48 protein-coding genes (1 of these 48 cut by a window edge) are annotated in these 56,932 nt (G+C 61.1%); 28 read left to right on the forward strand and 20 right to left on the reverse strand.

Annotation, left to right across the window (positions count from 1 at the left end; all coding sequences use genetic code 11):
* Positions 1-218, forward strand: partial view of a glutathione binding-like protein gene (locus AC1D0O_RS09430; RefSeq protein WP_477653254.1) — the 3' end only. 499 nt of this gene lie to the left of the window's left edge; only the last 218 of its 717 coding nucleotides appear in the window; its start codon lies beyond the left edge, outside the window; its stop codon occupies positions 216-218.
* A 621-nt stretch (positions 219-839) separates the two neighbouring features.
* Here the strand turns inward: AC1D0O_RS09430 and AC1D0O_RS09435 are convergent.
* Positions 840-1,847, reverse strand: a complete 1,008-nt coding sequence (locus AC1D0O_RS09435; RefSeq protein ID WP_477653255.1) for a lysylphosphatidylglycerol synthase domain-containing protein — start codon at positions 1,845-1,847, stop codon at positions 840-842.
* Positions 1,848-2,577: 730 nt separating this feature from the next.
* Positions 2,578-3,921 carry a sensor histidine kinase gene (locus AC1D0O_RS09440; protein ID WP_477653256.1) on the reverse strand — a complete coding sequence of 448 codons (1,344 nt, stop codon included), beginning with the start codon at positions 3,919-3,921 and terminating at the stop codon, positions 2,578-2,580.
* Between the two features lie 654 nt (positions 3,922-4,575).
* Between AC1D0O_RS09440 and AC1D0O_RS09445 the strand changes: the two genes are divergently transcribed.
* From AC1D0O_RS09445 to AC1D0O_RS09470, 6 genes are all read left to right on the forward strand, one after another.
* Positions 4,576-5,583, forward strand: a complete 1,008-nt coding sequence (locus tag AC1D0O_RS09445) for an Lcl C-terminal domain-containing protein (protein ID WP_477653257.1) — start codon at positions 4,576-4,578, stop codon at positions 5,581-5,583.
* Between the two features lie 66 nt (positions 5,584-5,649).
* Positions 5,650-6,051, forward strand: a complete 402-nt coding sequence (locus AC1D0O_RS09450) for a GNAT family N-acetyltransferase (protein ID WP_477653258.1) — start codon at positions 5,650-5,652, stop codon at positions 6,049-6,051.
* A gap of 86 nt (positions 6,052-6,137) precedes the next feature.
* Positions 6,138-6,626: a hypothetical protein gene (locus AC1D0O_RS09455; RefSeq protein WP_477653259.1), complete on the forward strand. Its 489-nt coding sequence runs from the start codon at positions 6,138-6,140 to the stop codon at positions 6,624-6,626.
* Positions 6,627-6,667: 41 nt separating this feature from the next.
* The gene (locus tag AC1D0O_RS09460) at positions 6,668-6,922 is read left to right on the forward strand and encodes a hypothetical protein (RefSeq protein WP_477653260.1); all 255 of its coding nucleotides are present in this window, start codon (positions 6,668-6,670) and stop codon (positions 6,920-6,922) included.
* Entirely contained in the window at positions 6,919-7,218 is a 300-nt protein-coding gene (locus AC1D0O_RS09465; protein ID WP_477653261.1) for a hypothetical protein, read from the forward strand. Before AC1D0O_RS09460 ends, AC1D0O_RS09465 begins: the two co-directional genes overlap by 4 nt.
* A gap of 125 nt (positions 7,219-7,343) precedes the next feature.
* Entirely contained in the window at positions 7,344-7,907 is a 564-nt protein-coding gene (locus AC1D0O_RS09470; RefSeq protein ID WP_477653262.1) for a hypothetical protein, read from the forward strand.
* A 34-nt stretch (positions 7,908-7,941) separates the two neighbouring features.
* On the opposite strand, the gene AC1D0O_RS09475 is transcribed toward AC1D0O_RS09470, so the two are convergent.
* Positions 7,942-8,853, reverse strand: coding sequence for a LysR family transcriptional regulator (locus AC1D0O_RS09475; RefSeq protein ID WP_477653263.1), 912 nt, complete (start codon positions 8,851-8,853; stop codon positions 7,942-7,944).
* A gap of 105 nt (positions 8,854-8,958) precedes the next feature.
* Here AC1D0O_RS09475 and AC1D0O_RS09480 point away from each other — a divergent pair, with 105 nt between their 5' ends.
* Both AC1D0O_RS09480 and AC1D0O_RS09485 read left to right on the forward strand, forming a co-directional pair.
* The gene (locus tag AC1D0O_RS09480) at positions 8,959-10,122 is read left to right on the forward strand and encodes a mandelate racemase/muconate lactonizing enzyme family protein (RefSeq protein ID WP_477653264.1); all 1,164 of its coding nucleotides are present in this window, start codon (positions 8,959-8,961) and stop codon (positions 10,120-10,122) included.
* Between the two features lie 58 nt (positions 10,123-10,180).
* On the forward strand, positions 10,181-11,155 hold the full coding sequence (locus AC1D0O_RS09485) for a tripartite tricarboxylate transporter substrate-binding protein (protein WP_477653317.1): 975 nt from the start codon (positions 10,181-10,183) through the stop codon (positions 11,153-11,155).
* A 188-nt stretch (positions 11,156-11,343) separates the two neighbouring features.
* Here AC1D0O_RS09485 and AC1D0O_RS09490 read toward each other — a convergent pair whose 3' ends face one another.
* The gene (locus AC1D0O_RS09490; protein WP_477653265.1) at positions 11,344-11,943 is read right to left on the reverse strand and encodes an NADPH-dependent F420 reductase; all 600 of its coding nucleotides are present in this window, start codon (positions 11,941-11,943) and stop codon (positions 11,344-11,346) included.
* A gap of 22 nt (positions 11,944-11,965) precedes the next feature.
* Positions 11,966-12,700, reverse strand: coding sequence for an SDR family NAD(P)-dependent oxidoreductase (locus tag AC1D0O_RS09495; protein WP_477653266.1), 735 nt, complete (start codon positions 12,698-12,700; stop codon positions 11,966-11,968).
* A 121-nt stretch (positions 12,701-12,821) separates the two neighbouring features.
* Between AC1D0O_RS09495 and AC1D0O_RS09500 the strand changes: the two genes are divergently transcribed.
* The gene (locus tag AC1D0O_RS09500; protein ID WP_477653267.1) at positions 12,822-13,205 is read left to right on the forward strand and encodes a winged helix-turn-helix transcriptional regulator; all 384 of its coding nucleotides are present in this window, start codon (positions 12,822-12,824) and stop codon (positions 13,203-13,205) included.
* Between the two features lie 183 nt (positions 13,206-13,388).
* On the opposite strand, the gene AC1D0O_RS09505 is transcribed toward AC1D0O_RS09500, so the two are convergent.
* The 5 genes from AC1D0O_RS09505 to AC1D0O_RS09525 form a co-directional block, all read right to left on the reverse strand.
* The gene (locus tag AC1D0O_RS09505) at positions 13,389-13,871 is read right to left on the reverse strand and encodes a GreA/GreB family elongation factor (RefSeq protein WP_477653268.1); all 483 of its coding nucleotides are present in this window, start codon (positions 13,869-13,871) and stop codon (positions 13,389-13,391) included.
* A 243-nt stretch (positions 13,872-14,114) separates the two neighbouring features.
* Entirely contained in the window at positions 14,115-14,609 is a 495-nt protein-coding gene (locus AC1D0O_RS09510) for an SRPBCC family protein (protein ID WP_477653269.1), read from the reverse strand.
* Between the two features lie 29 nt (positions 14,610-14,638).
* On the reverse strand, positions 14,639-15,307 hold the full coding sequence (locus AC1D0O_RS09515; RefSeq protein ID WP_477653270.1) for an NAD(P)-dependent oxidoreductase: 669 nt from the start codon (positions 15,305-15,307) through the stop codon (positions 14,639-14,641).
* Entirely contained in the window at positions 15,304-15,798 is a 495-nt protein-coding gene (locus AC1D0O_RS09520) for an AtaL-like protein (protein ID WP_477653271.1), read from the reverse strand. Before AC1D0O_RS09520 ends, AC1D0O_RS09515 begins: the two co-directional genes overlap by 4 nt.
* 39 nt (positions 15,799-15,837) lie before the next feature.
* Positions 15,838-16,707, reverse strand: a complete 870-nt coding sequence (locus AC1D0O_RS09525) for an NmrA/HSCARG family protein (RefSeq protein WP_477653272.1) — start codon at positions 16,705-16,707, stop codon at positions 15,838-15,840.
* Between the two features lie 101 nt (positions 16,708-16,808).
* On the opposite strand from AC1D0O_RS09525, the gene AC1D0O_RS09530 reads away from it, so the two are divergent.
* From AC1D0O_RS09530 to AC1D0O_RS09545, 4 genes are all read left to right on the forward strand, one after another.
* Positions 16,809-17,705, forward strand: a complete 897-nt coding sequence (locus AC1D0O_RS09530; protein WP_477653273.1) for a LysR family transcriptional regulator — start codon at positions 16,809-16,811, stop codon at positions 17,703-17,705.
* On the forward strand, positions 17,705-18,157 hold the full coding sequence (locus AC1D0O_RS09535; protein ID WP_477653274.1) for a hypothetical protein: 453 nt from the start codon (positions 17,705-17,707) through the stop codon (positions 18,155-18,157). Before AC1D0O_RS09530 ends, AC1D0O_RS09535 begins: the two co-directional genes overlap by 1 nt.
* A gap of 87 nt (positions 18,158-18,244) precedes the next feature.
* Entirely contained in the window at positions 18,245-18,490 is a 246-nt protein-coding gene (locus tag AC1D0O_RS09540) for a hypothetical protein (RefSeq protein WP_477653275.1), read from the forward strand.
* Between the two features lie 486 nt (positions 18,491-18,976).
* The gene (locus AC1D0O_RS09545) at positions 18,977-19,336 is read left to right on the forward strand and encodes a hypothetical protein (RefSeq protein ID WP_477653276.1); all 360 of its coding nucleotides are present in this window, start codon (positions 18,977-18,979) and stop codon (positions 19,334-19,336) included.
* 83 nt (positions 19,337-19,419) lie between these two features.
* On the opposite strand, the gene AC1D0O_RS09550 is transcribed toward AC1D0O_RS09545, so the two are convergent.
* The 3 genes from AC1D0O_RS09550 to AC1D0O_RS09560 form a co-directional block, all read right to left on the reverse strand.
* Entirely contained in the window at positions 19,420-20,022 is a 603-nt protein-coding gene (locus AC1D0O_RS09550; protein ID WP_477653277.1) for a cytochrome c oxidase assembly factor Coa1 family protein, read from the reverse strand.
* A gap of 471 nt (positions 20,023-20,493) precedes the next feature.
* Positions 20,494-21,039 carry a hypothetical protein gene (locus AC1D0O_RS09555; RefSeq protein ID WP_477653278.1) on the reverse strand — a complete coding sequence of 182 codons (546 nt, stop codon included), beginning with the start codon at positions 21,037-21,039 and terminating at the stop codon, positions 20,494-20,496.
* A gap of 193 nt (positions 21,040-21,232) precedes the next feature.
* A complete protein-coding gene (locus tag AC1D0O_RS09560; RefSeq protein WP_477653279.1) occupies positions 21,233-21,907 on the reverse strand; it encodes a glutathione S-transferase family protein in 675 nt (224 codons plus the stop codon).
* Positions 21,908-22,134: 227 nt separating this feature from the next.
* Here AC1D0O_RS09560 and AC1D0O_RS09565 point away from each other — a divergent pair, with 227 nt between their 5' ends.
* Together AC1D0O_RS09565 and map are read left to right on the forward strand one after the other, a co-directional pair.
* Complete coding sequence (locus tag AC1D0O_RS09565; RefSeq protein ID WP_477653280.1) at positions 22,135-22,389, forward strand: ParD-like family protein; 255 nt, start codon at positions 22,135-22,137, stop codon at positions 22,387-22,389.
* Positions 22,389-23,180 carry a type I methionyl aminopeptidase gene (gene map, locus AC1D0O_RS09570; protein ID WP_477653281.1) on the forward strand — a complete coding sequence of 264 codons (792 nt, stop codon included), beginning with the start codon at positions 22,389-22,391 and terminating at the stop codon, positions 23,178-23,180. The genes AC1D0O_RS09565 and map overlap by 1 nt, the downstream gene beginning before the upstream one ends.
* Before the next feature lie 16 nt (positions 23,181-23,196).
* Here the strand turns inward: map and AC1D0O_RS09575 are convergent, their stop codons facing one another.
* The 4 genes from AC1D0O_RS09575 to AC1D0O_RS09590 all read right to left on the reverse strand — a co-directional run bounded on the left by AC1D0O_RS09575 (position 23,197) and on the right by AC1D0O_RS09590 (position 25,897).
* Complete coding sequence (locus tag AC1D0O_RS09575; RefSeq protein ID WP_477653282.1) at positions 23,197-24,126, reverse strand: alpha/beta fold hydrolase; 930 nt, start codon at positions 24,124-24,126, stop codon at positions 23,197-23,199.
* 150 nt (positions 24,127-24,276) lie between these two features.
* The gene (locus tag AC1D0O_RS09580; protein ID WP_477653283.1) at positions 24,277-24,690 is read right to left on the reverse strand and encodes a VOC family protein; all 414 of its coding nucleotides are present in this window, start codon (positions 24,688-24,690) and stop codon (positions 24,277-24,279) included.
* Positions 24,691-24,766: 76 nt separating this feature from the next.
* Complete coding sequence (locus AC1D0O_RS09585) at positions 24,767-25,417, reverse strand: dihydrofolate reductase family protein (protein ID WP_477653284.1); 651 nt, start codon at positions 25,415-25,417, stop codon at positions 24,767-24,769.
* A 63-nt stretch (positions 25,418-25,480) separates the two neighbouring features.
* The gene (locus AC1D0O_RS09590; protein WP_477653285.1) at positions 25,481-25,897 is read right to left on the reverse strand and encodes a nuclear transport factor 2 family protein; all 417 of its coding nucleotides are present in this window, start codon (positions 25,895-25,897) and stop codon (positions 25,481-25,483) included.
* Between the two features lie 155 nt (positions 25,898-26,052).
* Between AC1D0O_RS09590 and AC1D0O_RS09595 the strand changes: the two genes are divergently transcribed.
* On the forward strand, positions 26,053-26,928 hold the full coding sequence (locus AC1D0O_RS09595; RefSeq protein WP_477653286.1) for a LysR substrate-binding domain-containing protein: 876 nt from the start codon (positions 26,053-26,055) through the stop codon (positions 26,926-26,928).
* Between the two features lie 220 nt (positions 26,929-27,148).
* Positions 27,149-28,834 carry a hypothetical protein gene (locus AC1D0O_RS09600; RefSeq protein WP_477653287.1) on the forward strand — a complete coding sequence of 562 codons (1,686 nt, stop codon included), beginning with the start codon at positions 27,149-27,151 and terminating at the stop codon, positions 28,832-28,834.
* Here AC1D0O_RS09600 and AC1D0O_RS09605 read toward each other — a convergent pair.
* The 3 genes from AC1D0O_RS09605 to AC1D0O_RS09615 form a co-directional block, all read right to left on the reverse strand.
* Positions 28,827-31,247 (reverse strand): DUF4238 domain-containing protein, encoded by a 2,421-nt coding sequence (locus tag AC1D0O_RS09605; RefSeq protein ID WP_477653288.1) that lies wholly within the window; start codon positions 31,245-31,247, stop codon positions 28,827-28,829. The two genes, AC1D0O_RS09600 and AC1D0O_RS09605, sit on opposite strands and share 8 nt — an antisense overlap.
* A 286-nt stretch (positions 31,248-31,533) precedes the next feature.
* Entirely contained in the window at positions 31,534-32,781 is a 1,248-nt protein-coding gene (locus AC1D0O_RS09610) for a hypothetical protein (RefSeq protein ID WP_477653289.1), read from the reverse strand.
* An 84-nt stretch (positions 32,782-32,865) separates the two neighbouring features.
* Entirely contained in the window at positions 32,866-33,666 is an 801-nt protein-coding gene (locus tag AC1D0O_RS09615; RefSeq protein WP_477653290.1) for a hypothetical protein, read from the reverse strand.
* Positions 33,667-34,079: 413 nt separating this feature from the next.
* On the opposite strand from AC1D0O_RS09615, the gene AC1D0O_RS09620 reads away from it, so the two are divergent.
* The 10 genes from AC1D0O_RS09620 to alaC all read left to right on the forward strand — a co-directional run bounded on the left by AC1D0O_RS09620 (position 34,080) and on the right by alaC (position 56,492).
* Positions 34,080-45,437, forward strand: coding sequence for a hypothetical protein (locus AC1D0O_RS09620; protein WP_477653291.1), 11,358 nt, complete (start codon positions 34,080-34,082; stop codon positions 45,435-45,437).
* Between the two features lie 191 nt (positions 45,438-45,628).
* Positions 45,629-46,783: a transglycosylase SLT domain-containing protein gene (locus AC1D0O_RS09625; RefSeq protein WP_477653292.1), complete on the forward strand. Its 1,155-nt coding sequence runs from the start codon at positions 45,629-45,631 to the stop codon at positions 46,781-46,783.
* Positions 46,784-47,058: 275 nt separating this feature from the next.
* Positions 47,059-48,321, forward strand: a complete 1,263-nt coding sequence (gene urtA / locus AC1D0O_RS09630) for an urea ABC transporter substrate-binding protein (RefSeq protein WP_477653293.1) — start codon at positions 47,059-47,061, stop codon at positions 48,319-48,321.
* 258 nt (positions 48,322-48,579) lie between these two features.
* Positions 48,580-50,157 carry an urea ABC transporter permease subunit UrtB gene (gene urtB / locus AC1D0O_RS09635; protein WP_477653294.1) on the forward strand — a complete coding sequence of 526 codons (1,578 nt, stop codon included), beginning with the start codon at positions 48,580-48,582 and terminating at the stop codon, positions 50,155-50,157.
* A 14-nt stretch (positions 50,158-50,171) separates the two neighbouring features.
* The gene (urtC, locus tag AC1D0O_RS09640) at positions 50,172-51,299 is read left to right on the forward strand and encodes an urea ABC transporter permease subunit UrtC (protein WP_477653295.1); all 1,128 of its coding nucleotides are present in this window, start codon (positions 50,172-50,174) and stop codon (positions 51,297-51,299) included.
* Complete coding sequence (urtD, locus tag AC1D0O_RS09645) at positions 51,296-52,180, forward strand: urea ABC transporter ATP-binding protein UrtD (RefSeq protein ID WP_477653296.1); 885 nt, start codon at positions 51,296-51,298, stop codon at positions 52,178-52,180. The genes urtC and urtD overlap by 4 nt, the downstream gene beginning before the upstream one ends.
* A gap of 644 nt (positions 52,181-52,824) precedes the next feature.
* Positions 52,825-53,517, forward strand: coding sequence for an urea ABC transporter ATP-binding subunit UrtE (urtE, locus tag AC1D0O_RS09650; RefSeq protein WP_477653297.1), 693 nt, complete (start codon positions 52,825-52,827; stop codon positions 53,515-53,517).
* Between the two features lie 188 nt (positions 53,518-53,705).
* The gene (locus AC1D0O_RS09655) at positions 53,706-54,551 is read left to right on the forward strand and encodes a DUF817 domain-containing protein (RefSeq protein WP_477653298.1); all 846 of its coding nucleotides are present in this window, start codon (positions 53,706-53,708) and stop codon (positions 54,549-54,551) included.
* Positions 54,538-55,011 (forward strand): ribosomal maturation YjgA family protein, encoded by a 474-nt coding sequence (locus tag AC1D0O_RS09660; protein ID WP_477653299.1) that lies wholly within the window; start codon positions 54,538-54,540, stop codon positions 55,009-55,011. Before AC1D0O_RS09655 ends, AC1D0O_RS09660 begins: the two co-directional genes overlap by 14 nt.
* Positions 55,012-55,289: 278 nt before the next feature.
* Positions 55,290-56,492, forward strand: coding sequence for an alanine transaminase (alaC, locus tag AC1D0O_RS09665; RefSeq protein WP_477653300.1), 1,203 nt, complete (start codon positions 55,290-55,292; stop codon positions 56,490-56,492).
* The last annotated feature ends 440 nt before the right edge of the window (positions 56,493-56,932 follow it).

Below are 56,932 nucleotides of genomic sequence, written 5' to 3' on the forward strand. Positions count from 1 at the left end.
TGCTTGAGCAGCGGCTGCGGGGGCGGTCTTGGGTGATGGGTGATGAATACACCATTGCCGACATTGCGATCTTCCCGTGGGTTCGGAATCTGGTCGGCTTTTATGAAGCCGGTGAGCTTGTCGGGTTTGCTGACTTCCCGAATGTCAAGAGAGTGTTAGAGGTTTTTGTGGCGCGGCCGGCGGTGGTGAAGGGGTTGGGAATTCCTAAGCGGGGTTGAGTTTTTTGAAGCCGGTTCTTGCTCCGGCGGTGCGCGCTCTGCTGAGGGTTGCTGGCCGGGGGTAGCCCGGCAGCTACTCACTTTTCTTTTGCTTCGCCAAAAGAAAAGTAAGCAAAAGAAAAGGCGACCCTGGTTGCTGCGTCCCTTCGCTTCGCTGCGGGCAACCTGCGGTGCTCGGTCCAGACGGGGTCTCGCTAAACTCGCTTCGCTCAAACAACGCGATCCCTGATCCGTCTGGACCTCCGCTCCTCGGCGCATCCACAAGGGGTGGGGAGGAATACCAATACCGAATACCTGAAGAAACAAGGACTCGCCACGGCGAGTCCTTGTTTGTATTTGTCTTCTTTCCCCGCTCCCGATTGCCCCGTCCTGGCTGGGCCGAGGAGCGCAGAGACAAGCGGATCAGGGCCGGCGTTGTCTGAGCCGAAGGCGAGTTTAGCCGGACCCCGCTTGGCTCGAGCACCGCAGGTTGCCCGTAGCGCAGCGTAGGGACCCAGACTGCGGGTCGCCTTTTCTTTGGTGACTTTCTTTTGGCGAAGCAAAAGAAAGTTACTTGCTGCCGGCAACCCCGGCCAGCAAGACCAAGAGAAGGGCGCTCCGCCGGAGCAAGAACCGGCTTCATCAAGCGGCGGGGGCAGAGCCGCTCTCTGCCGTATGTCCAGCCGCATACCTCTCCAACAACAAATACAACACCATCCCCCCAGCCAGCGGCAAGAAGTAGTACAGCGCCCTGTACGCCAGCACCGCCCCCATAAGCGTCCCTTGCCGAACACTCCCAGACAACAAAGCCAGATACACCGCCTCCAACACTCCCAGGCCGCCGGGAATCGGCATGATCACCCCCACGATGGAAGCCGCCATCAACACCCCCAGCACCTTGCCGTATTCCACCTGGCCGCCCAGCAGCCAGAACATGGCCGCGCCCATTAAGGCCCAGTTGGTGGCCGACAGCAGCAGCTGCACCCCTGCCAGCCCGGGGGAGGGCAAGGTCAGCCGCCGCCCCCGCACACGCCACTCGCGCCCGCGCGCGAAGGCGCAGGCCGCCACGTAGGCGATGGCCAGCAACACCATGGCCACGCCCAGCGTTCGCAGCGCCGTTGCGCCTATGTGCGCCTGGCTGGGCAGGGCGATGATGCCGCTCGCGAACAGGCTGCCCGCCACCAGCCCGTAGCCCAGCCAGTTGGTCGCCAGGCTCAGGCCCACGATCTGTGCGATGGTCGCTTCATCGAGCCCGGCCCGTGTGTACAGCCGCGCCCGCAGCGCCACCCCGCCCACCAGCGAGCCCAGGTTCAGGTTGAAGGCATAACTCGTCACGGCGATCGCCCAGGTCTGCAGGCGCGGCAGTGTGTGGTGTGTGTGGCGCCGGCCTATCAGGTCGAAGCAGCCGTACAGCGCATGGCTGGCGGTAGCCAGGCCCAGCACACCCAGCAGCAGCCACGGCGAATAACGCCACAACGCCTGCCAGGCGCCGGCCCAGTCCACCTTGTGCGCATGCGACACCAGCAGGCCCAGCACCACAAGGCCCAGCGCGGGGAATACCCAGCGACGTGCGCGCGGCCACAGCGGTGTGGCGGTGGATTCGGATATGGAGGGGTCGGCGGGAGCGGGCGCCGCGGTGCTGCTGGGCATGGTGAGGGAATCTTCTCCCGGGCTGTGTGCCTTGCGCCAGAGCTTGGCGGCGCTGGTTTTTGTAGGCGCAGGCCGACGGGGAGGGTGCCGGGTCTTGCTCCGGCTAGTGCGCTTCCTCTGTGCTCTTTGCTGAGAGCGGTTGGCCGGGGGTAGCCCGGCGGCTACTCACTTTTCTTTTGCTTCGCCAAAAGAAAAGTAAGCAAAAGAAAAGGCGACCCTGGTTGCTGCGTCCCTCCGCTTCGCTGCGGGCAACCTGCGGTGCTCGGTCCAGACGGGGTCTCGCTAAACTCGCTTCGCTCAAACAACGCGATCCCTGATCCGTCTGGACCTCCGCTCCTCGGCGCATCCACAAGGGGTGGGGAAGGAATACCAATACCGAATACAGAAGAAACAAGGACTCGCCATGGCGAGTCCTTGTGGTCTTGGTTTGTTCTTTGTATTTCTGTCTTCTGTTCCCGCTTCCGCTCCCGATTGCCCCGTCCTGGCTGGGCCGAGGAGCGCAGACGTAGGCGGATCAGGGATCGCGCTTGTCTGAGCGAAGCGAGTTTGCGCGAGACCCCGCCGTAGTCGAGCACCGCAGGTTGCCCGAAGCGAAGCGTAGGGACCCAGACTGCGGGTCGCCTTTTTTTGCTTACTTTTTTTGGCGAAGCAAAAAAAGTGAGTCGCATGCCGGGCGACTCCCGGCCAGCAACCCTATGCAGAGGGCGCCGCCGCCGGGAGTAAGACCAGGCTACGTCGAGCCGCTCCCCGGCAAGTCGCCTTCATACCTCGCCAACTCAACCCAAAAAACACTCCCCCCACCCTGGCGCGCAGCCATCCCAACAGGATGCCCCAGCGCCTGGCTCAGCCGGTAGATGGCCGCCAGCTCCAGGCCGAAGCCCTCGGCCGTGCCTTGCTGCGGTATGCCCTGTACAAAGGTTTGCTGCCGTTCATGCGCGATGCCGGTGCCCGTGTCCCACAGTTCTATGCGCCAGCGGCCCCGGCGTTGCCGCGCCGCCAGCAGCACGCCGCCGCCGTGGGTGTTGCGCAAGGCATTCGACAGCAGGCTGCCCACCAGCCGCGCCAGCAGCACCGGGTCCGACAGCGCGCGCCCCGCGGCGGTGCGCGTGCGCAGGCGCAGGCCTTTTTCGCGCGCCAGCGGCATGTGCTCTTCGGCCAGCGTGTGGATCAAGGCGGCCAGGTCCACCGGCTGCAGTTGCACGTTCAGCGAAGCCGGGTCCAGCCCCGCCAGGCTGAACAGCGACTCGAACAGCTCGTCGATCTTGTGCGTCGAATCGCCGATCTTGCGCGCGATCTGCACCGCGAACTCCGGCTCCCTCGTCAGCCAGTCGGCATACAGGCCCAGCGCATGCACCGGCAGGCGCAGCTCATGCGCGGCGCTCGCGATAAAGCGCGTCCTCACCGTCTCCGCGTCCGCCACCGAGCGTTTGCGGTCCTCCAGCGCCTTGATCAGCTGCTGGCGGTCGAACTGCAGCTCCAGGCTGATGCGCAGGGCCTGGTACATGCGGCGGCCCGTCACATGCGCCACCCACAGGAAGACCAGCACCACCATCATCTCGGCGCCGGTGTCCAGCACCGACGGCACGCCGCCTTGCAGGTCCATGCGCCAGACCAGGGCCGCCAGCACCGAGGCGCCCAGGCCGTTGCAGTAGGCCGAGAAAGTCCGCAAGCACGGCGGCGACGAAGACACCGCGGTCGCCGCGATAGCCGACAGGATCAACATGCAGACGAACTGCTCTTCGACAGGCGCCCGGTGGTAGACCACAAACATCAGCGATCCCCAGACCACCGCGCTCAGGGGCCAGGCCCAGCCATGGAGCGACATGAACTCCCGCAGCGCCACGCCGTCGGCCTCCGCCAGCCGTTGGCGGTAGGCATGCAGGATGATGTAACGCAGCATCGTTATCGAGCCCGCAGCCAGGGTCCACACCCAGAGACCCCAGGGCTCCACATGCGGGTACAGCGTCGTCACGACCACCATGATCACCAGCACGGCCGCGTGCAGCGTCGGCTGCGCATGGCGCATGAAGGTGTGGGCCAGCTGCACGTTGACCCAGGCCTCGCGCGGACTCATCGAAGGGTGCTTCCGGAAGCGGCTGGCGGGGTGGGCGTCATGGAGAGAAAATTTTTCCGTGGGCGGGTAGAGACGGTAGGGGCGGTAGAGGCGTGGACAACCACACTATCAACGATTTTCCCTTGTGTGCCGGATGGGCAGAAGAGGCCGGGGGTGGGGGTTCTACTTATTCAGCTTACGAACATCCGCCCCGGCCTTCGCGGGGGAAAGTCTTCCTGGAGACATTTTTTGCGAGGTTTCAGGCGTGCGGCGCGCGGCCCTTGCCGGCGCGCCGTGTTCCATGGGTTTAACGGCAGCCGGCGTGCGAAAGTGTTGCCTGTCCGTTGGCGCCACCCCGATCTTGCCAGTGTAGGCGCGCTTGAACGAGCTGCCTTTGGTAGTCATTGGCCGGGGGCTACAGCGGTGGAATGCATACCTTTTTATTCCTGGCTCTCCGGCAAATGAGGGCGCTTGTGGTCCTCTGATGCCTTGGTACGAGCGGCTCGGAACTTTTGAGGTATGAGCCGCTGGATGTCCTGGATAAGATGTGGCTTGTCGGCCAGAAGCGGACGCCTGCGCTTCAGAAATCCTTGTGGCCGGCTGCTGATGCTCGCGGGGGTCATCGGCCTGGCTGGAATCATTTAACTATTAAAAAATTCGCTCGGGAGGCTAACCATGACCCTATCGCCGTATTTGTTCGCAATGGCTCTCGCCTTGCCGCTGGTAGGCATCGCCCAGAGTCGCTTCGAAGTTTCCGCCGACGGACACCAGGTGCTGGATCGGCAAACGAACCTGGTCTGGAAAAGGTGCGCCGAGGGCCAGGGCTGGAACGGATCGGCGTGCGCGGGCCCCGCCAGCAAGTTCACATTTGATGCGGCAACGGCCGTGACGGCCGATCCCTCAGCGTGGCGCCTTCCCGGCGTCAAGGAACTCTTCAGCATCGCGGGGGCGGGCGATGCAGGGCAAGTGCCCGAGGTGAATCTCCTGTCCGAAAAACCGGGCCTGGCCTTCTGGACATCGACACCGCAGGCCGCCGCGCCCCAGATGACCGCCTGGATTGTCGATCTGGGCTCGGCGACGACCTTGCCATCCCTGAGAGGCGCAAGCAATCCCGTACGGATGGTTCGCTCTGACGCTTCGCCGGCCACCAGCGAAAAGTCGCCGAACGACAGAGGCGTGAGTTTCAAAACGGTCACCGGCCCGGACGGGCAAGCCTATGCCCGCACCGAATGCGTTCTCGACGCCGTCACAGGGCTGACCTGGGAAGGCAAGCCTGCGGACGGCAGCTTCAGGGACAAGGCCAACAGGTACACCAACTTCGACAATCCGGACAAGGCGCAGGTGATGGTCTCCAATGCGCCGTCGCATCCCTCGCCGGATCAGATAACCGCGGCAAGCAACGCCCTTGCTTACGTCAAGGCGGTGAATGCGGCAAAGCTATGCGGGCATTCCGACTGGCGCCTGCCGTCGATGGCCGAACTGCATGATCTCGTGAGTTTCGGCAGGGCAACGCCGCCGATGCTTGACCCGGCGTGGTTCCCCAATACACCCACACAGTTCTTCTACTGGACGTCCGAGGCATATCCCACGTTCCCCACGTCGGCCAGGATACTGAATCTTGCCCTGGGCGGGGCCCGGGCGACATCGCGCATGACACCGGGCTATGTTCGGCTCGTCCGCTGATGTCGTGCGAGGTGGGCTGGGTGCCGTGCGTCTTGTATGTCGACAATCGGCCAGAGGGAAAAATTCATGAAAACCAGACTCTTCCAGCCGGCTGATACCGCAGACGTATATCGACTTTTAACGGCCAATGGTTGGCAGCATCGAATTCCTTCAATGGACTACCTGCAGGCGCTGATCGCCGCGTCCCAGAGCGTCATCGTCGCCGTGGACGGAACACAAGTCGTCGGATTCGCGCGGGCCATCACTGACGGCTTGTCCAATGGGTATCTTTCCATGGTCGTGGTGCAAGAGTCTTGCCGCGGTCAAGGCATCGGGACACAGCTGGTTGAGCGAATCGTCGGTGACGAACCCAACATGACGTGGGTGCTTCGCGCGGGGCGCGGAGGAGCGCGTGAGTTTTTCTCCAGGCTTGGCTTCACGGCGTCTGCGGAAGCGATGGAGCGCGTGCGTCGGGAGGCGGTCAAATGACCGCTTTGGGCTGCCGGGGCTTGGGCTAGGATGGCGGCGGAACCCAGGGCGGAAATGAAGATAGAAAAAAATATCGGAGGAGGACCATGAGAAAAATAATCGCACTCGCCGGCATGGCCCTGTCCGCGCTGGCAATGCACGGCAATCTGTCCGCTCAACAGGGACCCCGGTTCACCGGTGAGTATTACCGTGACCTGGGCGTCATTTTTGGTGTCATCGAAGCCGTCCGTGATATCGCTGACATATGTTCGGAAGAGTTTCCGGAGACCAGTGACGACAATGAAAAGCACTACCAGCTCTGGCGCACCAGTCATCTGGATTTTTTAGAGGAAGTCGAGCGCCACCGGACCCGGATTCTGGAGCACCCTGTTCTGGGGGCTCAATACAAACGCGATGTGCACAACCGGAACCTCACGTTCAAGACAAACCAGAGACGCGCCCTGTCGGCTGATGGAATGGCGACGTTCCGAGCCCGTTGCAATGCGTACGGTGATATGACCAGCTTGCCGCAATGGGACCTGGAGACATCATTTGCGGGACACATAGCGACCATGCGTCGCGGTCCGCCACAATGATTTTCTCGGCGGCAGAAGCGGACACTCGCAACAGCTTACTCATGAAGACCGACTACAGCAGACTCGACTTTTTGATCCTTGGTACTGTTGCAAGGGGGCCGCAGTCACTTGATCGGATCCTGACAATTGCCGCTGTCCGAGGCGTCGCGATCCAGCTTGCGCGACGGAGGGCTGGTAGATCGCCCAGTGAAAGCGCTGACGAAACCGTCAAGGAAAGATTGCAGGCCCTGCGCCGGGCGGGAAAAATTGAGTTTGACCGTTCAACCGGTCGATGGGCCACGGCTCAAGATACATGAGCGATCTTGCAATCATTAAAGAAGGCACCTGGCTGTATGACGGCCAGATTCCAACGGGTGTACGGATCGTGTCGTGCTCCATGCGATGGGGTACGGGCGATTGGGAGGATCCACCCGAGATCCGTGAGAATCTCAAAGTTGACGGATTCGGCGTGCAATGGGCATCACCCACTTCGCCCGTTGAATACTCCGATCAGGCATCAGCATCCTTTGCAACGCTCGAGGCGGCGATTGAGCATGTGGAAAGCGTCGCCTGGACAAAGGGTAGCCTCAAATGGTCTGCCGAGGCAGCGTGAGCACCTCGGACCGAATCCGGCTGAAAATAGGATGATGGGCGGCATTGGCAGGAACGGCTGAGCCACAGGAGTTCCCCAGATGACTTGCGACAAAAAATGAATCGCCGTTAACCCAGAGAAGTCTCATGCTCGAAACTGCACGCCCGGAAAGGACTCCAGAACCACCCGTCGCACTTGTCTTCGCAATCTTTGCGGCTTCCTGTCTGGCAGGCGGAGCACTCGTCCTTTTTGACGCGGAAATCACCTTTGCGATCCTGAGCCAGTTGCTGAATCCCGGGCGCAATACTTTCTACGGGATTGCAGAGCCTGCCGGCTGGATTTACCGCTTCCGGTTTGAACTCTTTTCCGCAGGCAGCCTGTTCATCGCCATTCCTTTGACGGCAGCCTGGTTTGCATCGACCGGCTACAAGCAGTACCTGCGAGCGGTCGCACTCCTTTTTGTGTTTTCTGTTCTCGTCAGCAGTGCGGCGGTTTTTTTTTACAGGCAATACATGCAGGTTGAACTCACCGACATTCAAATGTGGGGGAAGCTCCAGCCTCCGCGTTCCAGGGGCTCATTGACGCCAGTGGGAACGGTGCCCGTCGCCATGCTCACACTGTCGGGTCCTCTGCTGGCATCCGCGTTTGTCTTCGTGCGCCGGCGTCGCATCGGTCAAGCTGCTTTGGGCCCGCAGCCACCGGCAATTTGACCGGCTCCGGCCAGGATCGAACATCAGAGGAGCGTTAGTCAGTAACGTCACTCGCCCTGGTCACCGCATCCCAAAGCGCCTCCGCGGCCCGCCCCATTGAATTGCGGGACCGGAAGAGCCTGATCTCCAGTGGAACGCGCAACGCAGGCACACCCGCTTCGGCCACACGGTCGCTTGCCAGGTCGTCATGAATCAGGGTTTGCGGCAGCCATGCGACGCCGCGGCCTTCGAGGACCATGGTTCTCAACACCGAGGCCAGGTGCGCGGTGAACACCGTTTGTGTCGAGACATTCTCCATGGCCTCAAACCGTGTCTCGCGCAGGATGCGGCCAAGCCCGGATTCGGCGCTGTAGCCCAGAAGAGAGACCGGCGTCTTGCCCGCTTGCAGTGTGTGCAGGGGCTGGCCTGAAGCATCAAGCGCTGTCACCGGCACGAGGCTGTCGGCGCCAATCTGGATTGAGAGAAAATCGCCGGCGTCAAGACGCCCCGGCGCGTCAGGGTGGGCATGGCAGACCACAAACTGCACCTTGCTTTGCTCCATCAGCGCCTCGCAGCGCGACAGCACGTCGGACTCCAGGTGCATGGTTCCGGCCATGGTGTGCGCTTCAAAACGCCGCAGCCAGCCCGGCATAAAGGTAAACGACAGGGCGTGGGTGGCGGCAAACCGCAGGGAATGTGAACCTGCTTCGGCAATGATCCTGGCCTCGCCCGGTATGCGGGCCACCTGGGCCTGCAGATCATGGGCAATGCCCTGGAACCACTGGCCGGCTTCGGTCAGCCGGACTGGCTGTGAGCTTCTGTCAAAAAGCTCGGTGCCTATCCATTCTTCCAGGGCGCGCACCCGTCGCCCGAAAGCCGGCTGCGTCATGTGGCGCTCTTCGGCCGCACGGGAGAAATTGCCCGTTGTCGCCAGCGCGGAAAAGTCTTCGAGCCAGGAGAAATTCATGCCCGGTGCTTTGAAAGCATTGAAGAGAAGAAAAACAGCATTGGTCAAATGCGGCAGCCTTGGCGATCATAACGATCATCATCACAACCTGTCATAGCGGCAACCATGAAAATCGTTGAAATCCGGGAGAAGACCCTTCCCATCAGTTCACCCATCCGCAACGCCTACATCGACTTCAGCAAGATGACCTTGAGCCTGGTGGCCGTGATCACCGACGTGATCCGGGACGGCAAGCCGGTCGTGGGCTACGGCTTCAACTCCAACGGCCGTTATGGGCAGGGCGGGCTGATCCGCGAGCGCTTCCTGGACCGTATTCTTGACGCCGCGCCTGAAAGCCTGATCGACGCCCAAGGCACCAACATTGACCCCGCCAAGGTCTGGGCGGCGGCCATGGGCAACGAAAAACCCGGTGGCCATGGCGAACGCTCGGTTGCCGTGGGCACCATTGACATGGCTGTCTGGGATGCGGTCGCCAAGATCGAGGGTAAACCCCTGTTCCGCATGCTGGCCGAACGCCATGGGCGCGAGGCAAACCCACGCGTCTTTGTCTACGCCGCCGGTGGTTATTACTACCCGGGCAAAGGCAACGAGGCGCTCTGCGCCGAGATGCGCAGCTACCTGGATCGCGGCTACAACGTGGTCAAGATGAAGATCGGCGGCGCTTCCATCGATGAAGACCGGGCGCGCATCGAGGCGGTCTTGAAAGAGATCGGTTCAGAGGCCCAGCTCGCGGTCGATGCGAACGGCCGCTTCGACCTGGAAACCGGCATTGCCTACGCAAAGATGCTGCGCGAGTTTCCGCTGTTCTGGTATGAAGAGATCGGTGACCCGCTCGACTACGCCTTGCAGGCGGCGATTTCAGAGTTCTATCCCGGCCCCATGGCCACCGGCGAGAACCTGTTCTCGCACCAGGACGCCCGCAACCTCCTGCGTTATGGCGGCATGCGCCCCGACCGCGACTGGCTGCAATTCGACTGCGCGCTGTCCTATGGCCTGGTTGAATACCTGCGTACGCTGGAGGTGCTCAAGCAGTTCGGATGGTCGCCTTCACGCTGCATTCCCCACGGCGGCCACCAGATGTCCCTCAACATCGCAGCCGGCCTCGGCCTGGGCGGAAATGAAAGTTATCCCGACCTGTTCCAGCCCTACGGTGGTTTCCCCGATGGCGTCAAGGTGATCAACGGCCATGTAAGCTTGCCTGAACTGCCTGGGATCGGATTTGAAGGCAAGGCCGACCTTTACGCCCAGATGCAAGCCCTTTCCGCCTGAGCCTGACTGATTCTGTTGGCAACGACAAAGGAGACAAAGCATGAAAAACAATAGGCCGATGTTCAAACGGGTTCTTGGGGTTCTGGTTTCAGTGTTGCTCAGCCTGTCGGCAGCCTGGGCGCAGTACCCCGACAAGCCGGTGACGCTGGTGGTGCCCTTCGCCGCCGGCGGGCCTAGCGACAAGATCGCCCGCGACCTGGCCGAAGCACTGCGCAAGCCGCTGGGCCAGACCGTCATCGTCGACAACACGGCTGGCGCCGGCGGGACCATCGGTGCGGCGCGCGTTGCGCGTGCCAAGGCCGACGGCTATACGCTGCTGGTGCATCACATCGGCCTTGCAACCGCGCCGGCCCTTTATAAAAAATTGCCCTATGACACCCTCAAGGACTTCGAATACCTGGGCCTGATCAACGAGGCGCCGTCCGTGCTGATCGGCCGCACGACACTCGCCGCCAACAACCTTGCCGAACTGCGCAAGTGGATCGCGGAGTCCGACGGCCGTGTGAACCTGGCCAACGCCGGTGTCGGGTCGGCTTCGCACCTTTGCGGCTTGATGCTGCAAAGTGCGCTCAAGTCCAAAATGGTGGCAGTCCCCTACAAGGGAACGGGCCCGGCCATGACAGACCTGATCGGTGGGCAGGTAGACCTGATGTGCGAACAGGCGACCAACGCCGTGCCGCAAATCGAGGGTAAAAAAGTGAAGGTATACGGCGTCAGCAGCAAGGAGCGGCTGAACCTGCCCACACTCGCGCAAACGCCGACACTGGCCGAGGCCGGCCTTGCGGACTTCAACGTCACGGTCTGGCATGGCGTGTATGCGCCGCGCGGCACGCCGCCGGAGGTCTTGGCCAGGCTGAATGCCGCGCTGCGCGAGGCCCTCAAAGACCCCGACCTGATCAAGCGCCAGGAAGCGCTGGGCTTGCGCCTTGTGACCGACGCCAGGCTCAGCGCATCCGGCCACAAGGCCTATGTTCAGGCCGAAATGGCGCGCTGGGGAAAGGTGATCAAGGATTCGGGCGAGACGGCTGAGTAAGCAGTCGGTGTTCTTCTTGCTCCTTCCCCCGCTGGGGGAAGGCAGGGATGGGGGCCCCCCGGCCTCCATATTTAAGAGCCGGCCAAACAATCAATCGCTGCCGGCCCCCATCCCAACCTTCCCCCAAAAGGGGAAGGAGCGAGAGCGGCAGTCATGAAAAATCGGAAATATGCGATCCCGATGCTTCTTCAGTCGAACTTGACCAGGTCCTTGAAGATCAGCCGACCCCAGCTATTTCCGCGCGCATGCACAAGCAGCCTGCCTTCCGAAAGCCCGCCAAGCTGGATCGGCGAGAAACCGAGCTTTTCCGCGAGCGCACCAATCTCCGCCGCTGCGCCGTCATCGTCGCTCGCCACGAACACGACTCGCCTGCCACCATTTACGGCCGGATCCTGTTCAAGGACACCAGCGACCAGATGGTTGAAGCCCTTCACCAGTCTTGCCCCAGTGAAGGCCTGCGCGACGACCCTGGAAGAGGGCTGTCCTCCCAGTTCCTCGGGGGGCACGCCGTAGGCATTGGTCACGTCGATGATCGTCTTTCCCTTCCAGCTCGGCAGCGCCTTTGCGACATCCCGGTGCGACTCGAAACGAACAGCCAGAAAGAGGACGTCCGCCTTGAGCGCTTGCGCCAGCGTGGTAGGGATGACCTTGGGTCCGATCGCGGCCGCGGCGGAGGCAAAGCTTTCCGGATCACGCGTGGTTGCAACGGATACTTCGATGCCGCTTCGGGCAAATGCCTTGGCGAGGGCCTGGCCGAGTTTGCCGAAGCCAATAATTGCGTAGCTCATAAATTCTCCTTCGGTGTTTGTGTCAGATTTGTGCCAGGCCGCCGTCGACGGCGACTTCGCTGGCGGTCATGAAGCTGCTGTCGGGCGACGCGAGAAAGGCTGCCGCCGCGCCGATCTCCGCCGGATCGGCCATGCGCTGGAGCGGATTCATGGCGGCGAAGACCTTCATGCCTTCCGCGCCCAGCGCCGCCTTCGCGAGTTCGGTCGCCGTCGGCCCGGGGGACAGCACGTTGACCCGGATGCCGGTGCCCTTCAGGTCCTCCGCCCAGGTCCGCGCGAGGTTGCGGACTGCCGCCTTGCTTGCGCTGTAGACGCTGAATGCCGGGGCGCCCGTGGTGCCGGCGCTCGACCCGGTCAGGATGATGGAACCGCCCGGGCCCATCAGCGGCAGCGCCTTCTGGACCGTGAAGATCGTGCCCTTCACATTGGTGTCAAAGGTTTCGTCGATGTGCTCCACGGTGAGCTTGCCGAGCGGAAGCGGGCCTCCCGCCCCGGCATTGGCGAAGACGATGTCGAGGCTTCCGCGCTCGGCCTTGACCGCCGCGTAGAGCCGGTCAAGGTCGGCCAGCTCGGAGACCGAGCCCTTCACCGCGCGGGCATGGGGCCCGAGCTCGGCCAGAGCGGCGTCCAGCGCTTCCTGCCGCCGGCCGAAGATAAAGACGAAGGCGCCTTCCTCGATAAAGCGCTTTGCTGCGGCGAGGCCGATGCCGGTCGCGCCGCCGGTGATCACGGCGGTCTTTCCATTCAGTCTGTTCATGTATGTGTCCTTCGTTTGACTTCGTTTGAAGTTGTAAACAAGCGGGGATTCGCTTGCTGAAGGACACATGCAGTTCTGCTAACCTGCGGACAAGTATGCACTTTCAGGTAAGTACCAAAAAATGACGACGCCTTCTGAAACCTGCGATCCCGGCTGTGGGCTCAACACCACGCTCCGCATCATCTCGGGCAAGTGGAAACCGCTGGTCCTGTTTTTCCTGCGCGACGGCGCCAAGCGCTACGGCGAGCTCAAGCGCCTGATCCCGGGCGTCAGCCACAAGGTGCTGATCCAGCAATTGAAGGACCTGGAAGCCGACCAGGTGCTGGCGCGGACCGACTACCAGGAGGTGCCCCCGCGCGTCGACTACATGCTGACCCCGCTAGGCCGCAGCCTGGCTGACGCGATCATCCCGCTATGCACCTGGGGAAGCGAGAACATGGCCGAAGTGACAAGCATCTTCGCAGCCCGCAGCAAATCCACACCAGCCCCGCCGACGCGCCCGTAAACACCGCCAGTTGCGCCTCAAAAGCCCGCCGGTAAGCGGCCGCGCCACGCCGCGCGCGATATAGGCCGACAGCGTCGGATATTGCTCCAGCAGGCCCGAGCTCTCCAGCCTGCCGCCTGAAATGAAGGTTTGCGTGGAAGGATGTGCAAAGACCGCTTTGGGCCCAGAGGAGTCGTTTACGGCTCAATGAACCCGCAGCACCTCAAACTGCTGTCGGATTGCAGCGACCTGTATCGACACGTCATCACCCTCGCATTTGCCCAGCATGGCCCTACCCAAAGGGGCTTCCATGCTGATGACCTGAACCAGCTGAGTGCCGCTGCCCAACTGCATGCTGCCCCCATCCGGGCCGAGAAAGAGCTGTTGCTGCTTGTCGTCGGAATCGACCAGGCAGACCAGCGCGCCGAGCTGTATCCCTTTGCTGGCGTCGTAGGGACGCGGGCGGAATTGGCGCCACTTGGCCATCGCCTGGCGGATGGCTTCGGCGCGCCGAACTTGGCCGGTGGCCAGGTAGGCGGCTTCGAGTCCCAATGTGTCGTATTTGTTTTCGGCGATATTTTCTGCGTGGGTCGCCGTTTCGTGTGCCACCCGCACTGCATCTTCGGCTTGCAGCAGGTCTTCGGCGAGCCGTTTCAGCACCTGCTGTTGCAGCGAGAATTTATTCATGACGGAAGGTAGGCATCTCAAACAAGCGGGGGAAGGCCTTAATTATGAAGGCTCCTCCAGCCGTCGACCCGACTGCACTTTCGGCAGTGCGCCGTCAGCGTTCATTCTTGCCGCCTACCGTGCTGCGCCGAAGCACTATAAATGCGCCCTGCGGGTTCTGATGTCTGCTTTTGGCCGAAAACGGTCATCTTACCGGCGGCTGCCCCGGCTATTCCTGCGCGTATGCACAAACAGTCCGCCTTGCTAGCTCTCCACCTGCGCCTTGGATAAACGCAGCGCTTTAGCCATATAGCCACGCCACAAGCTCCGTGTAAAAAGGCTGACCAGAGGTTTCAGGATGGCCGATCGGCTGATGAACTCGTAGCGCCAGCGAACCGACGTGGCGGTGCGGCCCGGCACGCTTTCGAACCACCACTCACCGCGTGCTTCGCTGGCAAGAAGCCGCAGCACCCCCGTGAGCTCCGTGATGCGGTAGGCGAAGCGGCTCGGGTATTCGTAGCTTGTCAGTGTCTCCCGGGCGGAACTCCCGTCGGAAAACACCACGTTTCGGGTCCGGCCCGCGGCATCCCACGGGCCGGTCTGGTTCGGCGTCTTCGTAACCGATGGGAGCGGGCCGTAACCGGTAAAGATCGATGTGAGGTCAATGGGGACGATATGCAGGAAGGTCTTTTCCCTCGATGCTTCGACCATCGTGATGACGGTTGCTGATGCTGATGTTGTTGCTGCGGCGGATTTCATGATTGCTTCCTTGTTTGGAGTTGTGCGGTTCACCAGCTGATGAGCGGTGACCGGCCCAGCCAGGTGTTGCTGTGCACCTGATCCAGGATGAAGCTCGCGACGTCGGCCCTGGCGATCGTCCCGCCATGAAAGCCGGAGAGATCCGTGAGGGTCCGGATTTCGTGCCTGGCGGGTTTGTCATTCAGCACCGAAGGACGCACCAGCACCCAGTCCAGGCCGCTGTCCCTGATGATCGCTTCTTGCCGGTTCTTGTCGACATACACCTTGCGCAAAAGCGCCGGGTGAATCAAGCGATCAAAAACAAAGCCTCCATGGCCGGCACTGTCGCCTGCCCCCATGCCGGTGATGCACACGAGGCGCGAGACCCCGGCGGCTTTCATGGCGTTCACAAGCGCCTTCGTCGCCGACGACAGCAAAGTCACCTCTTTGAACGGGCTGACCGGCGTGCCCAGGGCGCTCACGACGGCATCGCGGCCTTCCAGCGCTTTGCGCAACACGGCTTCGTCGCGGACGTCACCGATGACGACCTCGGCGCCCTCCAGGCCGCTTGCCTTTGCGGGCGAACGCACGAGCACCCGAATCGCAAATCCCCGTGCGAGGGCTTGCTTCACGATCAGCCGGCCCGTGCCGCCTGTGGCGCCGATCACCAGGATTTTCTGGCGCGAAAGATCGGAATGCGCAGTGTTGACGGAGTTCATTGCACACCTCCTGGCAGTGACAGCTTGCCTTGGGCGAGCAGTTCGCGCGTGCGTTTCAGCGTTGACAGCAGCGCGCTCTTGTAGCCCTTGTCGCCGTCCATCCAGGCCTGCTCGGCCTGCTCCTCGGGGCCGCCGGGCGCCTTGCCGCGAAGGCCCAGGTAGCCGTAAAAGCGAAGCTGGAGGTTTCCCGATTCGTCTTCAAAAAGCTCGTTGACGACCGCGCCTTCGCGCGGGCCGGTGGCCTGGAAGAAGGTCACCTTGCGTTCCGGCTCGAAGGTGATGATTTCACGCAGGTCCGTGCCGGCGATGGTGGCTTCGCGCACGATGTGGGTCTTGCTCTCTTCCACGACTTCGCAGTAGGTGCAAAGGCCGGGCGGCAGGAAAAGCCGCGCATCGCGCGCCTTGAGGACCAGGCCGGCCCACACCTGGGCGCGCGTGAGCGGCACCTCGCCTTGTGGGTTGACTTCAACGGTGGCGGTCGAATAGATCATGATGGTTTCCTTTGGGTCAGGGTTGATTTACGCCGGCGCTCAGGCCGGTGCCGAAATTTCGGCGGCGAAGTCGCGGTACGAGCGCAGTGGGCGGCCCAGCAGCTTGGTCAGGCGCTCAACGTCGCCGGCTTCGGGAACCATGCCCTCCGTCAGGAAGCGCTCGCTCATCAGGCGCATGTCATACGCCATCCATGCGGGCATGAAGTTGCGCAGGTTCTTCTCGAAGGCTGCCGTGTCGTCGCCGCCGTAGGTGATAGGGCGATTCAAAACGCCAGACCAGGTCGCGGCGACGGTGTCTCCGGTCAGCGTGTCCGGGCCGACCAGGTTGATGCGCTCCAGGGGCAGTGGCCCGGATGCGCGTTCGCGGCGCAGCAGCTCGATGGCGGCGATCTCGCCGATGTCACGCGCATCGATCATGGCCAGGCCCTTGCTGCCGATGGGCATGGGGTACACGCCGTAGCCCGTCACCACGTCCTTGATGGTGCGTTCGTTGTCCATAAAGTAGGCCGGCCGCAGGATGGTGGCGCCGAAGCCCATCTGCTCCAGCATCCGCTCGACGCCGAACTTGCCGGCGAAGTGGGGAACGTTCACGTACTTGTCGCTGTGGATCACCGACAGGTAAACGATGCGGTCTATGCCCGCTTCGCGTGCCAGGTTGAGCGAAATCAGGGCCTGGGTGAATTCATCGGGAACAACAGCATTGAGCAGGAACAGGGTGGACACGCCTTTGAAGGCGAGGCGCAGGGAATCCACATCGAGCAGGTCGCCCTGCACGACGTCCACACCCGCTGGAAAGCTGGCCTTTGAGGGGTCGCGCACAAGTGCCCGCACGTCTGCGCCCCGGTTGACGAGTTGCTGGACAACTTGGCGGCCGATGTTGCCGGTAGCGCCGGTGATAAGGATGGTCATGAAAATTACTCCGTTTGGTTTGAAAGAGCCTTGATCTTCATCGTTTCGCCAAATGTCCGATAGCCGTTATATTTGGACTATCTGTCTCACTGGTGGAACACATGGACTTGCTTGCACTCGCTGACTTCACGCTTGTCGCCCGGCATGGCGGCTTCGGGCGGGCCTCCCGCGAATCAGGCCGCCCCAAGGCCACGCTGTCCCGCCGGGTGGCCGACCTGGAAAGCGGCCTCAACCTGCGGCTCTTTGAGCGGGGTGCGCGCGCGCTGAAGCTCACCGAAGAGGGGCGGGCGCTGTTCGAGAAGACTTCCGTGCTGCTCACCGAGCTCGACGAGGCGACGGCGGCGATTTCCGCCGGTGGGGACGAACCGAGAGGAAGGCTGAGGGTGAGCGCACCGCTGCTCTTCTCGCAAGCGGCGATGGGAAAGCTTGCGGCCCAGTTCGCCATGAAACACCGCGAGATCCGCCTGGAGGTCACGACGGAAGACCGCTCCGTGGACATGGTGGAAGAGGGCTACGACCTGGTGATCCGGGTGAATCCGGATCCGGACGAAAGCCTGGTGGGCCGGATCTTCCTGAGAGACCGCGTCGTGATGGTGGCGCACCCCGGGCTTCCCCGGCCCGCGGGCGGCGCACCCATCCCGGTCGTACTGCGGGGAGGCGCAATCGCCGAAAAATCGGATGCGTGGGAACTGACCGAGAAGGGAAAAAAGAAGCGCCTGACGGTCCAGCCCGTCCTGAGCCTGTCATCGCTGTTCATGGTCCGCGATGCGGTCCGTGCGAATGTCGGTGCGGCGCGCCTGCCTTTGTCGCTGGTCATCCCCGACCTGGCGGCCGGAACGCTGGTGCAATGGGGAGACGTCACCGGGCCCGAGGTTGCGCTATGGGCGCTCTATCCATCCCGCCGCCTGCTGAGCGGCCGGGTTTCCGCTTTCCTGAACTTTCTCAAAGAGGCCTTCCCCGAAGGAAGCCCCGAGGAATTGGCGGCGTACACCCGGTGATGCCATTTAAAACGCCGCCGGTCATCGCCAACGTTAGCTACCACATGCAGGCTTCAAGGAATTCCGCTGCAATCAAGCCTTCCGCCTTTCCCGCGAGAGAGGGGGAGTACACGCTGGCAGGCTGGTTCGACTACGACATGGACGAGTTGGCGAAGCACTTTTGCGTCAAGCCATCCGTCTACGCAGCCCGCGGTGAGCACAGCAGCGCGTTTCCTTGGCGCCACCGCACCATTTTCTTGAAGCTTCCGAACAATAGCTATGCAACGCTAACCCAGCACGAATATCGCCAAGAGCAAATTGAGGTAGGTTTGCGGGTTCACAATGGTCATATCTTCGACGAGGCGGACCTCATCAATCTGAAATTGGTCTTGCCAATTGCTGTCAGCGTTCGCAAAATCGACAACGGGTTTGTTTGGGTGCCAGCGCCACAGGGCAATACAGGTGGTAGCTAACAATTCATTCAACCCGACCGCCGGGGTCGGGCTTGTTATCGACAACCAACCTGGGCCGGCGGCGGGTTAATTCAGGCGTTAAAACTCATGATTTCCGATCCGACTTCTGCGCAGGCGATCTCAAAAGCGGCCGAGAATTTCTTGGGCGAGTTGTCTCGCGCGTTCGAGTTGGCTCGCTCGTCGTCCACGCCGGACGAATTCGAACAGCTGAAGCAGGCGGTTGGTGTCGTCGTTGGAATGCTTGAAGTGGACCTCCTGTGGCCTCTGTACAAGCAGCACCCGAACTTAGAGCCCGCGAACCTTAGCGGTGGGAGACTCGCTCATGAGTTTTAACAAGTCGGCCCTGTTGCGACCGCCTTCGGCGTCGCTGGCCTCCAACGTTAAACCGCGATGATTACGAGCACTGCACGCAAGCCAAGTACCGGGAGGTGGATCGCGGCGCTCGTAGCGCTCATCGCCTTTGCGCTCGTGCCCTCGAAGGCGTGTGCCTGCCTTGAGACATACCAAATTTCACAGTTGCGCATCGTGCTTTCGGTCCTATTGCTTTTGATACTCGCGGTTGTTGCACTTTCCCCGCCTGGACGGAGCGCAGTCTGGGGTGCGGGAGCTGGCCTCGTAGCGTGTGTGTCAAGCGCTGTAGCCTTGGCCATTGGGTCCTATAGCCTGCCGATTGCAGCCGCAGTTCTTGTGGTGCCGCTTCTGGCTGTGGTCTTGTTCGCCGCGTGGCATCGGCTTCGGGGTAGGAGGAGTGCGAGTGCGGTTTAACATGTCATTCGAACGGACCGCCTACGGCGTTCGCCCACTTTCACGTTAACCATCATGAAGCGCTGCCCCGAGGTCGATCAGCTCAATGCATTCTTTGGAGGTACACACGTTCAGGTGTACCCAGATGCGCCGGAAGAGTACAACACCCACCGTTTTGAGCGCGTTGCAGGCAATGAGCGAATAGTCTGTGAAGTACTTCCGGCGGAATACGAACTTCACTTCATGTGGTGGGTGTCTGGCCGCCTCGCCCTTGACCTTAAACTTCAAGGCGTGCAGTCCTTGGACATTTCGCGTTCCGCTGGAGATAAGACACTTATTGGGAACGTTGATACTGATGGTCTGCGTCAACTATTCAAACTTCAGGTGAGTCCAACTGTATGCCTTCAATGGTCGTCCTCTTCCTACTTCGGCTAGTGATGGTTAACAGGTTGCTCGTCTCGGACATGAAAGGCGTGACCCGGCTCGCCGGGGCACGTCCTCTCGATTGAAGGGTTAGGTCACTGGTTGATCTCGGTACGGCGGCCAGTTCCTTCTTGCTCTAGGACCAGACGATCGATCTTCCATTGCCCCATGTCTTTCGTGGCTTCTACAAACACTGTTCCCTTCCCGTTTGGACCGCTAACGCTGTAGGAGAGACTTGCGTTTCCTCGCGGACCCGAAACCTGCATGCTCCCCATGGGAAAACCGGTCTCCACTGGGCGGCCGATCTGTTGAACGCCTTCCGGGCTTGCTTGCAGCCTAGACAGAGACAGCTGAAATGCATCACTGCTCTTCATCGATGCTGCGATTGCAAAGAAGAGAGCGATGAACAAAGCGATGAAGGCGACAAAGGCTATGGCGCCCCACCTAGCCCACTTTCTTTGTGTTGCCTTGAAGTGTTCGATGCTCTCCCAACGCTTGTTTCGCCACGCCCAGGAATTGCCTTTGGCGCCAAGTACAAAGAGCATAACGAAGCCTACCAACGGAACGAACACCAGCAACGCGATGAATGTGTTGTTTCCTATACCCCAGATCCAATTCAGCAGGAATGCTCCCCAGTTCCAGCGATCGATCTCTGCGGGAACGTTCGCTAACGCTCCCTGGCCGGATGTGTTTTCCATTGGTGCTTCCTCGCGCATCGAGTGATCTAACGAGGCTGTAGCAAAAGCCGTTTTCCGACGGCCCGGTGCCATGCGATGGCGCCGGTGTTGCATTGAGTTCTGGATTTGACGGGCATGCACCCAGTTTGCCCGAGCCAGCGGTCTTCATGCAAGCCTGATGTCAGGTTTTCAGCTGCCCGTGCGACCACTGCGAGACGGTCTTGTCTATATTTCCGCTGCGCATAGCCGTGATGCGCCAGCTTCCCGATGTTGTGCACCAGGCAATACAAAGCATGGGCTTATCTCACTTGGCCGTATAAATGAACAGGTATACCAACCCTGACAAAGTCGCCGCACCAGCTTTGCAGTCCACGCGGTTGCTGAACCAGGTGCGTGTCTGCTTTGCGCTGAGGCGGTCGTAAGTCTGCTTGGCCGAAAGCTGCCATCTTATTTATGTCTGCTTCGAGCCCAAAGCAGACATTCCAGCTAACTTTAACGGTGGTCTATCAGGCGCGTTGGAGTACATGCCTTAATGACCTTCCCCATGAACCGGACGTGCCAGTCCGGGTCCGCAACTTTGTATGCGTGAACCTGAAAGCCACCAGCCACGCGCTCTACATCAAGGGGTAGCAAGTCTTTGTTCGGTCGGGCAAGTAACTCAACCTCATCGCCGGGCGAAAGGATGACCTCCTCCGGAATCAGTTCCAGATAAAGCGTCATGTCTAACGCGGTGTCGTTCTTGAAGGTCCATACGACTGGATAGTTGTTTGGTGTCAAAGGATGAGAGTGCGTCAGTAGCTCTTGGTGTTCTTCGCTGCACCGAAATGCTTGTGAAACACATTCACGAACTTGACGGAAGAGCTGACGATCAGCAACCTCCGGAGCGAGCCCTTCCGCTAAAAACACAGCGTTCGTGAACTCTAAAGCGGTTTCTGGCGGATTGGCAGAGAGCTTTTCGCTCTCGGACGGCGGCAAGCAGAAGCCAAGGTCAGCACAGAGCTTCTCCAAGAGCGGTCTAACGTCTGTGTTATCGATCATTACGAAGTCTTTGTGACTCTGAACTGGGCTGGGGCGGGATTCTGCCGCCTGACGTCGGCGTTCATTGTTTTCATGATGTCCGCTTCTGGCCGAAAACAGTCATCTTAGCCGCGGCTGCGGCCCACAGCAGACATGAGCGCCGCAAAACATCAGTTCGCGGCGGCAGAACTCACGCCAGTCCTGAGCGACCCTGTCAGCCGCCCACCGCCTTCCCCGTAAAGACCGCCAGCTGCGCCGCAAAGGCCCGTTGATAAGCCGGCCGCGCCACGCCGCGCGCGATATAGGCCGACAGCGTCGGGTATTGATCCAGCAGGCCCGAGCTCTCCAGCCTGCGCAGCACCGTCACCATCAGCAGGTCGCCGGCGCTGAAGGCGCCATCCAGCCAGTCGGCATCGCCCAGCCGGCTGGCAAGCTCGCCCAGCCGCGCATGGACGCGATCCTCCAGCATGGGCTGGCGCTCCGCATACCAGGGCTTGTCCTGCTCGAAAAGCATGGCCATGGTGCGCTCGATGATGGGCGGCTCCACCGTGTTCAGCGCGGCAAACATCCAGGCGATGGCGCGGGCGCGGGCGTTCGCGTCGCCGGGCAGCAGGCCCGCATGGCGCTCCGCGATATGTAGCACGATGGCGCCCGACTCGAACAGCGTTAGCTCACCTTCTTCATAAGTCGGGATCTGCCCGAAGGGATGGAGCGCTTTGTGCGCGGGCTGCTTCATCGCGGCGAAGGAGACAAGGCGAACGTCGTAAGCCTGGCCCACCTCTTCAAGCGCCCAGCGCACGCGTGAGTCGCGCGCCAGGCCCCTGCCGCGGTCGGGCGAGCGTTCAAAGGCTGTGATGGTGGGGAGGGGCAGGGTGTTTGTCTGGGGCATGGTGTTTTCTCCTTGGCTGGATGTCTGCTTGGGTGCCGGACGGGCAGGTTTTCGCTCATCTTCTCTCTGACGACGTTCGGGGCAGGCCCAGATCGACATCTTCCAATAAATTTTTTCGCAGTTTCCCAAAGATTGCCTCATCAAGCCCGCCGATCCCAACAAGCTTGACCATATGAAGTGTATATAATTCATATACGTTTCATGTAGAGAGAATGTAGAGGCCAACCATGGGTATTGTCAAAATTTCAGACCTGATGCACGAGAACCTGCGCGTGGCGGGCAACGCCCTGAGCCGGTCCATCAATTCGCAGGCCGAGCACTGGATGCGGGTCGGCATGCTGACCGAGATGCACCCGGACCTGGACTACCGGGAGATCTGCCAGCTGCTGGTCCAGGCTGAACTCGCCGGCGGCCTGGACATCGTCACGGCCGCCACGGCCCAGGCCGGCAAAGCGCGGACGGCCTCTGCCGGTAAACGCTGATGGCCCGCGGCGTCATCATCAAGTCCCCCGGGCAGATCGCGATGGCGCGGCGGGCCGGCCAGCTGGCCGCAGAGGTTCTCAGCATGATTGAGCCGCATGTTGTGCCCGGCGTCAGCACCGAGGCGCTGGACGCTATCTGCCACCAGCACATCGTGAACGTCCAGGGCGCCATCCCCGCCAATGTGGGCTACCTCGGTTATCCCAAGACCATACTGACCTCCGTCAACCAGGTGGTCTGCCACGGCATCCCTTCGCCCGACAAAATTTTGAAACAAGGCGACATCGTCAACATCGACGTCGCCGTCATCCAGGACGGCTGGTTCGGCGACACCAGCCGCATGTTTTTTGTCGGCGCCCCCAGCGTGCTGGCCCGGCGCCTGGTTGAGACCACCTACGAAGCCATGCTGGCCGGGATCAAGCAGGTCAGGCCGGGCGCCACCCTGGGTGACGTCGGCCATGCCATCCAGTCGGTCGCCCACCGCGAGAACTTCAGCGTGGTGCGCGAATACTGCGGCCACGGCATAGGCCAGGTCTACCACGAGGACTTGCAGGTGCTGCACTACGGCCGGCCGGGGGAGGGGACCAGGCTCGAGGCCGGCATGGTGTTCACCATCGAACCCATGCTCAACGCCGGCAAACGCGAAACCCGACAGCTGGCCGACGGCTGGACCGTGGTGACAAAAGACAGCTCCCTGTCCGCCCAGTGGGAACACATGGTGGCTGTCACGCCCGAGGGCTATGAGGTGCTGACGGCCTGGCCGGGCGGCACCGGGGCTTACGCGCCGGTGTGACCCGGCTGTCCGCTGCTTACTTCTTCCCCTCCACCTGCTGCGCCCAGCTGGCCGTGTTGCTCTTCCCATCCAGGAAAGGCAGCACCGTCGGCACCAGGGCCGGCGCCAGAAAGAGGTCGTAGTGCGTGAACCCCGGCAATATCGCCAGGCGGTTCTTCGCCATGTGCTCCCGGCCCCAGCCCGCATCCCTCAGCCCGCCGCCCAGCAGCTGGTAGAACTTCATGATGTGCTCCGGCCGGTACATGTCGCTGTCGCCGAAGACCAGCATCACTGGCATCGCCAGCTTCTTCACGTCCTCCGCGTAGTCATAAGGCTTGCGCATGAAGGCGCCCATCTGGTCCAGCAGCGTCGGGAAATCCTGCGGGCGCGGCGCCACCGCGGCGTAGGACTTGTACATCGGGCTGTCCTTCATCATGTCGGCCATCGCCGCGCCGACCTGCGCCTGCATGGGCAGCATCTCCGGGAAGAAGCCGTCCTGCGCGTAGCCGGCCGACACCAGCGCCAGGCGCCGCACGCGCTCGGGGTGTTGCACCGCCATGCGAAAGCCGACACCGCCGCCCAGCGAATAGCCCATAACGTCCACTTTGTCGTAGCCGAGCTGCTTGACGATCTGCGCCATGTCATCGCCCATGTCGATCACGCTCATGGCCCGCTCGGTCAGCGCCGTGCGGCCGTGGCCGTACAGGTCCACGCCGATGACCTGGCGGGTTTTGACAAGCTCCGCCAGCACCGGGCCGAACATGTCGAAGTCGCCCAGGCCGCCATGCAAGAGCAGCACCGGCTCGCCCTTGCCGTGGACCTGGTAGTGGTAGTTGACGCCGTTGACGCTGAGGTAGCCGCTCTTGGCCGGCTTGCTTTCCTGGGCGTGGGCAGCGACGGGGACGATGGTGGCAAGCGCCACCGCGGCGCTGAGCAGCGGGGCGAAAAGAGTGTGCAGGAACTTCATCGATTTCTCCTTGGGTTAAAAAACAGGGAAAGCAGCGAAACAGAAAGAGGCCCAGGGGGCTTTTTCGCTTGCTTACCTGTTACGACGATCAGGTCTGGAGAATTCGACAAAGTCCGGCTACGTAGGCCTATACGTGAGGAAGGTGGGGGCTTAGGAAGCCACCTGCACCGCCGCCATGTCCATCCACACCGGCTCGAATACATGGCCGTCCGGGTCCTGGAAGGCGCGCCCATACATAAAGCCCATGTCCTGCGGCGGGCGAACGTCGGCCTTGCCGCCGGCGGCCGCCGCGGCTTTTGTGATGCTGTCCACTTCTTCGCGGCTGTCGCGGGACAGGGCCAGCAGCACTTCGCAAGTCTGCTGCGCGTCGGCGATGCGCTTGGAGGTAAAGGTCCCAAAGTACTCATGCGTCAGCAGCATGAAGCTGATCGCCTCCGACCAGACCATCATCGCGGCCTGCTCGTTGCTGAACTGCATGTTCTGCTCGCAGCCTATCGCCTTGTAAAAGCGCAAGGAGGTGGCAAGGTCCTTCACGGGCAGGTTGACAAAAATCATCTTGGGCATGGTGGCTCTCCTTGGGGTTGGTTTGGGTTGAAGTGAATGGGTGAATGGGTGATCAATGGCTCAGTGGCTCAATAGTTCAGTGGCTTGGGGAGCGGGTGAAAGTCATATGCGTGACGCCTATGGGTGTCGAAACGGACTCGATGTCGTAGTCCTTCTCAAGTCCCTCCAGCCCGTCCCACAGCCGCACACCGCGGCCCAGCAATATGGGCACCACCACGACGTGCATGTGGTCGACCAGCCCGGCCTTGAGGAACTCGCGCAGCATGGTCGGGCCTCCGCCCAGGCGTATGTCTTTGCCACCCGCGGCCTTGCGCGCCGCAGCTACCGCCTCCGCCGGCGACGCGTTGATGAAGTGGAAGGTGGTGCCGCCCTCCATCTCGATAGGCGGGCGGGTGTGATGGGTCAAAACAAAGACCGGTGTATGGAATATCGGGTTGGAGCCCCAGTGGCCCTTCCACGCCGGGTCCTTGTGCCAGCCGGGGTAGCCGTATTTGCCGGCGCCCATGATCTCCGCGCCAATGTCCACCGAAAAAAGACGCAGAAAGGCGTCACCGACGCCCGACGTGCCGCCCGTCTTGCCTATCATCCGGCGGCCCCACTGGGTTTCAAACATCCATTCGTGCAGCCGTTCGCCCGCATGGCCGAACGGGGCCGCCAGGGATTGGCCCTCGCCGGTTCCAAAACCGTCGAGCGAGACAGTGACGTGTTGTACGCGAACAAGTGACATGGGGTGCTCCTTTGCTCAGGTTGAAGGGTTGGGGTGAATGAATCAAGAGTCAATCAGGAAGGATCATGAAGTTTCCACGCGGCGGTACTTGTCGCCCACCTCCGCGCGTATGGGCGCCGTATCGTAGATGATGGTCATGGTCGCTATCAAGCCTTGCTCGTCGAAGTCAAACAGGTCGACGCAACGAAAGCTCACATGCGAGCCGTCGGCCAGCTCCCACTGGTAGGTAAAACACACCGAAGCCCGGCGCGAGCCGACGCCACTCACAAACACTTCGGGGTCCTCCAGCACGCTGCGCCGCGTGGCAGCCTTCAATTGGTCAAAAAACTCCCCCGCCGGCTGCATGCCCAGGAAGGGCGAGCTCACCATGCCCTGGGGGCTGAACAGTGACACGACACCGGGCATGTCGCCCTCGGCCAGCAAGGCCAGGTACTTGTTGATGACGTCGATGTAGGCGAGTGCGTTCGAGCTGATGACCATGGTGTGGGGGCGAGATAGAAGAATGAATGAACAGGGCGCCATCGTAGGAGCGCCCGCGTTTCGGCACCATCGAAAGATTTTGGGGTCAGCCATGTGCGGCGCGCATGGCTGACTGCCGCCGTCTCGCCAGCAGGCCGCCACGATAAACTGCGCGCATGCCCGCCTTGCCGCCCCTCTATGCCCTGCAAGCCTTCCTGGCCGCCGCCGACTGCGGCAGCTTCACCGGCGCGGCCACCCGGCTCAACCTGACGCAGGGCGCGGTGAGCCGCCAGGTCCAACTGCTGGAGGAGTATTACGGCTGCCCGCTGTTTGTGCGCGTCGCCCGCGGCCTGACACTCACCGCCGAAGGCCAGCAACTGCTCGCGCCCGTGCGCCAGGCGCTGGAGACTTTGGCCCAAGCCAGCGCCCGCGTGCGGCGCGGCGCAGCAGACGTCCTCCGCGTCCAGTTCCCGCCCACCATGGCAGTCAGGTGGTTTCTGCCGCGCCTGCCGGCACTGCAGGCCGCGCTGCCCGGCCTCGAGATCCGCGTCGCCACCCACTGGACCGACGCACCCGATTTCAGCAACACCGATGCCGACGCCATCATCGCCCACGGCAAGGGCGGCTGGCCGCACCTGGTCGAGGTGCCGCTGATGCGCGAGCGCCTGGTTCCCCTGTGCACACCCCAGCTGGCCGCCGGCCTGCGCGAGCCGGCAGACCTGTCCGGCGCGACCCTGCTGCATGCCACGGCCAGCCGGCACGAATGGCAGACCTGGCTGCGCGGCGCCGGCGTGCCGGATCTGCAGGGCGCGCGCGAGCAATTATTTGACACGGTGGACATGTGCGTCCAGAGCGCCGAGCGCGGGCTGGGGGTCGCGATTGCCGACGCTGCGTTGTTCACGGACCTGATCGCCTCGGGCAAGGTGGTGAAGCCCTTTGACATTGAGGTCGACAGCGGGAATGGTTACTTTCTGACTTATCCGCCTCAGCGGCGGGAGCAGCGGAGTATTCGGCTGTTTGAGGCGTGGTTGGTGTCTGTGTTGGGTGCGTGAGAGTGCTTTTGGCCGTAATACAGCGGCGTATGCCTTGTTGGCCGAGCTACGGCGAATATCGAAAATCGTCCACCAGCTACCTCTGCATTTCGAACGCGGATTGATAAGGATGGTATCCATGTAATGCTTGAATCGTCGCTATTTTTTAGGTGTCATTACGCCAGTAAAAATTAAACCTCTCTTTGCCCCAATTAACTGAAGTAAACAGTGGAAGTACGCAATGACTGAAATCGACGATCCCTCTGCGAGTTTGACCCGCGAAATTGACAAATTAGAGGAGTTCTATAAGCGGTGTGAGGAACGCTTATATGCTGACCTTCCTCCGTCTGGCTATGCTGCCCCAATGCTCATTTCACTGGCGTTGAAACGCGGAAATTTGATTGTTGATCGCACGCCACGCTATAGCTCCGCCGACCACGGAACTCTTTGGACAAATGTCATAAAAATCCTTCAGAAACTCTTGAGGCGAGATGATTTTGTCGGGCCGCATTTTGGTATGCATGACGTGGAGGATCCAAGAATCAAGGAACTGCTGGGATTCGAGAACGCGAAAAGTTTCGCGTCCCACTTAAGAGGTTCGATGGAAAACGGAATCTGGAAGATTGAGCGGGTGGGTACGGTATATAGCGCCACCATTAGTCCGTACGCTATGCGGTCAGCGCTGCATTTGCTGTCTAACAAAGCAGAGAACTACGAAATGAGCCACGCAGAACGAGCTTTGATCCGGCGTGGTCCTGAGAAGACGGATCTAGTAAAACTTGGCCTGGCGACAGGAGTTCGGATACTGGAGCCTCTTCGTAATGGAACTCAAGGTCAGTGGGATTGCTTTTTGAAGGAGGCCAATCTTAGCGAAAACGGTCTCATCACCTTCTTGGCCTTTTTTTCATGGCTTTCTAAGGCCCGACATGCGGTTTGGACGACGAAAACGGAACTTTTAGCAGCCTTTAAAACCTTCACCAGCAAGTACGGGAAGACGCAGATAACCACCGAAGAGATGGAGCGACTGCTCTCGGTTTTTGCGGTCACCCCAGACGAGGCGGCTGAGTGGGGTTTACCAGCGCCATTTGTTCAAACGGGTGATTTCTATATTAGGTGGCACTTCGCTTTTCATGTTCTTCATCCTAATTTGACATTGCTCGCGTTGCTAATGAGGCGATATCCGAATGCTTGGAATACCACCGTTGGTTCCGCATCGGCTTCAGTTGCACAGTATTTGATTCGTGACATTGAGCGAGACGGGAAAGCGCTATTCGCGACTTGTCGAGTGAAAAAAAATCTGGGAGATATAGATATTGCTGTTCTTAATCCGAGAACTGGAGACTTGATGTTGTGCGAGGTGAAAACTGTTTTTGATAGATTTCGCACTAATTTTCAGGCGAGCAATTTCTCGGAGCAACGAGTTAACTACGAAAAAGCGGAAAGACAATTACGTCAGACTTCTGCGGCAATTTCTAGTGGGGACTGGAAGTTGAGCGACATATTTGGTGAAAAACTGCCGATAGCTAAACCCGCCAACATCGTGCTGGTTGTCCTTACATGGTGGGATATCTACGATCCATTTCAAAACACTCCTAGTTCTGACGTTGCGGTTTCAAACTTCGCAGTCTTCCGCTACTTCCTGCGAAGGTCTGACGGCGACGTGATGGCTATTCATGAAGCTCTATTGCAACTGGCGTCGATTCGTTGTCCCGCAAAACGCCGAAGCATAGAGGTCCAGGGAGAGGAGGTGGGCTTTCAGATAATGTCCGAGTGCCAGACGGACGTGCTTCCCCCTCGAAGCGCGCAAAACCTTTTTGGCTTAAATAAGCTCGCGATCGAGGCGATTTCTGACGTGGCTTGCTTTCCTGAGGATTGGATGAGTCAACTGCGCCTCGGGGGCGAGGATCCAGTCGAATATGTCATGTGACTGTCGGCTCCTGTTCGGATTTTTCTTCATCTAACCACATTTTCTTTAGAAATAGAGCCAGTGGTGCGGGCCTCGTGTCGGCAGGTCGTCCGAACGTGATCAACATCCGAGATACATCCTTGCGCTGGAATCCACCGATCGGCAGGGAGGGAATCAGTGACAGGACGAGGTCACTGACGGCAGGTCCATTGGCGGACAACACGGCATCGAGTCTTTTTGCAACTGACTCGGCGGCTTTGTCATCCTCCTTCCACCGTGCGACCGATATGTCTCGTAACAAAGCTCGAACCGCGTCAGCATTTGCCGGGTCCGTTATATGCCCATAGCTATTCTTTGGAACATACGCCTGAGCTTCGGGCAGTCGCTTAAGTGCTGCTGTCCACTGGGGGTCCTGTTTGAGGGAGTTTCCTCGGTCCGACACATGTAACCGCCTCCATTGCATCTCTGATTCGACAAGTATTATTGAACCGGTCATTGCGGCCATGAACAAGCCCGTCTCACGGCCGAATCCTTTTTGTAGATGAAATGACCCGTTCCCTTCACCATCTGGCGGAGGTTGAAGCAATGCGAAATTGTCTTTATGCAATTCGCGCTGCCAGTGGTCATAAACGGCCTGAATTTCTTCCTTGCTCATGTCCGGCATCTTTGAATGCAGGTATGACTTCTGCCTCTCTTCGGGGAGACGTTTGACGGTCTGGAATTCCAGGTCCTTGAAAATTAGCTCCATCATCCATCTGTCAGCAGAACCCATCGCTGTTTTTTCTCTGCTGGCCTCAGCAATAGCCATGATTTCATCTCTAAAGCCAGGATCGAAATCAATCGGATCTGGCACAAGGTGCACACGACCGCGGGCAATGTCGTCTTCTAGAAGGAAGAGCAGGAACACATTGCGCAGGGTCTCCTCTTTAAACTTGGCAGGGGAGTGGAGCGGGCTGTACTCAGGCTTTATCCCGCCGCCATTGATAAACGGATGCACAAGGACCAACTCGTCGAGATAGGGTAGCAGAGCCAATCCGGAGTACGGCAACGTCCGCGGATCAACAAGGCCCATGAGGACCCCGCGCGACCTAGTGGTTTGGGGCCGCGGCAGCAGTTCCGCGATTTGCGTGTCCCGCGGCCAGAGTGACGCGAAAACCTCGTGCAGGCGTCTTACTTGCTCATCAGTGAGATTGCGTCGAACGTCGTCCCAGCTTGCACCCTTGTTCAAACCTAGGATATCGCGGGCAGCTCTGCACAGAATAAGGTTCCGCTCGCGGATGCTATAGACATCCCACCTGGGGCGATTCTGCGGTGGAAGTAGTTCGCAGCATTGACTATAGGACAGGCCAGAGCCGCAGCCGCATTCACTTGTGGCCTCCAGCTTACCTTCGGGCTTTTTCTTCGCGAGATGTGCGTGAGAGGTCGTGCGGCCAAACTTGTCGCGATATTCCGTCGTGCCATCCTCATACCCAATGAAAATCTCGCCACCGAACTTCCATAGATCACGGCCAGGGTGAAGCACCTTGCCGAGTTCCTTCCACGGGGCGGTGCTAAGGCGCTCGGGATAGAGCCAATCGGGATTCGAGGCTGCCACATACTGCCTAGCTCTAGATTTCAAGATGCGATTGATCGCGTTAACGTCGTCCTCTGATAAATCCCGCTTGCGAATTAGCGCGTCGGTCCGCGCAAGACTCGGCCCTCTGAATCTTGCATTCGCGCGCCTCGCTAATGATGCGCCAGAATGCGGATTCTCTGCATGTTCCAGATTTGTCAGGATGAGGCAATGATTGGAATCAAGGGGGAACAGCGTCTGCGATCCTACCAACTCAATGCCTGGGTCAGCCGGGTACTGACACTCAGGCGAGTCGGGCGAGAGATCGCCATGGTAAACAGTGACAGGATGGTCACTTACGAGAAATTTGACGGCGGACTTTCTTGCGGAGACGATTTCTCGCACGCACTCTGTCCACATCGTTGCATGCATGGTTCGCAGCTGTTGCATCTCTAGCATTAGGTCGAGCTGGGAAAGGCCTCTATATTGGCTCAGTATCCAGTCCAAACCCTTAGGCGTACGGAGTTTTTGCGCATCCAGGTAGCTGAAGAAATCCTGGAACCGCGTGTGCATCTGCACTCCATCGCCAGCAATCCACGCCCGAACGGCCAATGCTCCATTCGTGTCAATCGCGCCAAATAGGAATCGTTCGACCTCGTCATTAAGCTTTTCGCCAAAGCTCGTCGTGTAGAGATCGAATGCCTGAAAGGACTGCTTGGGACCTTTGAATTCGAGTTCCTTACTCGGAATGGCCGGCTTCCCATGTACCTCAATAATCGGCGACATATTCAGCACATGAAGTTTATGCTGTCCTTTAGGTAGAAATCCCCGTTGATACCACTGAGGCACGTAGTGGTTATTGCGAGTAATTTGGCTGGCCATCAGAGTCTTCTACCTGTTCTTGTTTTGTCACTTGTTGGGTAACTTAGTATCAGGAAGAGGGACGAGCCAAATGGGCGCCGCGGCTTCCCCTGCAGATACCAGCCCTTAAGCTGGTCCCCACAGCATACCGCCCACCTCACATACTCCACCCGGCGTATTCCCCAATCTCCCTCCGGTCCCCAGAATCCACTCAGCTTTGTCCCAAGGCCTTGTTTTCTCAGGCTGTTGCGCAGCGAAACACGATTCACACGCCCGTCCAAATCTCGAAGTCCTCAGGACGCCCTCGTCACATCGCCGTCTTCGCCAACTCAGATACCGACTTCCTTTGAGCGATCTCACGCGCAAGCCGAAGCGATTCCTGAAGGGCCTGGCTGACATCTTTCAACGTGGCTTGATCCGCAATTGGAATGCACCTGAAGACAAACCGCTTCTTGTTGTAGGCGCGAAGGTCCGTCGTATCGTCTGGCCTCTGGCTCCGCTTGCCTGACAGCTTGCCCAACGATGTTGATGTGTGAAGCCATTCAGTCCAGAGCGGCTCTGATGCCGCGATGGCTTGGAGATTGGATGTGTCATCTACCGCCGCAAGATAGTGGCGAAATTCGGCGCCCTGGATTTGTACACCGATGCGCAGCGGGTTGTCTTTGTTGCTTGTCGGAATTTCATACTCCAGTCCAATTCCGGGAATGCTGTGGGTATAGACGACGTAGGCCTCGCGCAGCGCTTCCTCATCTTTTAGCTTCCCGGTTTCATCCCTGAGCCATCTGTCGTACATGACTTTTGACACAAGGTCCTTGAGGCGGATTCGGGAAAATTGAGGGTCTTCGGTCTCGCTCAGGAGTTGCGCAAAAGGGGCGTTAGTTTCCAGAAGCTCTTCCGCCCTGGTCGATGCCGCGTCCACCACCGCGACCAGCTGTCCCAAGGACTTGCTGTAGTCGCCGAGGATGGTGCTCAGTTCGGATGGGTCATTCAGAGGCAGGTTTGTCGCGATCGCTGTGGACACCTCAGCCCAGATTGTGGGCGTCCAACCGGACTGAACCTCATGATTCGAGGTGGACAAGAGTGTCTTTGTGATGACCTGGCCGGGCTCCTTCTTCTTGTTTTTAGGGCCAAGCCATATTGTCTGTGGCCGCGTGTCGCTTTCGAGTGTTAGCTGAAATCCCTCGTCCAGGGCCGTGTCGTAGCGGCGGAGTTGCTCACTGGTCGGAACGCTCTTTAACTTTGCTTCGACGATGTGCGCGCGTTTGCTGTTCAGAACAAGCTCACCGGCCTCATCAGGAGCGCGCAAAAGTGGGACCAATATCAGGTCCATATGCTTTTTCTCGCGCCACACTGCACATGTGGAGCGCTCATCATTCTCGACAGGAAATTTCAGGGCGTCGCGCAAGCCGCGGCGCAATTGCTCCAGTTCCGGATCCTCCGACTCAAGAAGGAAGGCCAGAAAATTGGTGTGGAACAGCTCCTTCGCTCCCAAGGACATGGCGAAGGTCGCCGACTTCTTGAGCGCTTCTATATTGGCGCTGCATCTGGCGGCCACGGATCTATTGTCTGGATCTGGCACGGTTGTCCCTCTTTCTTCCGCCTGTTGTGATGAGCAACGTTAACCGCTGACCCGCCGGTTCTATTTTTGTGCTCGCCTTGCCAGAAATTCATCAACTCTCTTATCCACGGTAGCCGCGCTCTCCACCGTCTTCCCACGGCTTTCCCATGCTGGCATGAGTACAGTCTCCATCGAGCTGAGCAAGTCTGCGACCGTCCCCAGTTCCTTGTCCGGGGTAACCCGGTATTCCGCAGCTCGCACTTGAACTGCCAGGCAGTTGGAGGCCTTCTGCTTCAAACCGCCAAGCTCCAGACGCAGATGCAAGCTTGCAAGCTCCAGCATTTCGGGAGGTGAGTTTCGGAGTTCGAGAAAACGACGGGCGAGCCTCTCGAACGATATGGCGATGAAATCGCAGGGCAGACCTTGACGATTTCCGACTTCCATCATGAGCGACTCGAAACCCTGCCGGAGAAAGTCATCGATGGACCACCGTGCCACGCTTTTTGTTTCGAGAACACTTTCGCAGAACTTCCGGATACCGGGACTCTCCGCTGCTTGCAGGGTGACGCTCGCCATATTCTGGTCCGCGATCCGGTTTGCCATTTCGTCGATGTCTTTTCCGCGCGATGCGGCAAGCGCCCGGCCAGTTTCTCTTCCGCGTTCGATCTCGGGCCGTAGGCGCTGGTGAAATTCCTGCCGGGCCGCCTGTAGTGCTTGCCGAAGTTCCGGCAGCTTCTGCGCGCAGGTATCCGCCGCTTTGGCGAGGTAGGTGTCCGCGATGAAAATGTGCATCTCAGCCTCCGCCACGACGTCAGCCGCCCGCGCGGTGCAGCAGCTGAACGCAAGGACCAGGCATGGCAATAAATAGAAGCGGAAGAGCATGGCTGGATGAATAGTAGTGTGTGGCGGCGCAGCTGGCACCCGGGAATTCCGGCGAAAAAGAGGTAAAAAATGCCGGCTCCCAGGCAGAAGCTCCACAGCATATCGCCCGCCCCACATACGCCACACGGCGTATTCCCCAGTCGCCTCCCGGCCCCGGCCGGTTTCGTTGGCCGCCACGTCTATCGTGTGGCGCCGCTGATCTGGCGCGGGCTCAGGGGCGCGGCGCGGGGCAGTTCTTCGACTGACGGCGGTTTTTAAGATTGCGCGTGGCAAACAGCAGCGCACAAATGTCTGCATCCAGGCTTTCGCCTCCTCAACTTGGAGGATGCGGCGCGCCGCACTCTCCTCTATCGTGACCGCATGCGGCAAGCAATGCCCGGGCGGAATACGCCTCACAAAAAAAAGGAGCGGCGATGGATGATCGAATGGAGGGACGCCTGGCGGGCCTCGTGCCGCTTGATATTCCACACCCCGCGATACCTGCGTCGCACTACGAGCGGATCTTGTCGGCTCTCGGGGCTGCCACGCCATCACGGCGCTCCTTGCTGCTCGGGATCGGGAGCAGCTCTGTCATCGTCCCGCTCGTTGGCCATGCGGCTCGCGCGGCCAATAATTTCAGCGTCCAGGGCGATCGAAATTCCGTCGAATTATTGGTAGGCCGGACGCCGGCGTGGCGGCTTGACGCGCAGTGGTTTGATGGCGCTCCGAAGCTCAGAGTCCAGTCGTCGCGGGATAGCTTGCGCGTCGAATTGAACGACGCCTTGTTCCCGGGTACCGATATTCCGGCCAATCTGTTCCTCAAAGCCCAACGCAACGGTGGAGAGTGGGCCGCGCATCTGCGCATGCCCGGTGTCGGCTTCGAAGCACGCACGCGCTTTCATCTTTGGCTCCTCGGCCTCGAAGCGGCGGAAGCAAGCTTTCGGTTGCCGGCAGCCGAGGTGCGCGCCGGCCGCGAATTGCGCTTCTCTAATCTGACCGGTCGTTTGCGCATGGCTGCGGACTGGACCTTCACGGCGAGCGCTATCGACGAGGGCTCCGCGCTCTTTGACGCCCAGCCGCTGAAAGTCTCGGACTGGAGGCTGCAGCTTGCCGCCGCCGGCGAGGCGGCCATCCCTATGGATCCCAAGACGTGGATATGGAGCCGCGTCAGCGGCCACCACGCGGCGGATTTTGGAGACACTCAGCCGGGGCTCGAACTGCGCGGGGACACATCCAGTTTTATCGATGCGGGCCGCGACCGGGCAACCCTCACCCTCTCCGCAGACGGCGAAGGGGCGGGTGCTCTCCGCTGGAAAGAACGCGGGTGCATCGATCTGCCACTACGCTCGGCCGCCCTGACCCGCAGCTACACGCCACAGGGCGAGAGTTGCGTGGCGCGTGCCGTGCCGGGCGGCGATGGGTGGGTGCGGTTCGATGGCGGCTCCGTGCGTTTCTCGATTCCGCCAGGGCGTGGTGTGCTGCTGGCGTCGACCGAATCGCCGGGAGTACCCCCGAGTCGGGAGGATCCACAGGCTGCGGAGTTCGTGGTCGCCCTGCATGGCAGCGACCAGGCAGTCTTCAAGCGGCGTGTCGCGTCTGCGGATGAAGAGACAAAGCACCATCCGCTGGCGGACGCATTTCAATTCGCCCGGTACGACATCCGGCTCGATCCTTATGACCTCGTTCTGCGCCGCGCAGTCGACGGGCTTTTCTGCACGATCCGGTTTCGCAACGTGCAACTGCGGCAGAACCTGCGGGGCTGGTACCTTGCCGGCGTCGGAAACGGTACGCCTGAGCAGTCGCCGCTGATTGAATTCGATTTCGGTTCGCAGCACGTCCGTGAGGAAGCTGTTTATTTCACGGACTGGTGTCAAGACGCGAGGACTCCCGTCGTCGATACGCTGCCAGTGCCCGACGAGGTGGCGGCCCTCGCCCTTATCCGCATCAGTGGAGCCAATTCGCCGTACCCGGCCGGGCTGCCCAAGCCGAACCCGGCTTTTCCCATGGGGCAGTTCATCGCCCAGCTCAAGGAGAAAGATTCGCGCGAGACGTTTGACAAATTCCGCGGCACACAGCAGGCCAAGAACATGAGCAGTCGCGCCGCTTCGGCATCGTGCCAACCCGCAGGCTCCGGCATCACGCGGCACCAGCCCGCCGGCGCCACGCACCTGACCTTCCGCTTCCAGCCCGGCGAGACCTTGCCGCTCGGGATGGATGCGCTTTTCAGCTGGTCGGAAGGCTCGGAACCCGCGCGCGGACAGGCGAAGCTGGAGCCGGTTTTCAGCCGGCGGGCCGCCAGGCCCGGCACGTTGTCCCTGAACAAGGACGCGGAGCGGGGCGATCCGCTGGACGAGATGATCACCAATCCGGCCAGCGTCATATCCAGCCGCCCCAAGATCAACGATCCGGCGTTTTCCCATCATGAATACGCGACGCGGATTGAAGCACCGGCGCAGCTCGTGGTCAGCCCGGTGCCGGACCGCAATGGCGTCATGCCCGGATGGACTCTGGCCTCGCCTGCCGGCGCCAGCAGTGCCGGCGCCACGGCGGTGGTGGAATTGTGGAGCGCGCGCATGTCGCGCGTGGGCGTGCGGGCCTTGTATTCGAGCCGCGCCAGCTTCGTGGGTGGAACGGAGACGGAATGGGGTGGAAAGATTGACGTCTTCTCCCCGCCACTCCCTTTCAATGCCTCCAGCCCGCTTGAAAAGGACTTCCGGGCTTCGTACGACGCGCGCGACCTCCACGAACTCGTGAGCTTGACGGCCGTCTATAACTTCAAGGCGCTTTGCGGGAGCAAGCAGGTGCAGGGCTGTAACCTTGATGACGGTCCCACGGTGAATACGCATACACCGGCGGGTGAGGGCGTATCCTTCAAACCCGGTCGCTATATGCCGGTGCCCATGAGTGCGGAGATCCTGCTGCTAACGAGCCAGGGCGCCACCTTCCGGTACCGCGGCGCTTGGAGTCCACCGGCCTCGCACGAGTCGCGCGGCGCGCTGACCGTCATGCGCTACGACCACGACGCGCAGCTTGGCCGCGACACCTATGCTCGCATCGAGTACAAGGGCTTTCTTTTCCCGCTGGGGCAGCCTGCCATCCTGATCAAACTCACAGACCGCAGGTTTTGCCTGGAAGGGAAGCGTTGGGTGGCGCGCCTCGTACAACGCTTTTTCATCCATGTGCCGGAGTTCAAGCGTTCTTTCAAGGCTGTCGGCCAGCCGCATGACCGCCTCTGGGGCCACGCGGAAACAGGCATGCGATCGTTCACGACACCGGATCTGGTTGAGCCCTCAAAAGATTCGGTTGGCGGGCTCGGCGTTGCCGCTTTCTGGCCGCGGGTACCCGGGGAGGGCAATACGGCGAAGGACGTCATCTTCGAGTTCGAGGACACGCTTACGCGAACGACTTACGCGGCGCCGCTGGTCTTTGTCGACAACCATGTCGCGCACAACAAGGACATGCTCAAAAAAGTGGTGGATGCGTGGCGGGAAGAAGTCAAGACACGAACGGGGTGGAAACTGGCTGCCTGGAAAGAACAGTTCCCCCGCTACTTTGCCCAGGTGACATCGGCAAAGCTGCCTTACCTGCCCGGCGAGCGCAGCGAGAACACCGATATCGAAACTTCGCGCATCCTCCTGGGTGTGGCAGTGCCGCTCGATAACGGTTACGACGACAAGCCTGTCCTCGATGCCACTCGCCTGATGGTCACGCCCCGAATGGAGGCCGATAACCAGCCGCCGTTTTATCCCGTCCGGCGCCGGGCGGAAACTGCCTCGACGCAACTCGCCGTGCTCACTGGGAACGCGGCCGGCCGCTACCTCGTCGAATTTGACGCGGTCTACCTTGAATCTGGTTTGGACGGTGCCGGGAATGCTGCAAAAGTGTTCGGCGTTTTTGTCGATGTCGCACCCCACATGAATTTTGGCGAGGACACTTCACGCTCGGGTGGATTCGCCAGCCCGAGTACCAAGGCGGTCTGGCTGTCCCGCACGCGCGGCCTGATAGGCGGGCCGGCCGACAAGCTCGTGCAGGTGGGCGCAGCCGCGCCGGCAGGGCTGGCCGGCAAGAGCGAAAGCAACCAGCCGGGCCAGCAAACCGGGCATGCGGATGATTTCAACCCGAAGGAATATTTCGCCGAAGTGCTGGGCGATGCAAAGCTGCTCGGCGTGGTACGACTGGTGGACGTGCTTGAGGTTTTGCTGGTTACCACGGGAACCGAGATTCCCACCATCAAGCGGCAAGACCTGTACGACCTGGCACTGCCGGCCTTGCGCGCGGCGGTGGACTTCATCCTCGCGCGTACGCGCGACGCCGGCAAGTGGTTCAAGCAGGGGTATTTCCCCCAGGACAGTCCTGAGGGGATCGCGGCCGACCGCTTGCGCCCCGATTGGGAACGCCTGATGTCCGCCGTGGGTTCAGCCGACCGGCTCGTCAAGGAGTCCGCTCCGGATCCCGCGTCCATCCTGTCGGCCGCCAACGCGATAGGCGCCGCCAGCGACAAGCTTGCGGCCAGCGTCCGTGCGATCGTGAACGATCCCGTCGTGCTGCTGCCGCAAGCCATGGCGCAGTTCATCAAGACAGCCCGTGAAACGCTGGACTTGCTGCGTACGCTTTTGCCGCCCGCCGCCGTCACCAAAGCGTTGCTGGCGGTGGCCGGGGCAGTGGCCGAAGCCGCGCTTCGCGAGCAGCTTCGCACACTGATCGCCGACCTCGCGTCCAGCCCCGCCTATGCCCGCGTGCGCGCGGCCCTGGTGCGGGTTGACGACTTGCTGGCGGAACTGCTGGCAGCCAGGGACGACGCCCGGAAGACCCTGGAGGCTATTCGCGACAACCTGTTCATCGAGTTGAAGACCGCCATCGCGGATGTGACCCAACAACTGGTCTGCTTCGAGCAGATCGCCGCAGGCGCATGCACCGCGCTGGCTGCGCAACTTACCAGCGAGATCAAGGCGCAGGTGAGCACGGCCGGGTCGAAAACCGATCGAATCGTTAAGGCCTGCGTGGCAATGTCGACGATGGTAGGGCGGGCAATCGCCGGCCAGGAGGCGGCCCATCCCGCGCAGGCGCCTGCGTTCGCCGCCGCAAGACGTTCGGCCGTGGTGCTGATGAATATCCTCAACAGCGAGGCCGATGCACTGTTAGAGCTTCACAAGCGGGCTGGAGAGATCCAGAAATGGGGCGGGCCTTGCGCCCCGGGTAGCTCCGAAGAACTGCAGAACCTCGGGCGAGACGCCATCGAGTATGTCCTTCTGGCGCCCGACCGTGTGGTGCGCTCGATGGCTGCGCTGGTCGAGATCGGCAAGGCTGTTCCGGCGGACTATGCCGCGCTGGCCAGGCAGTGGTACGACATGTTTCAGCCGGACGGGTTGCTTGCCAACTGCATCGAGGCGCTTGACGGGCTGGCCAATGCCGTGCAGGGCGCGCTTCTGGCGGTCCTGAAGCAGGAACTCGCCCATGCCGCGGCGCAGGTGAACCTGCTGAGGTCCGAGCTCCAGAGGGCGCGTGCCCGGTCAGAGTTCGAGCTGGGTGCCGAGATCCGGAAGTTTGTGGACGAACGCTCCGAGCAGGTAAAGCAGGCCAGCGAGGCATTTCAGGCGGTGCAGGGACTGCTGCAAGCGATGCGCGCACTGTCGCCCGAGGCCGCGCAAGCCGCCATCCGCGCAAACATCCGGGCGCGACTGCAGGCGGTCCGCACCGGACTCGAAAACCGGGTCCGGAAGGTGGTCGATGATCAGTTGGCATTGGTGCTCGCTGACTTGTGCTCGCGCCTGCAGGACAGGAAACTTGGGGTGGTGCTCAATGAACTCGTGCCTGAGGACAATAGCCCGTCCGTGTATACCTACCTGTCCCAGGAGTTGAAGGTCGCCATAAAAAAATTGCGTACGGCAGTTTTGAATTGCGGGACAAAAACCATCGAGGAGATCATCCAGCCCGCCGTGGAGGTGGCCGACCTGCTTTCACGCGCAGCGTCCAGCGGAAATCCCGGCCAGTTGCTCGACCTCGAACAGATCATGAATGACATCGTGACCCAGCTCGGCGTTCCCACGCGGGTGCGCATCGACTACGACTGGTCCACGACGGTCAGCGAAACGCCCAAGGGAAACAGCGCGGTCTTCGAGCCCAAGGGAGAGCGAAAGCTCAGAATTTCCTCAGTGATCGAGGCCAGCCTGACGGGTGGCCGTCCCAGCATCAGCCTTGAAGCGACGCTGACACCTTTTGCCATCCACCTGTTCGGCAAGACCGGAGGCAGCAACTTCCTCAGCATCCATTTCGACGCGCTGAAATTACGCGCGCAGCCGGGCCAGGCGCTGGACTGCAAGACGGATGTGACGCTGGTCGAGCCCGGCAAGGCTTTGGGCTTCGTGAGCAGGCTCTCGGCGCTATTTGGCGGCCGCTCCGGCTTCTACCTGTTGCCAAGCACGCGCGGTATCGAAGTGGGCTACCAGTACTCGAAGCCTTACGACGTGCTCGGTGGTTTCATCGTGCAGAACATCAATTTTTCGATCGCCGCGTCACTACCCTTCGACAATTCGCCTGTTCGCACGACCCTGAAGCTGGCAGAAAAGGAAAAACCATTTCTGATATCGGCCGGCATCTACGGAGGAGGAGGTTTCCTCTGCGTCCGAACACGGGCCGACACTCTCGAAGTTCTCGAGGCCTCGTTCGAATACGGCGCGATGGCCGCCTTCGGATACGGCCCGGTAACGGGAACCGGGCGGATCACCGCCGGGATTTACATCCGCATGGGCGGCCGCCAGCCGGTAATCGAAGGCTTCTTCTGCGCGGCCGGTGAGGCTTCCGTCGCGGGCCTGATTCACGTCAGCGCCATGCTCCGAGTGGTCATCAGCAACCAACTCAACAGCGGCCAGGTTAGCGGCGAGGCCGTGTACACCTTCTCGTTCTCGCTCGGAATTTTTGATTACACCTATTCGGCCGCGGTTGCCTATGCGAAGGGCGGCGATAGCGGAGGCGGCGGGCAGGCCGCGCTTCCCGCCGACGAACGTGTGCTGCTGGCTTCGGCGCCGTTACCTGCCGACAGTGCGGTGGCGAGTGATGGTCCCGGCCTCTACGCGGGCCTGCTTTCGCCGGCGAAAGCGGAGCCATCGATAGCAGAAGATCGCCACCTGGGGCTGCTGCATGGGGGCGCGTGGAAGCGCTACTGGGCGGCGTTCACACCGGAACCGCGGCCGGATCGCAATGAATGGACGACCATCAGCAGGGAGGCAAAAACAAGGGCCCTGCAGGCCGGACGGCCATGGCCGCCGGAGGCCGCGCACCTCGCCGGCCTTGGGCGCGTCATGTGGTACGTGGTGCCGTGGGGTGTTTCCGCCGGCACGCTGCGCATCGGATTGCGCGCCATGCCAGTCGTGCTGGAGCAGGACTCTCCTGCCCGCCGGAACTGGCCCGGCTTGCTCGCCGGTGTTCCGCAATTGGAGCTTGCCTTGTACAAGGCGACCAGAAATTCCGAGGGAAAGATCACTGGCCATGAGAAGACCGGGCAGCGCACCATAGACATTGGTGCGAAGTATCGAGCCCGTCTCGCCGAATGGGGTTTAACCGTGCAGGATGCCGAAAGACTGTGGCAAGCGATCTTCCCGCCCGAGCTGGAGATGCCGGGGGTAGCGGATGTCGATCTGTCCAGGGACAAGGGCCGGCAGCTGGCGATCCACAGCACCGCGGACCTCTCACAATTGGCCGGCCGCCGCGCCGGACTGCTGTTTGCAGACGCGCTGGGGCATTTTGAGCGGCCTGGCGACCAGGCGCTGCAAACCTACGCCACGCCGAAGTTTGCCACCGCGCCGCTGCAGGCGGCCTTGCTGGGAGCGGCAGAAGCCTATGTCCCGGTAACCGGTAGAACCGAATTTGTCGCGATTGCCAGGGTCAAATCCGACGCATACGACTCATCGTCCAACCGGTTGTTGTCGAACAAGGACTACCAGGACTGGATCGACCAGAACTTCCTTGTACCGCCGGCGGCAGGCAAGGCAGGCAAGCCGCGCGCCGCAGGGCTCTCGATTCCCTACTCGGCGGCGGCCCTCAATACGATGCGCGGCCTTTTCACACCGCTGCGCACCGGGATGGGGTTGTCGCTTGAAGACCCGTTCGCCCAGCAGTTTGTCATGCGGCAGGCGGCATATATGTCCAGCGGGACGCCGGCGGAAAAAACGAAGAAGGAGAACTTCCACCAGCGATTGGCCGGTTTGGCCTCGCATCCTTGGTTGATGAAGGTTCTGGGGCTGGTGGTCGATCTTGACGTCGCGGACGCACAGGATGCGGACGCCATCTGCGTGGCGAACTGGGGAGCGGATGTGGTCCCCACGAAGCGCTTTCGGACGCTGGTGAAGAATGGCTTCGCCAGGGAAAGAGGAGATGACAAGGAAACGCGGCCTTCCGGCGCCGAGGGGCTTGTCGACATCTCCGCACCGGCCGGGCGCTTTGTCCTGACGCAGATCGATGTGGACCGCACACCTCAACGCCTGATGCAGACGGCCATCGCGTGGCGCAACGAAGTCCTCTCGGGGATACGGCCCGGCGATGTGCCCGTGGTGCTCCAGCCGCAGGAAACAGTGGGGCTCTCGCTGATTGAGCAAAAGGAGAGCGGGGATAAAAATGCCCCTGACAGCAAGGCCGAGAAGGAAGAGGATCTTTATTGCGACCAGCTTTCGATCGGCCTGCGTCCCGATGTCCAGGTTCTGGTGCCGGACCAGGATCCGGCCGGTGCGCGCATACGCCCGTGGACGTCGCTGACAGCGCGCCGCATTCGCCGGGTTTTGCTGCGGGGGCGTGATATCACGGACCTGTTCCGCCGCATCAACGGCATGACCGACGAGGGAATGATTGTCGAAGCCGTACGCAAGTTAAACCCCGAGGACGCAAAGTCGCAGTACCTCGTCGAGGGCGAACGTGTGCGCTGGGATTCGTGGGTGATCGGCGTGCCTCGCCCGGACGCGGACGGCGCACCCATGATGGAGACGCCTGAGACAGGGCTTCCCGCTGCCCCGGCTGCGGTGCTGAGCGGCCTGAGTGTGGAATACGAAGCGATGCCGGGTGCGACGCCGCAACGATTCGGGCTCGGCTATCGCATGGGTGTGCGCCGCGTGATGGCGGACGGAAACAGTATTGCACTCGAGGAAGCGGAGCGCAACGGGTATCCCGCGCATTCGCTTGGCGACGAAAGCACTGGCAAGGGGCATTCGCCGTTCCTGCGCTTCGAGCCCATCGCGCCTCCGCTGGTCCTGATCGAAGGATTGCCCAGGCGCAATGCCTTGCGTCCCGAGAAGGCCCACCGCGCGGCCGTCACCCTGGGCGAGGAGGGACGTTGCCGCCGCGTGCTGGTCCCGCCGCGTTGCGCCAGCATCGAGCTAGCCATACGGCACGGCGTATTCGATGGCGACCGAATGCGTGATGCGCCCCCGGCGGGCGCTTTTGGCGAGGCGATTCTCACCGCCGAAGGGGACTTCCCCTCCTTCTTGTTCGCGTACACCGGCGTGCAGGGCGGCAAACACGACACGGAGGAGCGCTACTTCCGCAGGCTCGCCGGCGGGGCGCCGCCGCCGCGCATTCCGTATTACCCTGATCCCTGGGCGAAGCGGGCCATCCTCGGTTTCTACCGGGCGAGCGACGACCGCCTGATGTACATCGACCATTTCGACTACTACCCGGCGGGGAGAAGCTGGCCGTACGCGCAGGAACTCGAGATCGAAATCATTCCGGTCGCCACGGTTCCCGACATGGTGCGCGGGTTCGAGCTTGGCTGCGAGGCGAACCGGCGAACCATCCGCCTCGCCCCCGGCACGCACCTCAAGCTGCGGGTGTGGCACGAGATAGACGTGGAGATGCTGAATCAGTCGGCCATCGTCGACCAGATCGTGCAAGCCGCATGCGACCCGGAGGCCGGCGACCAGATACGCCGCGGCTTGCAGTGCCGGTCCGCCGCGCCGCAGGAAGTTCGCGAAAGGGTGATCGAGCGGCTCTCGCGCTGGCACGAGATGCGCCAGGAGACGGCAACCCCTGCCCGCCCGGCGTTTGGCTGCTCGTCCGACCTGCTCAACATGACGTCGTTCTGGATGCTCAATCCCCTGCAGGAAGTCGATCTTCTGCACGCGGCTCCGCTGCCGGTGCGGCGCCCCTCGCTTTCCGACAGCACGCGTGCCGGCGCACCCGCGATCGCTCATTCCCCGTCGCCAACGAGCGAGATTGAAGAACCGTTCCGTGTGGTCCGCGTGGAGTCGGAAACGGCTGCCCGCTTCGCGGGGCATGTGCGGCTTGATCGCGCCACCACGCGCCATATCGATGCGCAGGCTCGCTGGCGTGACAATGCCGGCACGGCGTCGGCGGGCGTGGGGGGCGCGAAGATGCTCAAGGTGGAGGAGAGGCGCGGATTGCTGTTCCAGCTGCGGGAAATCGCGCCTATCGCCAAGGATTCTTGCGGCATGCCTCCATCCTCCCCGATGGCGCCGGAGCTGGACGCGCACCAGCACTTGCAGCTGCTGGAGGCGGAGATCCCGGTCAGTCCCGACCGCGCCGTCCCGTGCCGGCCGGTGACGACCCCCTATGACTTCGGTGACACCCGCGCCCGCGTGATCGAGGTCGAACTGCTGGCGCAGGCCCGGCATGCGATCGAATTCGAGCCGGGCCGGGATCCGGCCCGGGAGGCCGACCGGTTCACGCTGCGTTCCTTGCCGCAGCGAGTCGTCGTTCCGGCGACATGCCGGCCCGAGCCACCCGCGGTGGAATACGTGATGCCCCTTTACAGCTGGAAGAACACCGCGGCGGACCGTGGAAGCAGGCGCACAAGGGAGGCGGGCTGGTTCCGTATCTGGCTGGGACCTCAGTGGTACTCCTCGGGCAATGGGGAACTGCTGGCGCTGGTCTGCTGGCACGCCGCCTTGTTCGACCCGCTGGACCGGAGCTTCCAGTTGAGCCGTACGCGCCAGACGAGCCACCATTTCCTTGCGCCGTCCAAATTGGTGGAGCCCTTTGTCACTCGTTGGGGGCTCGATCCACTGGCCGGCCAGGACATAGAGTTCGGGAATATGCCGGCTTCGGCTTTCCGCAATCGCCTGCGTACCCGTGCACAGATGGCTGCCCATCCCGACGAAGCCCTCGCGGCGGACGCGCACCATCTGCTGGACGTGAACACCTTCGAACCTTTGGTCGACCTGAAGCACCTGCCGGACGCACCGCCGGCGGCAGGCGATGCCATGAAAGCAGTTCTGGCCCTCTATCGGCCGCGCTTTGATCGGGCGACCGGGCGCTGGTTCGCGGACATCCAGTTGGATCCGCAGCTCGCCTACCAGCCCTTCGTGCGGCTTGCGCTGGCGCGGTGGCAACCGCATGCGTTGCACGGCGAAAACCTCGACCTGCGCCTGTCGAGGGTGGTGGTTTCCGAGTTCGTGCAACTACTGCCCGAGCGCAGCGTCACCATTACGCCCGTTTCGCCTGGGCGAGGAGCACGTGAATACAAGGTGGTGGTGGCCGGGACGATGCTGGACAAGAGCAAGTCAAGCGGGGCTTCGGAATGGAATTTGCGCGTCGAGGAGCGCCATGCGGACCGCGCAGGCGACAGCTGGACACCCGTGGCCAACGTGCTGGACGACAAGGGCGCGTTGGTGCGGGGAGCAACTCCCTTCCAGGCGGGCGACAGCATCCGTATGGCCCAGGTGCGCGTGCCTGAAAGGGCCGCGGGCAGCTACTCGATCGTGCTGGAAGAACATGAAACCTTCGCGGGCAACTGCGGCCCGGCCCATTCCAGGCTTGTGTATTTCGACCGGCTGGTGCTGGCGAGCTGATGGGTGAGGCCTGATGCATTGCCTCAATGTGCCTGGATCTAATCGCGGGCGAACCAAGAATACGAGCTGCCGGGAACTATTGGGCAATCTGATTCACTCTGTCGGCTCGTTTACCTTGATCGTGCGCGGCTTGTAGAGCGCACACGCCCGTACCGATCATTTTCTTTCCTTCATTTTTCAAGGACTTGCATATGCCAACCGGTACATACAAACACTCGCTTCTCGGAACTGTCACATTCAAGACGAAGTCGGGCACTTGGGTCAGGGGTGACTCCATCGAGTTCATATCTGGTTTTGATGCGGACATGGATGTCAAGAACGTAGTTATTCCCCAACTGGTCGGGATCAAAGGTGCCGGCACGGGAAAGTTCCGATTTCATGTAAAAGCGCATGACCAATTACGCGCTGCATTCGATGAAATAGAACGCAAGCAGTTGCTTCACCACATCATGGAGTTCGGAGGCGGGTTTAATCCGCGGTTGAAGAAACCCACCGACGGATCCATCAGTCAGGACCCATCCAACCATTCATTCGGACTCGCAATTGATCTGAATCCCAACGATGGAACAAATGGCGGGACGACTGAGCCGTTGGCGAAGATTTTTGAGGCGCATGGGTTTCACTGGGGCAAGGCCTTCGACGATCCGATGCACTATGAGGTCAAAGAGTTCACCGCTCAACCTCTTGCTGATTTTCGGCTACTGCGCTCGGGGGATGCCCGTTCCCAGGAACCATCGTGGACTTTAACGGATGTTTCCGACTTCATCTCGAACCAGGCAACCGTATTCCCGCACGGTCTTTCAAGTCTTGAGTTGGAACTAAGCGGGGAAGGGAAGCTGCGGCTGGTTCTCAAAAGTGCGGACTTACCCCAAGACGAAATCCTGGAAAGCGACGGCCGCCTTTTTATCGCTGGCAAAACGTTGTCGTATGAGGAGGTTGTCAAGCTTATCACCGCCAACAACAAGTCGGGCAACGCCACGGTAACTACTGAACTGCTGACGGCCCTCATTTGGAAGGAGAGCTCCTTCAAGCCCGACGCTGGGTCAGCCAACAGCAGCGCGACCGGCCTGATGCAGATGACCAAGGTGGCCGTGGAAGATGTCAATAACAACACGCCAAAACCCATTCATTTCGAGCACTCTGAAATGACGGATCCGGCCAAAAACATCCAGTGCGGAACCTATTACCTGGCGATGCGCATTGCCCGCGAGGGTGGTGACTTGGTGAAAGGGCTGGATAAATATGGCACAGGGCCTGGGTATTCGACCAACATCCTTGCATGTGAGAAGTGCCTCAAGGCGAATCCGAAGAAGCCACAGCCGTGCCTGGACGCGATACATCCCTGAGATTGGGGTCTAAAAGAATGGTGTCGCGATAGTCGCTCTTCGGCGATGGCGTGCAGGGGTTACCGCCAGTGATGCTAGCGCTGTCAAGCCGGGCCCAACGGGGTGGCGGAGTCAACCGTGTCAGTCCCCGCATACGCCACCCGGCGTATTCCCCAATCCCCCTCCGGTCCCCAGAATCCACTCATCGTTGCGCCAAAGCCTTGTTTTGATTGGCTTTTGCGCAGCGAAACGCGATTTACTTACCCCCATACCTATCTACTACCGGAGAGGATCACATGCAAGAACGTCGATTTACCCTCAAGGCGATGACCGCCGCTGTCGCGCTGGCCGCACTGGGCGCCATGCCCGCTTTTGCCCAGGACACGATCAAGGTCGGCGTGCTGCACAGCCTGTCGGGCACCATGGCCATCTCTGAAACCACCCTCAAAGACACGGTGCTGATGGCGATCGAAGAGATCAATGCCAAGGGCGGCGTGATGGGCAAGAAGCTCGAGCCCGTGGTGGTGGATCCGGCCTCCAACTGGCCGCTCTTCGCTGAAAAGACCAAACAACTGCTGGGCCAGGACAAGGTCGCCGTGATTTTCGGCTGCTGGACGTCTGTGTCGCGCAAGTCGGTGCTGCCGGTTGTGGAAGAAATGAACGGCCTGCTGTTCTACCCCGTGCAGTACGAGGGTGAAGAGCTGTCCAAGAACGTGTTCTACACGGGCGCGGCGCCTAACCAGCAGGCGATTCCTGCCGTCGATTATTTGATGAGCAAGGCCGGCGGCGGCGCCAAGCGCTGGGTGCTGCTGGGTACCGACTATGTGTATCCCCGCACGACCAACAAGATTCTGCGCGCTTACCTGAAGAGCAAGGGCGTGGCCGACAAGGACATCGACGAGAAATACACCCCCTTCGGCCACAGCGACTACCAGACCATCGTGGCTGACGTGAAGAAGTTCTCGCAAGGCGGCAAGACGGCCGTGGTGTCGACCATCAACGGCGACTCCAACGTGCCCTTCTACAAAGAGCTGGGCAATGCCGGCCTGAAGGCCAAGGACGTGCCCGTGGTGGCCTTCTCGGTCGGTGAAGAAGAGCTGCGCGGCGTGGACACCAAGCCCCTGGTCGGCCACCTGGCCGCCTGGAACTACTTCCAGTCCATCAAGAGCCCGGCCAACACCGAGTTCATCAAGAAGTGGTCCGCTTATGCCAAGGCCAAGAAGCTCCCCGGCGCCGACAAGCCTTTGACCAACGACCCGATGGAAGCCACCTACATCGGCATCAACATGTGGAAGCAGGCCGTCGAGAAGGCCAAGTCCACCGACACCGACAAGGTGATTGCCGCCATGGCCGGCCAGACCTTCAACGCACCCTCGGGCATCGTGAGCAAGATGGACGAGAAGAACCACCACCTGCACAAGTCGGTGTTTATCGGCGAGATCAAGGCGGATGGGCAGTTCAATGTGGTTTGGAAGACGCCTGGCCCTGTCAAAGCCAAGCCTTGGTCTCCTTATATCGAAGGCAACGATAAAAAACCTGATGAGCCTGTGAAGAAGTAAGAGGCTGGGCTTGGGTGGAGGCCGGTTGGCCCCCACCCTAACCCTCCCCCAGAGGGGGAGGGGATAAACACCCCAAGTCATTCTTTCTTGCTCCTTCCCCCGCTGGGGGAAGGTTGGGATGGGGGCCAGCGGCCTCCAATCCAACACGGTTCGGCCCGGTTCTTGCTGATGTTGGCAAGACCGGCGCCCACAAGGAAGTTGCAGTCTGGGCGCCCCACCGATAAGCTGGTGCGCGCCCAACCTACAGGTTCTTTCCACATGCTGCTACGCCACTTTTTCTCTCTCTCCCTCACGCTCCTACTAGCAGCCCATGCCCACGCTTTGACCGCCGATGAGGTCAAGGGCATGGCCCTGGGCGAGACGGAGGCGCGGGTGGCGGCTTTGACCAAGGCCGCGGCTGTCGCGGACGACAAGACGGCGGCGTTTATCCAGGCGCTGTCGGACGACGCGGTCAAGACCAAAGGCGACAAGGTGTTTGTCGTGAAGGACGACAAGGCTTATGACCCGCTCACGGGCGCGGAGACACCGCTGCCGGTCGATGCCGAGGACGTGATCAACCCCAACCTGATGCGCAGCGAGATCGACAACGCGCTGGCGGCGCTGAAGCTGTTCTCCAAAGATGAAAAGCAGCGGCGCGACGCGATCAAGACCCTGGGCGGCGACAACGACGAGGCGCGCCTGCCCTTGATCGAAAAAGCCTATGCAGCCGAGACGGTGCCCGAATTGAAAAACCAGCTGGAGCTGATGCGCTCGGCCATCCTGCTGGGCAGCAGCGACAAGGCCAAGCGCCTGGCGGCGGCGGCGCAGCTGGCCGGCAGCAAGAACCCTAATACCAAGACCGTGCTGATAGAGCGCCTGGGCACCGAAACCGATGCCGACGTCAAGGTGGCGCTGCAGGCGGCGCTGGCCAAGGTCGAGGCTTCACTCGAATGGGGCAACAAGCTGGGCGCGATTTTCAGCGGCATCAGCCTGGGCAGCATTTTGCTGCTGGTGGCGTTGGGCCTGGCCATCACCTACGGGCTGATGGGCGTCATCAACATGGCGCATGGCGAGCTGATGATGATCGGCGCCTACGCGACCTATGTGGTGCAGGGCCTGTTCCAGCGCTATCTGCCCGGCCTGTTTGACTGGTACTTGCTGGCCGCTGTGCCTGTGGCTTTTATGGCCTCGGCGCTGATGGGCGCGGCCCTGGAGCGTGGTGTGATCCGCTTCCTCTACGGCCGCCCGCTGGAAACATTGCTGGCCACCTGGGGCATCAGCCTGATGCTGCAGCAGCTGGTGCGCTCCATCTTCGGCGCGCAAAACGTCGGGGTCGAAAACCCGGTGTGGATGAGCGGCGGTGTGCAAGTGCTGGGCAACCTCTCGCTGCCATACAACCGCCTGGTGATCATTGTCTTTGCGGTGGCGGTGCTGCTGGGCGTGGCCTGGCTGATCAGCCGCACACGCCTGGGCCTGTTTGTGCGCGGCGTCACGCAGAACCGGCCTATCGCCGCCTGCATGGGCGTGAACACCGCGCGTGTCGACACCTACGCCTTCGCGCTGGGCTCGGGCATCGCGGGCCTGGCCGGTTGCGCGCTGAGCCAGGTGGGCAATGTGGGCCCTGACCTGGGCCAGGGTTATATCGTCGATTCCTTCATGGTCGTGGTGCTGGGCGGCGTGGGCCAGCTGGCGGGCACGGTGTATGCCGCGCTGGGCCTGGGCATCCTCAACAAATTCCTCGAAGGCTGGACGGGCGCCGTGCTGGCCAAGATCGCCGTGCTGGTCTTCATCATCATCTTCATCCAGAAGCGGCCGCAGGGCATCTTCGCGATGAAGGGCCGCTCGGCCGAGGCATGAACATGAGCACCCCCATGGCAACCCCCAATACCGCGGCCTCCCGCGTGCATCTTCCCGCCAAGGGCCCGTTGTTGACGCGCGGCGGCTGGAGCGCTTTCATGATGGCGCTGATCGCCGTCTGCGCCCTCGCGCCCGTGCTCAACCTCTGGGTGCCCGAGGGCAGCATGTTCCACATGAGCACCTATGCGGTGGCGCTGCTGGGCAAGATCATGTGCTACGCGATCTGCGCGCTGGCCATGGACCTGATCTGGGGTTACACCGGCATCCTCTCGCTGGGCCACGGCGTGTTCTTCGCGCTGGGCGGCTACACCATGGGCATGTATTTGATGCGCCAGATCGGCCGCGACGGCAATTACAAAAGCGACTTGCCGGACTTTATGGTCTTCCTGGACTGGAAGGTGTTGCCCTGGCACTGGACCTTTAGCGACAGTTTTGCGGCGACCTTGTTCCTGATCGTCGCGGTGCCGGGTATCGTGGCCTTTGTGTTCGGCTTTTTCGCGTTTCGCTCGCGCATCAAGGGTGTGTATTTTTCGATCATCACCCAGGCCATGACCTTCGCGGCCATGCTGCTGTTCTTCCGCAACGAGACGGGCTTCGGCGGCAACAATGGCTTTACCGACTTCAAGCGCATTTTGAACATCCCGCTGGCCACGCCTTCGATGCGCATGACGCTGTTTGTGCTGACGGGCCTGACGCTGCTGGGCTTCTTCCTGTTTGCCAAATGGCTGGTGGGCAGCAAGTTCGGCCGCGTGCTGCAGGCGATACGCGACGCGGAAACACGCGTGATGTTCTCGGGCTACAACCCGCTGGGCTACAAACTCACGATCTGGGTGATCTCGGCCGTGATGTGCGGTGTGGCGGGGGCGCTGTATGTGCCGCAGGTCGGCATCATCAACCCCAGCGAGATGAGCCCCGCCAATTCGATTGAAATCGCGATCTGGGCGGCGGTGGGCGGCCGTGCCAGCCTGATAGGCCCGATAGTGGGCGCCTTTATCGTCAACGGCGCCAAGAGCTGGTTGACCGTGGCCTACCCTGAGTTCTGGCTGTACTTTTTGGGCGCGCTGTTCATCAGCGTCACACTCTTCCTGCCCGATGGCGTGGTGGGCCTGGTGAAAAAGCTGCGCAAAGGCGGTGCCAAATGACCCCCGACCTGCTCGAACAAGGCGCGCGCCGCGTGGAAGAGCGCCTGGCCGCGCTCGAAGCCGGAAAATCCAATACCGAATCAGGCGGCCGCAGCGCCAGCGGCAGCCGTGTGGCCCATCCGAGCGGCGAGGTCGACGTCACCCACGGCCGCATCCTCTACCTCGAAGACGTGAGCGTGAGCTTTGACGGCTTCAAGGCCATTAACAAGCTGAGCCTGGACATCGCGCCCGGCGAGCTGCGCTGCATCATCGGCCCCAACGGCGCCGGCAAGACGACGATGATGGACATCATCACCGGCAAGACCCGGCCTGACGAAGGCACGGTGTTTTTTGGCAGCACGATCGATTTGCTGCGCCACAAGGAAGCCGAAATCGCCCAGCTGGGCATAGGCCGCAAGTTCCAGAAACCCACGGTGTTCGAGCAGCTCACGGTGTTTGAAAACCTGGAGCTGGCCCTGAAGACCAACAAGGGCGTGAAGCACTCGATGTTCTTCAGGCTGGACTCCGCCCAAAGCGACCGCCTGGCGGAAATCCTGGTGACGATTCACCTGGCCGACAGCGTGGGCCGCCTGGCCGGCAATCTGAGCCATGGGCAGAAGCAGTGGTTGGAGATTGGGATGCTGCTGATGCAGGATCCGAAGTTGCTGCTGCTCGACGAACCCGTCGCGGGGATGACTGATGAGGAGACTGCGCGGACGGCTGAGCTCTTTCTTACGCTCAAGGGGCAGCACTCCTTGATGGTGGTGGAGCACGATATGAGTTTTATCAAGACTATTTCTGAAATCGTCACTGTGCTGTGTGACGGAGCTGTGCTGGCGCAGGGGACGCTTGATCAGGTGCAGGCGGATGAGCGGGTTATAGAGGTTTATCTTGGGCGCTAGCAGCCCTAGCCCGTTGATGGAATCGGCTCTTGTGCCGGCGGCGCGGCCTCTGCATGGGGCGGCTGGCCGGGGTCGCCCGGCATGCGACTCACTTTCTTTTGCTTCGCCAAAAGAAAGTAAGCAAAGAAAAGGCGACCCTGGTTGCTGCGTCCCTTCGCTGCGCTACGGGCAACCTGCGGTGCTCGGTCCAGACGGGGTCTCGCTAAACTCGCTTCGCTCAAACAACGCGATCCCTGATCCGTCTGGACCTCCGCTCCTCGGCGCATCCACAAGGGGTGGGGATAAAGAATACAAATACCAAATACTTGAAGAAACAAGGACTCGCCGTGGCGAGTCCTTGTTTGGCTTTGTCCCCGCTCCCGTTCCCGATTGCCCCGTTCTGGCTGGGCCGAGGAGCGCAGAGACAAGCGGATCAGGGCCGGCGTTGTCTGAGCGAAGCGAGTTTAGCCGGACCCCGCTTGGCTCGAGCACCGCAGGTTGCCCGAAGCGAAGCGTAGGGACCCAGACTGCGGGTCGCCTTTTCTTTGGTGACTTTCTTTTGGCGAAGCAAAAGAAAGTTACTTGCTGCCGGCAACCCCGGCCAGCCACCCTCAGCAGAGAGCACTCCAATCAGAAACCCCTCCGGCAAGAGTAAGGAACCCCATATGCTCATAGCCAAAAACATCAATCAATACTACGGCGGCTCCCACATCCTCAGAGACGTGAGCCTCGACGCCCACCTAGGCAAGGTAACAGTACTCCTGGGCCGCAACGGCGTAGGCAAAACAACGCTACTCAAATCCCTCATGGGCCTGGTCCCCATCAAAACCGGCACCATCGACTTCGACGGCAAGCAGATTCAAGCAAGCACTCCGTATGAACGGGCAAGAGCGGGGATAGGCTTCGTCCCGCAAGGAAGAGAAATCTTCGCGAGACTCACAGTAGAAGAGAATCTCCGCATGGGCCTGGCCTACAAGAGCGCGTCCACCCCCATCCCGGCCGAACTGTATGAACTGTTCCCGGTACTCAAGCAGATGCTGAACCGCCGCGGCGGTGACCTGTCGGGCGGGCAGCAGCAGCAGCTGGCGATTGCGCGCGCGCTGGCGGCCAAACCCAAGCTGCTGATCCTCGACGAGCCGACCGAGGGCATACAGCCCAGCATCATCAAGGACATAGGCCGTGTGATCCGCATGCTGGCGGACCGGGGCGACATGGCCATCCTGCTGGTGGAGCAGTACTACGACTTCGCGCAGGAGCTGGCCGACGACTACCTGGTGATGGAGCGCGGCGAGTTCATCGCGCGCGGGCAGGGCAAGGACATGGAAACCAACGGTGTGCGGCAGCTGGTGGCGATTTAGTTGTTCTTTTTCCCTCTCCCCCTGGGAGAGGGTTAGGTGAGGGCCCGACGGCAGGCGATAGACTACTGTTCCTTGCACAAGCCGCGGCCCTCACCCCACCCTCTCCCAGAGGGAGAGGGAGTCAATGCCGGGGCACGGCAAGGCGGCACAACAAGCCGGCAACAACAATCAATAAAAGGTAGACGCCGATGGCTTTGCTGGCCTTGGACAACTGGCTGATCCGGGAGAAAACGCATGCGGGGCTGTCGGGATTTCGCCGCTTCCTGGTGGAGTTCGGCTGCTTCGGCCTCAAGGAGGCGAGGGCATGCCTGTTTGCCGGGCTGTTTTTTGCGGCGGTGTTTTTGGTGCCGCGCGCCGGTGTGGCGGGTATTCCGCGCTATGACCTGCTGCTGGTGATCGCGCTGCTGATCCAGAGCTGGATGGTGCTGGCCAGACTGGAAACGCTGGACGAGCTCAAGGCCATCTGCCTCTTTCACGTGGTGGGGTTTGCGCTGGAGGTCTTCAAGACTTCGGGGTCCATCCAGTCCTGGAGCTACCCGGACTTTGCCTATACCAAGCTATTCGGCGTGCCGCTGTTTTCGGGCTTTATGTATGCGGCAGTGGGCAGCTACATCATCCAGGCCTGGCGCCTGTTCGATCTGCGCATCCGTCATCACCCGCCGCACTGGATGGCCGTGGTGATCGCGGTGCTGGTGTACGCCAATTTTTTCACGCACCATTTCTGGGGCGACTACCGCTGGTACATCGCGGCTTGCCTGGCGGGTTTGTATGCGAGGTCGACGGTGATCTTCCGGCCCTATGACCGGGACCGCAGCATGCCCCTGCTGCTGGGATTTTTGCTGATCGGGTTCTTTATCTGGGTGGCGGAGAACATCAGCACCTTCTTCAGCCTCTGGCATTACCCCAACCAGCTCGGCGCCTGGTCCATCGTGCATGTGGGCAAATGGAGTTCCTGGTCGCTGCTGGTGGTGATGACCTTCACCATCGTAGCCAACCTCAAGCATGTGAAGGCGCGCATCCATGTGCCGGACTGACGCGGGTGAGTGGGGCGGGGCGCGCCGCATGAAGCTGCGTTTTGACCGCGAGGCGGCGCTGTGGGCCGTCTTCATTTTCATCATTGAAGTGCTGATCGCGACCGTGTGGTCGCACCACCCCTGGCTGCGGGGCTTCGTCGGTGACGTGCTGGCGGTGGTGTGGGTGTACTTCCTGTTCAAGACAGTGGTCAAGGCCAACACGGCCGGCCTGGCGCTGGTCGCGTTTGCGGTGGGCTGCGGGGTCGAGCTCGCCCAGTATGTGGCGGCGGTCAACGGCTGGCACGTCGAGAACCGGGTGCTCAGGATTGTGCTGGGTTCGGTGGCCGACTGGATGGACGTGCTGGCCTATGCCTGTGGATTTTTGGGGGTGTTGGCGCTGGAGTTTTTGCTTGCGCGGCTGCGGCTTTTTTCTGCCTCTGCCTCTCTTGCTCCCTCTCCCCCTGGGAGAGGGCAGGGGTGAGGGCCGGCGGCCTTCAAACATGCAGTGAAGCTTCAAGCGCCGCCGGCCCCCATCCCAACCWTCCCCCAGCGGGGGAAGGAGWAAATCCAAGGSRCACGACTGCAACGCGCCGCCTCTTTCTTACTCCCTCTCCCAGAGGGAGAGGGAGTAAATGCATGGCGGCGCAACAACACCCAGGATTTTTTAAGCGGCTTTTCGGTTAGGATGTTTTCGGGCCGGCCCCATTGCCGGCCACGTCGCTCGGACGGTTCCGGGCGCTCACGTGAAAGTCTCCTTCTATGTCTGCTTCTCCAGGCAAGCGCCGATTCGCGCGCATTGACCGCCTTCCCCCTTACGTCTTCAACATCACGGCCGAGCTGAAACTCGCGGCGCGCCGGCGCGGCGAGGACATCATCGACATGAGCATGGGCAACCCGGATGGCGCCACACCGGCGCACATCGTGTCCAAGCTCGTGGAGGTGGCCCAGCGCCCCGACACCCACGGTTATTCGGCCAGCAAAGGCATCCCGCGGCTGCGGCGCGCCATCGCGCACTGGTACCAGAGCCGCTACCAGGTGGCGATAGACCCGGACAGCGAGGCCATCGTGACCATAGGCTCCAAGGAGGGCCTGGCCCATTTGATGCTGGCCACGCTGGACCGCGGCGACACGGTGCTGGTGCCGGACCCGAGCTATCCCATCCACATCTACGGCGCGGTGATCGCCGGCGCCGACATTCGCTCGGTGCCGCTGACGCCCGACACGGATTTTTTCGCCGAACTGGAAAAAGCCATACGCGGCAGCTACCCCAAGCCCAAGATGATGGTGCTGGGCTTCCCCTCGAACCCGACGGCCCAGTGCGTGGAGCTGGAGTTTTTCGAGAAGGTCATCGCGCTGGCGCGCAAGCACGACATCTTTGTGGTGCACGATTTAGCCTATGCCGACATCGTGTTCGACGGCTGGAAAGCGCCGTCCATCATGCAGGTGCCGGGCGCCAAGGACATCGCGGTGGAGTTCTTCACGCTGTCCAAGAGCTACAACATGGCGGGCTGGCGCGTCGGTTTCATGGTCGGCAACCCCGACCTGGTCGCGGCGCTGGCCCGCATCAAGAGCTACCACGACTACGGCACCTTCACCCCGCTGCAGGTGGCCGCGATCGCCGCACTCGAAGGCGACCAGCAATGCGTGAAAGACATCGCCGCACAGTACCAGGCCAGGCGCGATGTGCTCTACAAGGGATTGATCGAAGCCGGCTGGCCGGTGGATTGCCCCAAGGCCTCGATGTACATCTGGGCGCGGATTCCCGAGGCTTATCGCAAACTCGGCTCGCTGGAGTTTGCCAAGCAGCTGCTCGACAAGGCCAAGGTTTGTGTGTCGCCGGGGATTGGCTTTGGCGATCATGGCGATGATTATGTTCGGTTTGCTTTGATTGAGAATGAGGCGCGGATTCGGCAGGCGGTTCGGGGGATTAAGGCTATGTTTAAGGCTGATGGGGTGAGGTAGGTTGGCCGGGTCTTGCGCCGGCTGTCCGCGTTCCCTCTGTGCTCTCTTCTAAGTTCCGCTGGCCGGGGGTTGCCCGGCAGCAAGTAACTTTCTTTTGCTTCGCCAAAAGAAAGTCACCAAAGAAAAGGCGACCCGCAGTCTGGGTCCCTACGCTTCGCTGCGGGCAACCTGCGGTGCTCGAGCCAAGCGGGGTCCGGCTAAACTCGCCTTCGGCTCAGACAACGCCGGCCCTGATCCGCTTGTCTCTGCGCTCCTCGGCCCAGCCAGGACGGGGCAATCGGGAGCGGGGAAAGAAGACAGAAAACGAAAACACAAAGAAGACAAATACAGACAAGGACTCGCCGTGGCGAGTCCTTGTTTCTTATGTATTGGTATTCCTTCCCCACCCCTTGTGGATGCGCCGAGGAGCGCAGGTCAGGCGGATCAGGGATCGCGTTGTT

The sequence above is a fragment of the Polaromonas sp. P1_F2 genome (assembly GCF_056405735.1).

Excerpts from the sequence above, each read along its gene's own strand:
- AC1D0O_RS09435 (WP_477653255.1), bottom strand. The coding sequence starts at position 1,847 with ATGCCCAGCAGCACCGCGGCGCCCGCTCCCGCCGACCCCTCCATATCC.
- AC1D0O_RS09440 (WP_477653256.1), bottom strand. The coding sequence starts at position 3,921 with ATGAGTCCGCGCGAGGCCTGGGTCAACGTGCAGCTGGCCCACACCTTC.
- AC1D0O_RS09445 (WP_477653257.1), top strand. The coding sequence starts at position 4,576 with ATGACCCTATCGCCGTATTTGTTCGCAATGGCTCTCGCCTTGCCGCTG.
- AC1D0O_RS09450 (WP_477653258.1), top strand. The coding sequence starts at position 5,650 with ATGAAAACCAGACTCTTCCAGCCGGCTGATACCGCAGACGTATATCGA.
- AC1D0O_RS09455 (WP_477653259.1), top strand. The coding sequence starts at position 6,138 with ATGAGAAAAATAATCGCACTCGCCGGCATGGCCCTGTCCGCGCTGGCA.
- AC1D0O_RS09460 (WP_477653260.1), top strand. The coding sequence starts at position 6,668 with ATGAAGACCGACTACAGCAGACTCGACTTTTTGATCCTTGGTACTGTT.
- AC1D0O_RS09465 (WP_477653261.1), top strand. The coding sequence starts at position 6,919 with ATGAGCGATCTTGCAATCATTAAAGAAGGCACCTGGCTGTATGACGGC.
- AC1D0O_RS09470 (WP_477653262.1), top strand. The coding sequence starts at position 7,344 with ATGCTCGAAACTGCACGCCCGGAAAGGACTCCAGAACCACCCGTCGCA.
- AC1D0O_RS09475 (WP_477653263.1), bottom strand. The coding sequence starts at position 8,853 with ATGAATTTCTCCTGGCTCGAAGACTTTTCCGCGCTGGCGACAACGGGC.
- AC1D0O_RS09480 (WP_477653264.1), top strand. The coding sequence starts at position 8,959 with ATGAAAATCGTTGAAATCCGGGAGAAGACCCTTCCCATCAGTTCACCC.
- AC1D0O_RS09485 (WP_477653317.1), top strand. The coding sequence starts at position 10,181 with ATGTTCAAACGGGTTCTTGGGGTTCTGGTTTCAGTGTTGCTCAGCCTG.
- AC1D0O_RS09490 (WP_477653265.1), bottom strand. The coding sequence starts at position 11,943 with ATGAGCTACGCAATTATTGGCTTCGGCAAACTCGGCCAGGCCCTCGCC.
- AC1D0O_RS09495 (WP_477653266.1), bottom strand. The coding sequence starts at position 12,700 with ATGAACAGACTGAATGGAAAGACCGCCGTGATCACCGGCGGCGCGACC.
- AC1D0O_RS09500 (WP_477653267.1), top strand. The coding sequence starts at position 12,822 with ATGACGACGCCTTCTGAAACCTGCGATCCCGGCTGTGGGCTCAACACC.
- AC1D0O_RS09505 (WP_477653268.1), bottom strand. The coding sequence starts at position 13,871 with ATGAATAAATTCTCGCTGCAACAGCAGGTGCTGAAACGGCTCGCCGAA.
- AC1D0O_RS09510 (WP_477653269.1), bottom strand. The coding sequence starts at position 14,609 with ATGAAATCCGCCGCAGCAACAACATCAGCATCAGCAACCGTCATCACG.
- AC1D0O_RS09515 (WP_477653270.1), bottom strand. The coding sequence starts at position 15,307 with ATGAACTCCGTCAACACTGCGCATTCCGATCTTTCGCGCCAGAAAATC.
- AC1D0O_RS09520 (WP_477653271.1), bottom strand. The coding sequence starts at position 15,798 with ATGATCTATTCGACCGCCACCGTTGAAGTCAACCCACAAGGCGAGGTG.
- AC1D0O_RS09525 (WP_477653272.1), bottom strand. The coding sequence starts at position 16,707 with ATGACCATCCTTATCACCGGCGCTACCGGCAACATCGGCCGCCAAGTT.
- AC1D0O_RS09530 (WP_477653273.1), top strand. The coding sequence starts at position 16,809 with ATGGACTTGCTTGCACTCGCTGACTTCACGCTTGTCGCCCGGCATGGC.
- AC1D0O_RS09535 (WP_477653274.1), top strand. The coding sequence starts at position 17,705 with ATGCCATTTAAAACGCCGCCGGTCATCGCCAACGTTAGCTACCACATG.
- AC1D0O_RS09540 (WP_477653275.1), top strand. The coding sequence starts at position 18,245 with ATGATTTCCGATCCGACTTCTGCGCAGGCGATCTCAAAAGCGGCCGAG.
- AC1D0O_RS09545 (WP_477653276.1), top strand. The coding sequence starts at position 18,977 with ATGAAGCGCTGCCCCGAGGTCGATCAGCTCAATGCATTCTTTGGAGGT.
- AC1D0O_RS09550 (WP_477653277.1), bottom strand. The coding sequence starts at position 20,022 with ATGGAAAACACATCCGGCCAGGGAGCGTTAGCGAACGTTCCCGCAGAG.
- AC1D0O_RS09555 (WP_477653278.1), bottom strand. The coding sequence starts at position 21,039 with ATGATCGATAACACAGACGTTAGACCGCTCTTGGAGAAGCTCTGTGCT.
- AC1D0O_RS09560 (WP_477653279.1), bottom strand. The coding sequence starts at position 21,907 with ATGCCCCAGACAAACACCCTGCCCCTCCCCACCATCACAGCCTTTGAA.
- AC1D0O_RS09565 (WP_477653280.1), top strand. The coding sequence starts at position 22,135 with ATGGGTATTGTCAAAATTTCAGACCTGATGCACGAGAACCTGCGCGTG.
- map (WP_477653281.1), top strand. The coding sequence starts at position 22,389 with ATGGCCCGCGGCGTCATCATCAAGTCCCCCGGGCAGATCGCGATGGCG.
- AC1D0O_RS09575 (WP_477653282.1), bottom strand. The coding sequence starts at position 24,126 with ATGAAGTTCCTGCACACTCTTTTCGCCCCGCTGCTCAGCGCCGCGGTG.
- AC1D0O_RS09580 (WP_477653283.1), bottom strand. The coding sequence starts at position 24,690 with ATGCCCAAGATGATTTTTGTCAACCTGCCCGTGAAGGACCTTGCCACC.
- AC1D0O_RS09585 (WP_477653284.1), bottom strand. The coding sequence starts at position 25,417 with ATGTCACTTGTTCGCGTACAACACGTCACTGTCTCGCTCGACGGTTTT.
- AC1D0O_RS09590 (WP_477653285.1), bottom strand. The coding sequence starts at position 25,897 with ATGGTCATCAGCTCGAACGCACTCGCCTACATCGACGTCATCAACAAG.
- AC1D0O_RS09595 (WP_477653286.1), top strand. The coding sequence starts at position 26,053 with ATGCCCGCCTTGCCGCCCCTCTATGCCCTGCAAGCCTTCCTGGCCGCC.
- AC1D0O_RS09600 (WP_477653287.1), top strand. The coding sequence starts at position 27,149 with ATGACTGAAATCGACGATCCCTCTGCGAGTTTGACCCGCGAAATTGAC.
- AC1D0O_RS09605 (WP_477653288.1), bottom strand. The coding sequence starts at position 31,247 with ATGGCCAGCCAAATTACTCGCAATAACCACTACGTGCCTCAGTGGTAT.
- AC1D0O_RS09615 (WP_477653290.1), bottom strand. The coding sequence starts at position 33,666 with ATGCTCTTCCGCTTCTATTTATTGCCATGCCTGGTCCTTGCGTTCAGC.
- AC1D0O_RS09620 (WP_477653291.1), top strand. The coding sequence starts at position 34,080 with ATGGATGATCGAATGGAGGGACGCCTGGCGGGCCTCGTGCCGCTTGAT.
- AC1D0O_RS09625 (WP_477653292.1), top strand. The coding sequence starts at position 45,629 with ATGCCAACCGGTACATACAAACACTCGCTTCTCGGAACTGTCACATTC.
- urtA (WP_477653293.1), top strand. The coding sequence starts at position 47,059 with ATGCAAGAACGTCGATTTACCCTCAAGGCGATGACCGCCGCTGTCGCG.
- urtB (WP_477653294.1), top strand. The coding sequence starts at position 48,580 with ATGCTGCTACGCCACTTTTTCTCTCTCTCCCTCACGCTCCTACTAGCA.
- urtC (WP_477653295.1), top strand. The coding sequence starts at position 50,172 with ATGGCAACCCCCAATACCGCGGCCTCCCGCGTGCATCTTCCCGCCAAG.
- urtD (WP_477653296.1), top strand. The coding sequence starts at position 51,296 with ATGACCCCCGACCTGCTCGAACAAGGCGCGCGCCGCGTGGAAGAGCGC.
- urtE (WP_477653297.1), top strand. The coding sequence starts at position 52,825 with ATGCTCATAGCCAAAAACATCAATCAATACTACGGCGGCTCCCACATC.
- AC1D0O_RS09655 (WP_477653298.1), top strand. The coding sequence starts at position 53,706 with ATGGCTTTGCTGGCCTTGGACAACTGGCTGATCCGGGAGAAAACGCAT.
- AC1D0O_RS09660 (WP_477653299.1), top strand. The coding sequence starts at position 54,538 with ATGTGCCGGACTGACGCGGGTGAGTGGGGCGGGGCGCGCCGCATGAAG.
- alaC (WP_477653300.1), top strand. The coding sequence starts at position 55,290 with ATGTCTGCTTCTCCAGGCAAGCGCCGATTCGCGCGCATTGACCGCCTT.